This window comes from Streptomyces sp. SudanB5_2050 (assembly GCF_964272335.1).
Classification (GTDB): Bacteria; Actinomycetota; Actinomycetes; order Streptomycetales; family Streptomycetaceae; genus Streptomyces; species Streptomyces rochei.
In genome coordinates this window covers 5783889-5840458 of sequence record NZ_OZ186760.1, presented here as the reverse complement: position 1 = coordinate 5840458, position 56570 = coordinate 5783889, and the positions used below count along the sequence as shown (strand labels likewise).

General features: G+C 72.9%; 48 protein-coding genes and 1 riboswitch (2 of these 49 cut by a window edge). Of the genes, 14 read left to right on the top strand and 34 right to left on the bottom strand.

The annotated features are described in order from the left end of the window. From ACFZP7_RS26060 to ACFZP7_RS26030, 7 genes are all read right to left on the bottom strand, one after another. Nucleotides 1–308, bottom strand: the 5' portion of a protein-coding gene (locus tag ACFZP7_RS26060) for an OB-fold nucleic acid binding domain-containing protein (RefSeq protein WP_071528847.1). The gene continues 91 nt to the left of window position 1, outside the view; the window shows 308 of its 399 coding nt (coding positions 1–308); its start codon is at nt 306–308; its stop codon lies off the left edge, out of view. A gap of 84 nt (nt 309–392) precedes the next feature. Beyond that, nucleotides 393–1076, bottom strand: coding sequence for a response regulator (locus tag ACFZP7_RS26055; RefSeq protein WP_019325860.1), 684 nt, complete (start codon nt 1074–1076; stop codon nt 393–395). After that, on the bottom strand, nt 1073–3619 hold the full coding sequence (locus tag ACFZP7_RS26050; protein WP_385636028.1) for an ATP-binding protein: 2547 nt from the start codon (nt 3617–3619) through the stop codon (nt 1073–1075). The genes ACFZP7_RS26055 and ACFZP7_RS26050 overlap by 4 nt, the downstream gene beginning before the upstream one ends. A gap of 167 nt (nt 3620–3786) precedes the next feature. Further along, nucleotides 3787–4479 (bottom strand): ABC transporter ATP-binding protein, encoded by a 693-nt coding sequence (locus ACFZP7_RS26045; RefSeq protein ID WP_019325858.1) that lies wholly within the window; start codon nt 4477–4479, stop codon nt 3787–3789. Nucleotides 4480–4645: 166 nt separating this feature from the next. Then, a complete protein-coding gene (locus ACFZP7_RS26040) occupies nt 4646–5398 on the bottom strand; it encodes a DUF3710 domain-containing protein (RefSeq protein WP_125772127.1) in 753 nt (250 codons plus the stop codon). A 1-nt stretch (nt 5399) separates the two neighbouring features. Then, nucleotides 5400–5978, bottom strand: coding sequence for a dUTP diphosphatase (gene dut / locus ACFZP7_RS26035; protein WP_031015489.1), 579 nt, complete (start codon nt 5976–5978; stop codon nt 5400–5402). Beyond that, nucleotides 5975–6559, bottom strand: a complete 585-nt coding sequence (locus ACFZP7_RS26030) for a PaaI family thioesterase (protein ID WP_385636024.1) — start codon at nt 6557–6559, stop codon at nt 5975–5977. The genes dut and ACFZP7_RS26030 overlap by 4 nt, the downstream gene beginning before the upstream one ends. A gap of 57 nt (nt 6560–6616) precedes the next feature. On the opposite strand from ACFZP7_RS26030, the gene ACFZP7_RS26025 reads away from it, so the two are divergent. Continuing rightward, nucleotides 6617–7078 carry a DUF3093 domain-containing protein gene (locus tag ACFZP7_RS26025; protein WP_385636021.1) on the top strand — a complete coding sequence of 154 codons (462 nt, stop codon included), beginning with the start codon at nt 6617–6619 and terminating at the stop codon, nt 7076–7078. 55 nt (nt 7079–7133) lie between these two features. On the opposite strand, the gene ACFZP7_RS26020 is transcribed toward ACFZP7_RS26025, so the two are convergent. The 4 genes from ACFZP7_RS26020 to ACFZP7_RS26005 all read right to left on the bottom strand — a co-directional run bounded on the left by ACFZP7_RS26020 (nt 7134) and on the right by ACFZP7_RS26005 (nt 10710). Next, nucleotides 7134–8090, bottom strand: coding sequence for a hypothetical protein (locus tag ACFZP7_RS26020; protein ID WP_385636020.1), 957 nt, complete (start codon nt 8088–8090; stop codon nt 7134–7136). Nucleotides 8091–8103: 13 nt separating this feature from the next. Next, the gene (locus ACFZP7_RS26015; RefSeq protein WP_003993510.1) at nt 8104–8400 is read right to left on the bottom strand and encodes a DUF4193 domain-containing protein; all 297 of its coding nucleotides are present in this window, start codon (nt 8398–8400) and stop codon (nt 8104–8106) included. Nucleotides 8401–8805: 405 nt separating this feature from the next. Continuing rightward, complete coding sequence (locus ACFZP7_RS26010) at nt 8806–10050, bottom strand: HAMP domain-containing sensor histidine kinase (protein ID WP_029393391.1); 1245 nt, start codon at nt 10048–10050, stop codon at nt 8806–8808. A 6-nt stretch (nt 10051–10056) separates the two neighbouring features. Continuing rightward, nucleotides 10057–10710 carry a response regulator transcription factor gene (locus ACFZP7_RS26005; RefSeq protein WP_003993508.1) on the bottom strand — a complete coding sequence of 218 codons (654 nt, stop codon included), beginning with the start codon at nt 10708–10710 and terminating at the stop codon, nt 10057–10059. 415 nt (nt 10711–11125) lie between these two features. Between ACFZP7_RS26005 and ACFZP7_RS26000 the strand changes: the two genes are divergently transcribed. Then, nucleotides 11126–11299 carry a hypothetical protein gene (locus tag ACFZP7_RS26000; RefSeq protein ID WP_019325850.1) on the top strand — a complete coding sequence of 58 codons (174 nt, stop codon included), beginning with the start codon at nt 11126–11128 and terminating at the stop codon, nt 11297–11299. 313 nt (nt 11300–11612) lie between these two features. Here the strand turns inward: ACFZP7_RS26000 and ACFZP7_RS25995 are convergent, their stop codons facing one another. Together ACFZP7_RS25995 and ACFZP7_RS25990 are read right to left on the bottom strand one after the other, a co-directional pair. Then, nucleotides 11613–12431, bottom strand: a complete 819-nt coding sequence (locus ACFZP7_RS25995) for an inositol monophosphatase family protein (RefSeq protein WP_385636017.1) — start codon at nt 12429–12431, stop codon at nt 11613–11615. 8 nt (nt 12432–12439) lie between these two features. Further along, nucleotides 12440–13567, bottom strand: a complete 1128-nt coding sequence (locus ACFZP7_RS25990) for a ferrochelatase (RefSeq protein WP_029393390.1) — start codon at nt 13565–13567, stop codon at nt 12440–12442. Nucleotides 13568–13751: 184 nt separating this feature from the next. Between ACFZP7_RS25990 and ACFZP7_RS25985 the strand changes: the two genes are divergently transcribed. Both ACFZP7_RS25985 and ACFZP7_RS25980 read left to right on the top strand, forming a co-directional pair. Next, complete coding sequence (locus ACFZP7_RS25985; protein ID WP_031015477.1) at nt 13752–15008, top strand: MFS transporter; 1257 nt, start codon at nt 13752–13754, stop codon at nt 15006–15008. Next, nucleotides 14950–16287 carry a D-arabinono-1,4-lactone oxidase gene (locus ACFZP7_RS25980; protein WP_385636014.1) on the top strand — a complete coding sequence of 446 codons (1338 nt, stop codon included), beginning with the start codon at nt 14950–14952 and terminating at the stop codon, nt 16285–16287. The genes ACFZP7_RS25985 and ACFZP7_RS25980 overlap by 59 nt, the downstream gene beginning before the upstream one ends. Here ACFZP7_RS25980 and ACFZP7_RS25975 read toward each other — a convergent pair. Next, nucleotides 16211–17086: a hypothetical protein gene (locus ACFZP7_RS25975; RefSeq protein ID WP_385636012.1), complete on the bottom strand. Its 876-nt coding sequence runs from the start codon at nt 17084–17086 to the stop codon at nt 16211–16213. The genes ACFZP7_RS25980 and ACFZP7_RS25975 overlap by 77 nt on opposite strands. A 471-nt stretch (nt 17087–17557) precedes the next feature. Here ACFZP7_RS25975 and sepH point away from each other — a divergent pair, with 471 nt between their 5' ends. Continuing rightward, on the top strand, nt 17558–18616 hold the full coding sequence (gene sepH, locus ACFZP7_RS25970) for a septation protein SepH (RefSeq protein ID WP_019325844.1): 1059 nt from the start codon (nt 17558–17560) through the stop codon (nt 18614–18616). Nucleotides 18617–18775: 159 nt separating this feature from the next. Here the strand turns inward: sepH and ACFZP7_RS25965 are convergent, their stop codons facing one another. Further along, nucleotides 18776–19627 (bottom strand): sulfurtransferase, encoded by an 852-nt coding sequence (locus tag ACFZP7_RS25965; protein ID WP_385636009.1) that lies wholly within the window; start codon nt 19625–19627, stop codon nt 18776–18778. Nucleotides 19628–19878: 251 nt separating this feature from the next. Between ACFZP7_RS25965 and ACFZP7_RS25960 the strand changes: the two genes are divergently transcribed. After that, a complete protein-coding gene (locus ACFZP7_RS25960; RefSeq protein ID WP_220670860.1) occupies nt 19879–20709 on the top strand; it encodes a VOC family protein in 831 nt (276 codons plus the stop codon). Here ACFZP7_RS25960 and ACFZP7_RS25955 read toward each other — a convergent pair. From ACFZP7_RS25955 to ACFZP7_RS25940, 4 genes are all read right to left on the bottom strand, one after another. Next, entirely contained in the window at nt 20698–21348 is a 651-nt protein-coding gene (locus ACFZP7_RS25955) for a thymidine kinase (protein WP_019325841.1), read from the bottom strand. The genes ACFZP7_RS25960 and ACFZP7_RS25955 overlap by 12 nt on opposite strands. A 46-nt stretch (nt 21349–21394) precedes the next feature. Next, nucleotides 21395–22588 (bottom strand): alkaline phosphatase family protein, encoded by a 1194-nt coding sequence (locus tag ACFZP7_RS25950; RefSeq protein WP_019325840.1) that lies wholly within the window; start codon nt 22586–22588, stop codon nt 21395–21397. After that, complete coding sequence (locus ACFZP7_RS25945; protein WP_019325839.1) at nt 22588–23181, bottom strand: DUF5998 family protein; 594 nt, start codon at nt 23179–23181, stop codon at nt 22588–22590. Before ACFZP7_RS25945 ends, ACFZP7_RS25950 begins: the two co-directional genes overlap by 1 nt. A gap of 62 nt (nt 23182–23243) precedes the next feature. Beyond that, complete coding sequence (locus ACFZP7_RS25940; protein WP_385636007.1) at nt 23244–26216, bottom strand: GNAT family N-acetyltransferase; 2973 nt, start codon at nt 26214–26216, stop codon at nt 23244–23246. A 201-nt stretch (nt 26217–26417) separates the two neighbouring features. On the opposite strand from ACFZP7_RS25940, the gene ACFZP7_RS25935 reads away from it, so the two are divergent. Beyond that, a complete protein-coding gene (locus tag ACFZP7_RS25935) occupies nt 26418–26699 on the top strand; it encodes an HPr family phosphocarrier protein (RefSeq protein ID WP_019325837.1) in 282 nt (93 codons plus the stop codon). 195 nt (nt 26700–26894) lie between these two features. On the opposite strand, the gene ACFZP7_RS25930 is transcribed toward ACFZP7_RS25935, so the two are convergent. From ACFZP7_RS25930 to ACFZP7_RS25915, 4 genes are all read right to left on the bottom strand, one after another. Continuing rightward, on the bottom strand, nt 26895–27590 hold the full coding sequence (locus ACFZP7_RS25930; protein WP_385636004.1) for a GntR family transcriptional regulator: 696 nt from the start codon (nt 27588–27590) through the stop codon (nt 26895–26897). A 201-nt stretch (nt 27591–27791) separates the two neighbouring features. Beyond that, on the bottom strand, nt 27792–28556 hold the full coding sequence (locus ACFZP7_RS25925) for a M23 family metallopeptidase (protein WP_109204358.1): 765 nt from the start codon (nt 28554–28556) through the stop codon (nt 27792–27794). 12 nt (nt 28557–28568) lie between these two features. Continuing rightward, a riboswitch (cyclic di-AMP (ydaO/yuaA leader) is annotated at nt 28569–28731 on the bottom strand. A gap of 191 nt (nt 28732–28922) precedes the next feature. Continuing rightward, complete coding sequence (locus ACFZP7_RS25920) at nt 28923–30311, bottom strand: M16 family metallopeptidase (RefSeq protein WP_385636002.1); 1389 nt, start codon at nt 30309–30311, stop codon at nt 28923–28925. Then, entirely contained in the window at nt 30308–31678 is a 1371-nt protein-coding gene (locus tag ACFZP7_RS25915) for a pitrilysin family protein (RefSeq protein WP_029393387.1), read from the bottom strand. Before ACFZP7_RS25915 ends, ACFZP7_RS25920 begins: the two co-directional genes overlap by 4 nt. Nucleotides 31679–31988: 310 nt before the next feature. Here ACFZP7_RS25915 and ACFZP7_RS25910 point away from each other — a divergent pair, with 310 nt between their 5' ends. Then, complete coding sequence (locus ACFZP7_RS25910) at nt 31989–34445, top strand: DNA topoisomerase (ATP-hydrolyzing) subunit A (protein ID WP_030969201.1); 2457 nt, start codon at nt 31989–31991, stop codon at nt 34443–34445. Here ACFZP7_RS25910 and ACFZP7_RS25905 read toward each other — a convergent pair. Continuing rightward, nucleotides 34442–35536 (bottom strand): GTP-binding protein, encoded by a 1095-nt coding sequence (locus tag ACFZP7_RS25905; protein WP_031015457.1) that lies wholly within the window; start codon nt 35534–35536, stop codon nt 34442–34444. The genes ACFZP7_RS25910 and ACFZP7_RS25905 overlap by 4 nt on opposite strands. A 320-nt stretch (nt 35537–35856) precedes the next feature. Here ACFZP7_RS25905 and ACFZP7_RS25900 point away from each other — a divergent pair, with 320 nt between their 5' ends. The 5 genes from ACFZP7_RS25900 (at nt 35857) to ACFZP7_RS25880 (ending at nt 40666) form a co-directional block, all read left to right on the top strand. After that, the gene (locus tag ACFZP7_RS25900) at nt 35857–36408 is read left to right on the top strand and encodes a DUF6082 family protein (RefSeq protein WP_125537655.1); all 552 of its coding nucleotides are present in this window, start codon (nt 35857–35859) and stop codon (nt 36406–36408) included. Between the two features lie 170 nt (nt 36409–36578). Continuing rightward, complete coding sequence (locus ACFZP7_RS25895; protein ID WP_029393384.1) at nt 36579–36815, top strand: hypothetical protein; 237 nt, start codon at nt 36579–36581, stop codon at nt 36813–36815. A 229-nt stretch (nt 36816–37044) separates the two neighbouring features. After that, nucleotides 37045–37989, top strand: coding sequence for a sucrase ferredoxin (locus tag ACFZP7_RS25890; protein ID WP_385635997.1), 945 nt, complete (start codon nt 37045–37047; stop codon nt 37987–37989). 194 nt (nt 37990–38183) lie between these two features. Then, complete coding sequence (locus ACFZP7_RS25885) at nt 38184–39989, top strand: ATP-binding protein (protein ID WP_385635994.1); 1806 nt, start codon at nt 38184–38186, stop codon at nt 39987–39989. After that, nucleotides 39986–40666 carry a response regulator gene (locus tag ACFZP7_RS25880; protein ID WP_385635991.1) on the top strand — a complete coding sequence of 227 codons (681 nt, stop codon included), beginning with the start codon at nt 39986–39988 and terminating at the stop codon, nt 40664–40666. Before ACFZP7_RS25885 ends, ACFZP7_RS25880 begins: the two co-directional genes overlap by 4 nt. 47 nt (nt 40667–40713) lie before the next feature. On the opposite strand, the gene ACFZP7_RS25875 is transcribed toward ACFZP7_RS25880, so the two are convergent. From ACFZP7_RS25875 to ACFZP7_RS25865, 3 genes are all read right to left on the bottom strand, one after another. Next, a complete protein-coding gene (locus ACFZP7_RS25875) occupies nt 40714–42306 on the bottom strand; it encodes a cation acetate symporter (RefSeq protein ID WP_385635989.1) in 1593 nt (530 codons plus the stop codon). Further along, a complete protein-coding gene (locus tag ACFZP7_RS25870) occupies nt 42303–42866 on the bottom strand; it encodes a DUF485 domain-containing protein (RefSeq protein ID WP_385635986.1) in 564 nt (187 codons plus the stop codon). Before ACFZP7_RS25870 ends, ACFZP7_RS25875 begins: the two co-directional genes overlap by 4 nt. 155 nt (nt 42867–43021) lie before the next feature. Then, the gene (locus tag ACFZP7_RS25865; protein WP_125773895.1) at nt 43022–45148 is read right to left on the bottom strand and encodes a type IIA DNA topoisomerase subunit B; all 2127 of its coding nucleotides are present in this window, start codon (nt 45146–45148) and stop codon (nt 43022–43024) included. 440 nt (nt 45149–45588) lie between these two features. On the opposite strand from ACFZP7_RS25865, the gene ACFZP7_RS25860 reads away from it, so the two are divergent. Then, nucleotides 45589–45819 carry a hypothetical protein gene (locus ACFZP7_RS25860; RefSeq protein ID WP_019325822.1) on the top strand — a complete coding sequence of 77 codons (231 nt, stop codon included), beginning with the start codon at nt 45589–45591 and terminating at the stop codon, nt 45817–45819. A 111-nt stretch (nt 45820–45930) separates the two neighbouring features. On the opposite strand, the gene ACFZP7_RS25855 is transcribed toward ACFZP7_RS25860, so the two are convergent. From ACFZP7_RS25855 to ACFZP7_RS25825, 7 genes are all read right to left on the bottom strand, one after another. Continuing rightward, nucleotides 45931–46797: a trypsin-like serine protease gene (locus tag ACFZP7_RS25855; RefSeq protein ID WP_031015442.1), complete on the bottom strand. Its 867-nt coding sequence runs from the start codon at nt 46795–46797 to the stop codon at nt 45931–45933. A 152-nt stretch (nt 46798–46949) separates the two neighbouring features. After that, the gene (locus ACFZP7_RS25850; RefSeq protein WP_031015440.1) at nt 46950–48485 is read right to left on the bottom strand and encodes an RNA polymerase sigma factor; all 1536 of its coding nucleotides are present in this window, start codon (nt 48483–48485) and stop codon (nt 46950–46952) included. Nucleotides 48486–48936: 451 nt separating this feature from the next. Further along, nucleotides 48937–49824 carry a sporulation transcriptional regulator WhiH gene (gene whiH, locus ACFZP7_RS25845; RefSeq protein ID WP_029393382.1) on the bottom strand — a complete coding sequence of 296 codons (888 nt, stop codon included), beginning with the start codon at nt 49822–49824 and terminating at the stop codon, nt 48937–48939. Between the two features lie 161 nt (nt 49825–49985). Then, nucleotides 49986–52121, bottom strand: coding sequence for an ATP-binding cassette domain-containing protein (locus ACFZP7_RS25840; RefSeq protein ID WP_385635982.1), 2136 nt, complete (start codon nt 52119–52121; stop codon nt 49986–49988). Between the two features lie 126 nt (nt 52122–52247). Continuing rightward, entirely contained in the window at nt 52248–53006 is a 759-nt protein-coding gene (locus ACFZP7_RS25835) for an NUDIX domain-containing protein (protein WP_030969223.1), read from the bottom strand. Between the two features lie 127 nt (nt 53007–53133). Continuing rightward, a complete protein-coding gene (locus ACFZP7_RS25830) occupies nt 53134–55356 on the bottom strand; it encodes a glycogen debranching N-terminal domain-containing protein (protein ID WP_385635979.1) in 2223 nt (740 codons plus the stop codon). 458 nt (nt 55357–55814) lie between these two features. Next, on the bottom strand, nt 55815–56570 hold the final stretch of the coding sequence (locus ACFZP7_RS25825) for a DUF4192 domain-containing protein (RefSeq protein ID WP_385635976.1). It continues 801 nt past the right edge of the window; the window shows 756 of its 1557 coding nt (coding positions 802–1557); its start codon lies beyond the right edge, outside the window; the stop codon is at nt 55815–55817.

Genomic DNA, 56570 nt, shown 5'->3' with positions numbered 1-56570 from the left:
TTGCGCCCCGGCTCTATGCCCACGATGGAGCGTCTGCCCAGCCACACCACGTCCAGCGCGGCGGAGCCGTCGAACAGCTCGGCCTCAAGGGCCGGGACGCCCGCGCGCGGTCGCAGGGTGACCGTGCGCAAGGTACCAGTTACCGAGACGATCTGACGGTCCTGGCAGTCCCCGATGCGGGTGCAGCCGGCGGTGTCGGCGTCCTCGCGCAGTTCCTCGGACTCCAGGTCCTCCTGCGACGAGGAGAGCCGGTCGAACATGCGCCGGAACCGGCCCACCGGCTTGTCGGAACGCGGAGCAGCACTCATATCAGAAGCGTACCGGGAGGGGCCGACAGCCATGCACCCCTCTCGGGCCGGTATCGCGAGGCTCACTTCGCGGGCGCCCGCCGCTCACTTCTCGAAGCGGTACCCCATGCCCGGCTCGGTGATGAAGTGGCGCGGATGCGCCGGGTCCGTCTCCAGCTTGCGGCGCAGCTGCGCCATGTAGACCCGCAGGTAGTTCGTCTCCGTCCCGTACGACGGCCCCCACACCTCCTGGAGGAGCTGCTTCTGGCTGACCAGGCGCCCGGTGTTGCGCACCAGCACCTCCAGCAGGTGCCACTCGGTGGGCGTCAGCCGTACGTCCTTGCCGCCCCGGTTCACCTTCTTCGCGGCCAGGTCGACGGTGAACTCCGCGGTGTCCACGATCACGTCGTCCTCGCCGCCCGGCACGGGCTCGGCCCGGCGGACGGCGGCGCGCAGCCGGGCCAGCAGCTCGTCCATGCCGAAGGGCTTGGTGACGTAGTCGTCGGCGCCCGCGTCGAGGGCCTCGACCTTCTCGTCGGAGGAGTGCCGGGCGGACAGCACCAGGATCGGCACCCGGGTCCAGCCGCGCAGGCCCCGGATCACCTCGACGCCGTCCATGTCGGGCAGGCCCAGGTCGAGCACCACCACGTCGGGGTGGCGGGCGGCGGCGAGCTGGAGGGCGGTGGCACCGTCGTGGGCGGCGTCGACCTCGTAGTGGCGCGCCTTGAGGTTGATCACGAGCGCACGCACGATCTGGGGTTCGTCGTCGATCACGAGCACCCGGGTCATCGGGCGGCCTGCCTTTCTGCTGTCGTGACGGGGGAAGCGCCGGAGGGTGTTCCGGCCGCGCGGAGAGTGAGCACCATGGTGAGGCCGCCGCCGGGGGTGTCCTCGGCGTTCAGGGTGCCGGCCATCGCCTCGGCGAAGCCGCGGGCCACGGCCAGTCCGAGGCCCACCCCCGCTCCGCGCGGGGCGTCGCCGTGGCGCTGGAAGGGTTCGAAGATGCGTTCCTTGGCGTCGTCCGGCACTCCGGGCCCCCGGTCGACGACCCGCACCTCGACGCGGTCCGCGAGGGCGCTGGCGGCGACCAGGACGGTCCGGCCGGCCGGGCTGTACTTGACCGCGTTCTCGATCAGGTTGGCCATCGCCCGCTCCAGCAGCCCGGCGTCGACGGCGACCATGGGCAGCGTCTCGGGGACGTCCAGCTCGACGCTGCCCTCGGGCACTCCGCCGAGCGCCATCGGCACCACCTCGTCGACGTCGATCTCGCGGATCAGCGGCGTGACCGTGCCGGTCTGCAGGCGGGACATGTCGAGCAGGTTGCCCACCAAGTGGTCGAGCCGGTCGGCGCCCTCCTCGATGCCCTCCAGCAGCTCCGCCTGGTCCTCCTCCGACCAGGCCACGTCGTCGCTGCGCAGGCTGGTGACCGCGGCCTTGATCCCGGCGAGCGGCGTCCGCAGGTCGTGGCTCACGGCGGCCAGCAGCGCGGTGCGGATGCGGTTGCCCTCGGCCAGCGTCCTGGCCCGGTCGGCCTCCTCGCGCAGGCGGCGCCGGTCCAGGACGACGGCGGCCTGGGCGGCGAAGGCGGCCAGCACCCGTCGGTCCTCGGCGGGCAGCACCCGGCCGGTCAGCGCGAGGGCCATGTGGTCGCCGACCGGCATGTCCACGTCCGCGTCCTCCGGGCGCTCGACCGGCGGTCCGGTCCCGGCGCGTCCGGCGCAGGTCCAGGGGGCCACGTCGCCCTCCCGTTCCAGCAGCGCCGCCGACTCCATGCCGAAGGTCTCGCGGACCCGTTCCAGCAGGGTCTCCAGGCTGGTCTCGCCGCGCAGCACGTCACCGGCGAGGAAGGAGAGGATCTCCGACTCGGCGCGCAGCCGGGCGGCCTGGTGGGTGCGGCGGGCGGCGACGTCGACGACGGAGGCCACGGAGAGCGCGACGCCCACGAATATGGCGAGCGCCAAGATGTTCCGGGGGTCGGCGATGGTGATCCGGTTGACCGGGGGCGTGAAGAACCAGTTCAGCAGGAGCGAACCGACCGCGGCCGAGGCGAGCGCCGGGTAGAGGCCGCCGAGCAGCGCGGCGGCCACGGTCAGCGCCAGATAGAACAGGACGTCGTTGGCGAGGCCCAGGTGGACCGTGTTCAGCAGCAGGGTGAGGACCACCGGGCCGCCGAGACCGGTGAGCCAGCCCCAGGCGATCCGGGAACGGCCGAGCCGCGCGCCGGTGGCCACGGGCAGCCCGCGGCCCTTGGCGACCTCCTCGTGCGTGACGATGTGGACGTCCAGGTCGGGGCCGGACTCGCGGGCCACGGTGGCGCCGACGCCGGGCCCGAAGACGTACTGCCAGGTCTTGCGGCGCGAGGAGCCGAGGACGATCTGCGTGGCGTTGCTGCCGCGCGCGAAGTCGAGCAGCGCGGCCGGTATGTCGTCGCCGAGCACGTGGTGGAAGGTGCCGCCGAGATCCTCCACCAGGGTGCGCTGCACCGCCAGTTCCTTCGGGGAGGCGGAGGTCAGCCCGTCGCTGCGGGCTATGTAGACGGCCAGCACCTCGCCGCCGGCGCCCTTCTCGGCGAGGCGCGCGGCCCGGCGTATCAGAGTGCGCCCCTCGGGGCCACCGGTCAGGCCGACGACGATGCGCTCGCGCGAGCCCCAGATCCTGGATACGCGGTGTTCGCTGCGGTACTGCTGGAGGTACTCGTCGACCCGGTCCGCCACCCACAGGAGGGCCAGCTCGCGCAGGGCGGTGAGGTTGCCGGGCCGGAAGTAGTTGGACAGGGCCGCGTCGACCTTGTCCGGCTGGTAGATGTTGCCGTGGGCCATGCGCCGGCGCAGCGCCTGCGGCGACATGTCGACCAGCTCTATCTGGTCCGCGCGGCGCACCACCTCGTCCGGCACGGTCTCCTGCTGCCGTACGCCCGTGATCGACTCGACGACGTCGCCGAGGGACTCCAGGTGCTGGATGTTGACGGTGGAGATCACGTCGATCCCGGCGGCCAGCAGCTCCTCGACGTCCTGCCAGCGCTTGGCGTTGCGCGAGCCCGGGACGTTGGTGTGCGCCAGTTCGTCCACCAGGGCCACCCGGGGCGCGCGGGCGAGCACGGCGTCCAGGTCCAGCTCGGTGAAGACGGCGCCGCGGTGCTCCAGCTCGCGGCGCGGCACCTGTTCCAGGCCGTGCAGCAGCGTCTCGGTGCGGGACCGGCCGTGGTGCTCGACGAAGGCGACGACGCAGTCGGTGCCGCGCTCGCTGCGGCGGTGGGCCTCGGACAGCATGGCGTAGGTCTTGCCGACACCCGGCGCCGCGCCGAGGTAGATCCGAAGCTTGCCGCGTCCCATGGCCTCATTGTCTTCCGGTCAGCGCCGAGTGCGCAGCGTCGACCTTACGGCCAGCAATCCCGACAAAAGGGGGCAGGGTACGGAAGGGCCGTCGTCTTTGACGGAACCCTGACGCAGGTGTCCGGCGGGACCGCGAGCCGCCCGGTGCCGCCCCGGCGCCTCCGGCGTCACTGCTCGACGATCGTCCCGTCCCGCAGTTCCAGCACGCGGTCGGCGAGGTCCAGCAGGGCGGCGTCGTGGGTGGCGACCAGGGCGGTCACCCGTTCGCTGCGTACGACGGCCCTCAGCAGCTCCATCACGGCGTGCCCGGTCTCCGCGTCCAGTTGGCCGGTGGGCTCGTCGGCGATCAGCAGCGCCGGTTCGTTGGCGAGGGCCCGCGCGATGGCGACCCGCTGCTGCTGCCCGCCGGACAGCTCGCCGGGCCGCTGGGCGGCGTGGTCGGCCAGACCGACGAGGGACAGGAGCAGGCCGACGCGTTCCTCCCGCCGGCGCGGCGGGGTCCGGCGCAGCCGCAGCGGAACGCCGACGTTCTCGGCGGCCGTGAGGATCGGGATGAGCCCGAAGGACTGGAAGACGAAGCCGACGCGGTCGCGGCGCAGGGCGAGCAGCCCGTCCTCGTCGAGTGCCGCGAGGTCGCGGCCGTCGACCTCGACCCGTCCGGTCCAGGCCGCGTCGAGCCCGCCGACGATGTTGAGCAGCGTGGTCTTCCCGGAGCCCGACCGCCCCTTGAGGGCGACCAGCTCACCGCGCGGCACTTCGAAGGAGACGCCGCGCAGGGCGTGCACGGCGGCGGCGCCGCGGCCGTACGACTTCCGCACCTCCTGGACGCGCACCATCGTCTCGGTGACCACCTGGCCCATGTGCCCTCCCCCGCCGGAACCGGGCGCCAGTATCGCCAGGGGGCGCCGGGAGGTTCAACGGTCGGGCGCCCCCCCGTCCGCGGGGACCGCCGCGGGGCGGGCGTGCCCCGGCACGACGAAGGGCCGCGTCCCGTGCGGGAGCGGCCCTTGCGTACCGGTGACCCGGCTACCGGACCTCGGTGATCTCCGGGCCGCGCTGGAGCTGGCCCATGCCGCCGGAGAAGCGGGAGCCCTCCTCCTGCTGGACGCCCTCGGGGACCATCTGCGCGTCGTTGGGGAGCTTGAGGACGATCGGGTCGCGCGGGGCCATCGGGCCCTCGCCGCGGACCACGACCGTGTCCCGGAAGATCTGCTCCAGCAGCCCGGCGGCCTGCGGCTGCACCGCGCCCTGGCCGGAGATCACTCCGCGCAGGAACCAGCGGGGACCGTCCACGCCGACGAACCGCACGACCTGGTAACCGCCGGTGCCGTCCGGCAGCTGCACCGGCACCTGTGCCCGCAGCTCCCAGCCCAGCGGGCCCTCGACCTCGTCGATGATGCCACCCTGCTGGGTGATGCCGGAGCCGATCTCCTCGCGGACCTCGCCCCAGATGCCCTCGCGCTTGGGCGCGGCGAAGGCCTGCAGCTGGATGGCGCTGTCGCGGAGCACGACGGTCGCGGCGACGATCGCGTCACCCGCGACCTCCACCCGCAGCTCCATGCCCTCCACTCCGGGTACGAACAGACCGCCCAGGTCCACCCGGCCCTCGGCGGGGTCGCGGACCTCGGAACTGTCCCAGGGCCCGTCGGGCCGCGGTTCGGGCTCGAGCCGCACGCGCTCGCGCTCTCCGTCCGCCTCGGTGTCGACGCTGTCGACGACCTGCTCGGCCTCGCCGGCCGCGCCCTCGGCGGCATCCCTCTTCTTGCGACGTCCGAACACGTCACTGTCCTTCCCGGTCGGATACGACCGAAGCGTATCGATTCCCACCCGTCGGGCCGCCCTCGGCGGCCTGACCGCTTGTGCCGCTTGCACGGTCCGTCCCGGCGTGGCCGCCGGTGGATCCGAAGCCCCCCTCGGCCCGCGCCGAGTCGGGAAGCTCCGCGACCTCACGGAAGCGGACCCTCTCGACCTGCTGGACGACCAGTTGGGCAATCCGGTCGAAGCGCTCGAACCGCACGCTCTCGCGCGGATCGAGATTCACCACGATCACCTTGATCTCCCCACGGTACCCGGCATCAATCGTCCCCGGGGCATTCACGAGGGCGACACCGCAGCGGGCCGCGAGCCCGGATCGTGGGTGCACGAAGGCCGCGTACCCCTCCGGGAGCGCCACAGACACGCCCGTGGGCAGTACGGCGCGTTCACCGGGCGCGAGTGCGCAGTCGACGGTGGTGCGCAGATCCGCCCCCGCGTCACCGGGCCGCGCGTACTCCGGAAGCGGTACGTCGGGGTCGACGCGGCGGATCAGGACGTCGAGGTCCGGGCGGGGCCCGGGGTGCGCGGGGCCTGCGGTGCTCACGGGTTCACCTCGAAGGCGCGGGCGCGGCGGACCTGGTCGGGGTCGTCCATGGCGGCGCGGATCTCCTCCTCGCGGCCGTGGCTCACGAAGTGATCGACCTTGACCTCGATGAAGAGGGCGTCGGCGCGCACGGCCACGGGCCCGTCCGGGCCGCCGATCCGGCCGGTGGCGGTGGAGTAGATCTTCCGGCCGGCCACCGCGGTGACCTCGGCCTCCAGATACAGCGTGGTGCCGACCGGCACCGGCCGCCGGAAGTCGGTCTCCAGCCGTCCGGTCACCGCGATCGTGCGCAGCAGCCAGTTGAGCGAGCCGAGGGTCTCGTCCAGCGCGGTCGCCAGCACACCTCCGTGGGCGAGGCCGGGGGCGCCCTGGTGGGCGGCCTGGACGGTGAACTCGGCGGTGATCGACACGCCTTCGCCGGCCCGCGCCTCGAGGTGCAGTCCGTGGGGCTGCTCGCCCCCGCAGCCGAAGCACTGTCCGTAGTGGGCGCCGAGCAGCTCGCCGGGGGCGGGCGCTTCGGGGTGCCGGACGGGCTTCACGGCGTCGGCGGGGGGCTCAAGACCTGCGGAAGTACCACTCACAGGCGCAGACCTTACCCGCGCGTCGGCCGATCGCCGATACCGTGCCAAGCTTGGTGCATGCAGCTCTCGACCGCCTCGTACGAAGAACGCCTCACCGCGCCCCGCTCCTGGTGGGTGGGGTCCTTCCTGGTGGGGCTCTCCTTCGCCCTGATCCTGCTGCCCTTCGGCACGCTGCCGATGCTGGGCGGCCTCGCCGGCGGTACGGCGGTGGCGGCGGTGGCGGCCAGTTCGTACGGCGCGGTCCGCATCCGCGTGGTGGGGGACTCGCTGATCGCGGGCGAGGCGAGGGTGCCGCTGTCCGCCCTGGGCGAGGCGGAGATCCTCGACCCGGAGGAGGCCCGCGCCTGGCGGACCCACAAGGCGGACACCCGCGCCTTCCTGCTGCTGCGGGCCTACATCCCGAGGGCCGTGCGCGTCCTGGTCACGGACCCGCAGGACCCGACTCCGTACCTGTACCTGTCGACCCGCGAGCCGGAGCGGCTGGTCGAGGCCCTGAAGGCGGCGAAGGCGGCGGCGTGACGCCGCCGCGGTGACGACGGTGCCCGCGCGACGCCGCGCGGGCCGGAGGCCGGTGTCAGTGAGAGCCTTCGCCGCCCGGGTCGGGGCGGTGGCCGGGCCGCCCGGGCCCGAGTTCCTTCGTGAGGGCGCCCATGTCCAGCGCGTCCCGCGGCCCCTCCAGGGCCGGCAGGTCGTCGAGGGCGCTCCAGGGCACCTGTCTCTTGCGCAGGTCCGCCCGGATCCGGTCGGCGAGCTTCCTGGTGTCGCGGCGGTTCATGACCGCGCCCACCGCCGCACCGACCATGAACGGCATGAGGTTGGGCAGGTTGCGCACCATCCGCTTCATGATCTGCTGGCGCAGCTGGCGCTTCATGTGGCTGTTCATCGCCGAGCCGAGGGTCGACGGCTTGGAGACGTCCACGCCGCGCTCGTCCGACCAGGAGTTCAGGTAGGCGGTGCTGCGCTGGCCGAGACCGCCGGGCGGGCGCAGCCCGTACACCTCGTGCAGTTCGGCGATCAGCTTCAGCTCGATCGCGGCCACACCGGTGACCTCGGCTGCCAGTTCGGTGGGCATCGCGGGCGGGACGGGCATCATCGCCGCGGCGCCGATGCCCGCGCCGACGGTCGCCGTGCCCTTGGCCGCGCCGGCGACCAGCCGGTCGGCCAGCTCCTCCGGGCCGAGGCCGGGGAACTGTCTGCGCAGGGTCGCCAGGTCCCGTACGGGCACCCGTGGTGCCAGTTCGATGATCCGGTCGGCGAGATGCGCCAGGGCGGCCCTGGCGCGCTGTCCGCCGTTGCGAACGCCCTGTCCGGCCTTGTGCCGGAACGCCGCTGCCCTGCGCCGGGCAGCGGGTGCCGGCGTCTGCGTGGTCGCCGGGAGGCCGTCCCGGTCGGCCACTGATTCGAGCGGAGCCGTCCCCGTGTCGGTCGGGCCCCGCTCGTCGTCACGCGCGCTGTAGGAACCGTCGAGCGGTCCTTGGTCCGCTTCCCGCCTGTGGAAGCGGCGCTTCCAGGGAGGGGTCGAGCCAGTCACGGCCGACCCCGCCTCAGTCGCAGTCGCGGCAGATCGGCTGGCCGTTCTTCTCCCGGGCCAGCTGGCTGCGGTGGTGCACCAGGAAGCAGCTCATGCAGGTGAACTCGTCCTGCTGCTTCGGCAGCACTCGGACGGCCAGTTCCTCGTTCGAGAGGTCGGCGCCGGGGAGTTCGAGGCCCTCTGCGGCCTCGAACTCGTCGACGTCGACGGCCGAGGCGGACTTGTCGTTCCGCCTGGCCTTCAGCTCTTCGAGGCTGTCCGAGTCGACGTCGTCGTCGGTCTTGCGTGGAGTGTCGTAATCGGTTGCCATGGTCGCTCTCCCCCTCTGGGTGTCTGCGGTGTCTCCAGCGCACGTAACGCGTGAGAGGCCGGACTTGTGCCCGACCTGAGGCGGAGATTTTGCCTCACATCAAGGTCTGTTACTCAATCGACACCCAACCGGACTCCTCATGAGTGATCGGCTTGGATGGCGATGGGGACCGTACACGGTCCGAATGTCGCACTTCAAAGGCGCCCCACCGTGTACTTCCCGTGATCAGAGGCCCTGAAAACCAGGACTTTCCCGGCCTTCCGACAGGGTGCATGATCACGGAGAGTAGAGGGCGGGAAAGTCCGCGCTGTGATCGATCACACAGGCAACTCCCGGGCCCTCGGCCTGGAAATTCCGCTCAAAGCGAACATCCTCGGGTATCGGTGAGATGTCGGGGTCATGATCTCAGACGGGCAGGGTGACTCGCATCACGAGCCCTCCGCCCTCGCGCGGCTGCGCGTAGATGTGACCACCGTGGGCCCTGGCCACCGACCGGGCGATGGACAGGCCGAGGCCGACCCCCTTGTCGCTGCCGGTGCGCTCGGTGCGCAGCCGGCGGAACGGCTCGAAGAGGTTGTCGATCTCGTACGCCGGCACCACGGGGCCGGTGTTGGTGACCACCAGGACCGCCTGGCCGTTCTCCACCGAGGTGGTGACCTCCACCCAGCCCTGCTCCGCCACGTTGTAGCGCACGGCGTTCTGGACGAGGTTGAGGGCGATCCGCTCCAGCAGGACGCCGTTGCCCTGGACCACCGCGGGCTCCCGGGTGCCGCGGATCGCCACGCCCTTGGTGTCCGCCTCGGCGTGCACCTGGTCGATGGCCTGGCCGGCCACCTCGGCGAGGTCCACCGGCTTGCGCTCGACGATCTGGTTGTCGCTGCGGGCGAGCAGCAGCAGGCCCTCGACCAGTTGCTCGCTGCGCTCGTTGGTGGCCAGCAGCGTCTTGCCTAGCTGCTGCAGCTCCACGGGGGCGTGGGGATCGGACAGGTGGACTTCCAGCAGGGTCCGGTTGATCGCCAAGGGGGTGCGCAGTTCGTGGGAGGCGTTGCCGACGAAGCGCTGCTGGGCGGTGAAGGCCCGCTGCAGCCGCTCCAGCATGTCGTCGAAGGTGTCCGCCAGCTCCTTCAGCTCGTCGTCCGGGCCGTCCAGCTCGATCCGGCGGGAGAGGTCGGAGCCCGCGACCGCGCGGGCGGTACGGGTGATCCGGCCCAGCGGCGACAGGACGCGTCCGGCCATCGCGTAACCGAAGGCGAAGGCGATCACGGCGAGCCCCAGCAGGGCCAGCAGCGACCGGCTCAGCAGCCGGTCCAGGGCGACCTGGCGCTGGTGGTCGATGCAGTCGCTGATCGCGGCGTTGAACTGCGACAGCGACAGGTTGCCGTTGGTGACTCCGGGGCAGTCGGTGCTCGCGACCTGGAGGTCCTCGAAGTCGACGATCTTGTAGAGCGGCTGGTTGCCGGTGCGCACCGCCTGGGCGGCCAGCAGGTAGATGATCGACAGCAGCAGGATGCCGGCGATCAGGAACATGCCGCCGTAGAGCAGCGTGAGCCTTATCCGGATGGTCGGCCGCAGCCACGGCAGCGGGGAGGCCGAGCGCGGGTCCCAGGTGGGCTTCGGGGGCACCCCGGGGGGCGCGGGTGTCGTGGCCACGGTCGATCAGATCCGGTAGCCGGAGCCGGGCACGGTGACGATGACGGGCGGCTCGCCCAGCTTGCGGCGCAGGGTCATGACGGTCACGCGGACGACGTTGGTGAACGGGTCGGTGTTCTCGTCCCAGGCCTTCTCCAGGAGCTGCTCGGCCGAGACGACGGCGCCCTCGCTGCGCATCAGCACCTCCAGCACCGCGAACTCCTTCGGCGCGAGCTGCACCTCCTTGCCGTCCCGGAACACCTCGCGGCGGTTGGGATCGAGCTTGATCCCGGCACGCTCCAGGACGGGCGGCAGCGGCACGCTGGTGCGCCGGCCCAGGGCGCGCACGCGGGCGATCAGCTCGCTGAACGCGAAGGGCTTGGGCAGGTAGTCGTCGGCGCCGATCTCCAGGCCCTCGACCCGGTCGCTGACGTCGCCGGAGGCCGTGAGCATCAGCACGCGGGTGGGCATGCCCAGCTCGACGATCTTGCGGCACACGTCGTCGCCGTGCACGAGCGGGAGGTCGCGGTCGAGGACGACCACGTCGTAGTCGTTGACGCCGATGCGCTCCAGGGCGGCCGCACCGTCGTACACGACGTCGACGGCCATGGCCTCCCGGCGCAGTCCGGTGGCCACCGCATCGGCGAGCAGCTGCTCGTCCTCGACGACGAGTACGCGCACGTCGCTGTCCTTCCTGTGTCCACCCGCGTAGCGCTGTGGGCGCGCACGAGGGCAGGGGGCTGGTGGGGTGTGTTGCCTCCATCCTGCCCTTTTCGGCCATAAGTCGGCTGTAAGGCGGGTGAGGGGCCGGGAGAAACACCGGCGCCGGAGCGGGAATGCGAGATTTTCTCGCGCGGTTGAGGTTTCCGCGGAAGGGAGCGGGGGGAGGACGGCTTTACACCCCGCGATCACGCTCTGCCTGTACCGCGTCACCGCGCGGTATGCCGCGGTCCGCTTCCGCAGAGCGGGCGTGGGTGTCCGGCACCGTCGCCGCCCGGCAGGGCAGCGCTGGGCACTCCACCGGAGACGTGATCGTCCCTTTCGATCGGCACACCCCCGTGCCACCGACCCACGACCCAGGACGAGGGGGCGCAGCATGGACGCTTTCACCGCAGGACTTCTGCAGCGCATAAAGACGACCGAGTCCGACCTGTCCCGGGCCCGCGACGAGGGGGACGAGTTCCTCGTCGAGGTGGAGCTGGGAGAGCTCGACGACCTGCGCCGTCTCGCCGCCGAGCACGGCGTGGAGGTCGGCACGACCAGCGTCTGACCAGCCCGTGGACGACGGGCCCCGGCGGGATCCAGCGCCGGGGCCCCGTCGTGTACGTCGCCGCCCGACGGCCCGCTCGGCCGGGGCGGGAGAGGCCCGGGCGGTGTGACGGCGGGTGCCCGGGACGGCCTGCCCAGGAGCAGGCACCCTCGCGACACCACACCGTGCCGGGCGCCGCGGCGGCAGACGCCGTAACCGCGCCGCGCGGGCCCGGTGAGCCCGGCAGGCGCGTGCCGGGGCCGGCCCCGGCGCGTGCCGGGGCGGGTCGGCACGGGCCGGGCCGGGCGCCTGTCCCCGTCGAACCGCCGGGGGCCTACGCGCCGAAGTCCGTCAGGAGCCGCTGGAGGGGCTCCAAGACCGCCGGGGTGGCCGCGATCGTCAGGTCGCCCGAGGGGCGCTCACCGGGGCGTCCACCGGTCACCGCGCCCGCCTCCCGGGCGATCAGGTCCCCGGCCGCGACGTCCCACGGGTGCAGTCCGCGCTCGTAGTAGCCGTCGAGGCGCCCGGCGGCCACGTCGCACAGGTCGATCGCGGCCGAACCGCCGCGCCGGATGTCGCGCACCAGCGGGATCAGCCGGCGCGCGATCTCGGCCTGCTCGGCGCGGACGTCGGCGACGTAGTTGAAGCCGGTGGAGACGAGGGCCTGGTCCAGCGGGGCCGGGGCGCGGCAGGCGAGCCGGCGTTCGCCGTCCCAGGCGCCCGTGGCCCAGGCGCCGCCGCCCAGCACCGCGTGGTACGCCTCGCCCCGCATCGGGGCGACGACCACGCCGGCCACCCGCTCGCCGTCCTGCTCGGCGGCGATGGAGACGGCCCAGGTGGGCAGCCCGTACAGGTAGTTGACCGTGCCGTCGAGCGGGTCGACGACCCAGCGGACGCCGCTGGTGCCCTCGGTGGCGGAGCCCTCCTCGCCGAGGAAGCCGTCGTCGGGGCGGCGGTCGGCGATCAGGCCGGTGATCAGCTTCTCCGCCGCGATGTCCATCTCGGTGACCACGTCGATCGGGCTGGACTTGGTGGCCGCGACCGCCAGGTCGGCGGGGCGGCCGTCGCGCAGCAGCTCGCCCGCGCGGTGGGCGGCCTCCTGGGCGATCTTCAGCAGCTCGGCGTGGAGCGGGTCGGGCGTCACGTCGGTCACGGGGCTCCTCACGCGTAGGGGCTGTCGGCGCCCGCGGCGGCGGGGCGGGGGGCTCGGGCGGGGCAGCAGCCGACCGGGCACAGGTTGTGGCTGGCGCCGAGCGCGCCGAGGGCGCACGGTGCGACCTCCCGGCCGCGCTCGGCGGCGGACCGCTCCAGGACCAGATCGCGCACCGCGGCGGCGAACCTCGGGTCGGCTCCGACGGTGGCCGAGCGGCGCACCGGCAGCCCCAGCTCCTCCGCCTTGGCCGTGGCCTCCGTGTCGAGGTCGTACAGGACCTCCATGTGGTCGGAGACGAAGCCGATCGGGGCCATCACCACGGCGGGGACGCCGGCCGCCCGCCGCTCCTCCAGGTGGTCGCAGATGTCGGGCTCCAGCCACGGGATGTGCGGGGCGCCGGACCGCGACTGGTAGACGAGCTGCCAGGGGTGGTCGACGCCGGTGCGCTCGCGGACGGCGTCGGCGATCACCTGCGCCACGTCCAGGTGCTGGCGCACGTACGCCCCGCCGTCACCGTGCTCCTCGACCGGCCCGGAGGTGTCCGCGGCGGAGGTGGGGATCGAGTGGGTGCAGAAGGCGATGTGAGCGCCGTCCCGCACTTCCTCGGGCAGCTCGGCCAGGGAGCGGACGACGCCGTCGACCATGGGCTCCACGAAGCCCGGGTGGTTGAAGTAGTGCCGGAGCTTGTCGATCCTCGGCAGCTCCAGGCCCTCGGCCTCCAGGGCGGCGAGCGAGTCCGCCAGATTCTCGCGGTACTGGCGGCAGCCCGAGTACGAGGCGTAGGCGCTGGTGGCGAGGACGAGGATGCGGCGGCGTCCGTCGCGGACCATCTCGCGCAGGGTGTCCGTCAGGTACGGCGCCCAGTTGCGGTTGCCCCAGTAGACCGGGAGGTCGAGGCCGTGCTCGGCGAAGTCCTTGCGCAGGGCGTCCAGCAGGGCCCGGTTCTGGTCGTTGATGGGGCTGACCCCGCCGAAGAGGAAGTAGTGCTGACCGACTTCCTTGAGGCGTTCCTTGGGGATGCCGCGCCCGCGCGTCACGTTCTCCAGGAACGGGACCACGTCGTCGGGGCCCTCCGGGCCGCCGAACGAGAGCAGGAGCAGGGCGTCGTAGGGGCTGGCATCGAGCACGTCTGGCATGCCTCGATCCTGCCACCCGCCACTGACACCCGACCAACGGTGGGGTCCCGCCGCGCGTCCCGGCAGGCCCCGGGCGTGATCCGGGCGCTCCGCGGGGTGTTTCCCGCACGCGGGCACGAGTAATCTGTATCGACTGCGTTCGGACCTTACCGAGCACTCCACTGAGCCGTTCCCGGAGACCGCGTTGCCCAGTCCCTATCGCGCCCTGTTCGCCGCTCCCGGCACCAAGGCCTTCTCGACCGCGGGCTTCCTCGGCCGGATGCCGCTGTCGATGATGGGCATCGGCGTGGTGACGATGATCTCCCAGCTCACCGGCCGGTACGGACTGGCCGGCGCGCTGTCGGCCACGATCGCGCTCGCCGCCGCCGTGGCCGGACCGCAGGTCTCCCGCCTGGTCGACCGGTACGGGCAGCGCCGGGTGCTGCGCCCGGCGACCCTGGTGTCGCTGACCGCGGCGGCCGTGCTGCTGCCGGCCGCGCACTACGGGTGGCCGGACTGGGTGCTCTTCGCGGCCTGCGTCGGCATCGGCTGCGTGCCGAGCCTCGGCGCGATGGTCCGCGCCCGCTGGGCGGCGCTGTACCGGGGCACCCCGCAGCTGCACACCGCGTACTCGTTCGAGTCGGTGGTGGACGAGATCTGCTTCATCTTCGGGCCGATCATCTCCATCGGCCTGTCCACGGCCTGGTTCCCGGAGGCCGGGCCACTGCTGGCCGCCTGCTTCCTGGCGGTCGGCGTCTTCTGGCTGACCTCCCAGCGCGCCACCGAGCCCGAGCCGCACCCGCGCGAGGAGAAGGGCGGCGGCACCGCGCTGCGCTCCCGGGGCCTCCAGGTCCTGGTCGCCACCTTCGTGGCCACGGGGACGATCTTCGGGGCCGTCGACGTGGTCACCGTGGCCTTCGCGGAGGAGGAAGGACACAAGGCCGCCGCCAGCGTCGTGCTCGCCCTGTACGCGGCGGGATCGTGCACGGCGGCCATGGTCTTCGGGCTGCTGCGCTTCGCCGGACCGCCCGAGCGACGCTGGCTCCTGGGCGTCTGTGCGATGGCCGTGAGTATGATCCCCCTCCTACTGGTCGGAAACCTGCTGGTTCTGGCCGTGGCGCTGTTCGTTGCGGGTCTGTCCATCGCTCCCACGATGATCACGACGATGTCCCTCATCGACCAGCACGTTCCACGCACGCAGCTCACCGAGGGCATGACCTGGGTGAGCACCGGACTCGCGGTCGGGGTCGCCCTCGGCTCCTCCGCGGGCGGCTGGGTGATCGACGCCTCCGGTGCGCGTGCCGGGTACGGGGTTCCGGCGGTGGCCGGGGCCGTCGCGGTCGCGGTCGGTTTCCTCGGGTACCGCCGGCTGAAGCGGCCGGCTCAGCGTCGGGGAGGGACCGTTGAGCAGCACACGCACGGCGAGCGGGACGGCGAGCGGGAAGAACCGCACCTGGCGTAACTGGGGCGGGAACGTCTCCGTGCGCCCGGCGCGGGAGGTCACCCCCGCCTCCGTCGAGGAACTGTCCGAGGCCGTCCGCGCGGCGGCCGCCGAGGGGCTGCGGGTCAAGGCCGTCGGCACCGGCCACTCCTTCACGTCCATAGCCGCGACGGACGGCCTGCTGATACGCCCCGGGCTGCTGACCGGCATCCGCCATATCGACCGCGACGCGATGACCGTCACCGTCGAGGCCGGCACCCCGCTCAAGCGGCTCAACCTGGCGCTCGCGCGGGAGGGCCTGTCGCTGACGAACATGGGCGACATCATGGAGCAGACCGTCTCGGGGGCGACCAGCACCGGCACCCACGGCACGGGCCGCGACTCGGCCTCGCTCGCCGCCCAGATCCGGGGCCTGGAGATGGTCACCGCGGACGGCTCGGTGCTGACCTGTTCCGAGCGGGAGAACCCCGAGGTCTTCGCCGCGGCCCGGATCGGCCTGGGAGCACTGGGCGTCGTCACCGCGGTCACCTTCGCCGTCGAGCCGGTCTTCCTGCTCACGGCCCGCGAGGAACCGATGCCCTTCGAGCGGGTCCTCGCCGAGTTCGACGAACTCTGGGCGGAGAACGAGCACTTCGAGTTCTACTGGTTCCCGCACACCGGCAACACCAACACCAAGCGCAACAACCGCAGCGCGGGGCCCGAGCAACCGGTGGGCCGGCTGAAGGGCTGGTTCGAGGACGAGTTCCTGTCCAACGGCGTCTTCCAGGCGGCCAACTGGGTCGGCCGCGCGGTGCCCGGCACGGTGCCCGCGATCGCGCGGATCTCCAGCAAGGCGCTCTCCGCGCGGACGTACACGGACATCCCCTACAAGGTCTTCACATCACCGCGCCGTGTGCGCTTCCTGGAGATGGAGTACGCCGTTCCGCGCGAGGCCGTCGCCGAGACCCTGCGTGAGCTGAAGGCCATGGTGGACCGGTCGCGGCTGCGGATCAGCTTCCCGGTCGAGGTGCGCACGGCCCCGGCGGACGACATCACGCTGTCCACCGCCTCGGGCCGCGACAGCGCGTACATCGCCGTCCACATGTTCCGGGGGACGCCCTACCAGGCGTACTTCACCGCCGCCGAGCGCATCTTCACGGCGCACGAGGGACGGCCGCACTGGGGCAAGCTGCACACCCGGGACGCCGAGTACCTCTCCCGGGTGTATCCGCGCTTCGGCGAGTTCACCGCGCTGCGGGACCGTCTTGACCCGGATCGGCTGTTCCGGAACGACTACTTGCGCCGGGTTCTGGGGCCGTAGCCGAGGCGTCGGGCGCCGGACCGGTGGCGTCACCGGAGCCGTCGTCGCCGGTGGCCTCCGGGGTGGGCGTCGGACTGGACGCCGTACCGCCGTCCTCGTCGGACGTGGCGCCCGACGAGGGGACGCCGCCGGAGCCTTCGGGGTTGCCGGACGGAGTGGGCGCCGGGCTGTCGTCGCCGGAGCCGGAGCCGGAATCGGAGCCTCCGGAGTCGCCGGACCCGTCGGAGTCCCCGTGCTCGCGCGAGTCGCCGGAGCCGTCACCGCCGCCGTCGCCGTCCGAATCCCCGTGACCGGAACCGGACGTGTGGTGGCCGGTGAAGGCGCTGCCGACCGTGGTGCTGTGGCCCCCGCTCAGGTTCTCGCCGGAGGCGAGTTCGTACGCGGTGATCCCGGCCATGGTGACGCCGAAGACGAGCGCCGCGGCCACCAGGGGGCGCTTCCAGCCCCGGGTGCGCGCACGGTAGACGGTGCCCTCGGTGAACTCCCCCCAAGCGGACGCCGGTGCGGAACCCGCCGCCGGGACCGACGCGGTCCGCGGGCCGCCCCCCGCGCGCTTCACGCGGAGCTGCTCCCCGGTGCGCTTGAAGAAGTGCTGGAGCACCGAACCGCCACAGGTCGCGATGACGCTGATCAGGCCGGCCCCCAGGATGGTTCCGTACACGCCGAAGGAGGAGGCGAGTTTGGCGGCCACCACCGCGGCCAGGGCACTGCCCGCGACCTGGGGGACGCTCAGGTCGATCCGCCTGGCCCCCTCCGTGGGCGCCTCCGTGTCACCTGCGGCATCGGGCTTTTCACGCATCACCGGACCTTGCCTGTCTTTCCCGTACGCGGACGATCAACTGCACGAGAAAGGGACGAGCGGTCGAAACCATTAGTTCCGTTTCTGGTGATTGCGTGAAGTACGCCACGCCAAGATCACGGGATTCGCGCCACGGACGGCCGGACGCCGCCTCTTGCCGGAAGTCGGGCGGCGTGCCAATCCACGCACGTGGCCCGAATGGAGTACTGTTGCGAGCCCTGGGTCCGGTCTCCCGACAGGGGGCCCGGGACCGTGAAGGACCGCCGGGAGGGGGCTAGTTGCACAGGGTGACGAAAGCCGTCACTCAGCGTTGCGAACAGGTAACCGTGCCATAACGGCGATCCAGGGCCCGAGCCCGACACGCCGGGCAACTCGGCAAGGTTGTGGCAGGCTGCACCCGGGCAGGCCACACTCGACAGAGCGGAAGCAGCGACGCACGTGACGTCGGCAGGCACCACCCGGGAGGTCCCCATGCCCGAACTGCGTGTCGTGGCCGTCTCGAATGACGGCACACGGCTGGTGCTGAAGGCTGCGGACAGCACGGAGTACACGCTTCCGATCGATGAGCGGCTCCGGGCCGCCGTGCGCGGCGACCGTCCCCGCCTCGGCCAGATCGAGATCGAGGTGGAGAGCCATCTCCGCCCCCGCGACATCCAGGCGCGTATACGTGCCGGCGCGACCGCGGAAGAGGTCGCCCAGATGGCCGGCATCCCCGTCGACCGCGTACGGCGCTTCGAGGGCCCCGTGCTGGCCGAGCGCGCCTTCATGGCCGAGCGGGCCCGCAAGACGCCCGTCCGCCGTCCCGGCGAGAACTCCGGGCCGCCCCTCGGGGAGGCCGTCCAGGAGCGGCTGTTGCTGCGCGGCGCCGACAAGGACACCGTCCAGTGGGACTCCTGGCGCCGCGACGACGGCACCTGGGAAGTGCTCCTGGTGTACCTGGTCGCGGGCGAGCCGCACTCCGCCAGTTGGACGTACGACCCGCCCAGGCGCCTCGTCCAGGCCGTCGACGCGGAGGCGCGCGCGCTGATCGGCGAGTCCGACGACCTCGCCGCGGCCGAGCCCAGCTTCCCGTTCGTGCCGCGCATCGCCCGGCTGCCGCGCGACCGGCCGCTGGACCGCACGCTCGACCGGGAGCAGCGGGAGCGGCCGAGTCTGCCCCCGCCGCCGTCGGAGCCGGCCGAGGAGACCGCGGCCACCGCCTCCGTCGAACGCGAACGCGACTCGCTCACCAGCCTGCTGGAGGCGGTGCCGAGCTTCCGGGGCGATCTGGTGGTGCCCGAGCGCGCCCCGGAGACGGTCGAGGAGCCCGTCGAGGAACCCGAGGTGGAGGAGCCCCCGGCCCCTGCCGCATCGGCCGGTTCCGCCTACGCGGACGTCCTCATGCCGCGGTCGGTGGGCAGCCACCGGGACCGCCTGACCGGTTCCACCGACCGTCAGGCCGAGGCCGACGGGGTACGCCCCGGGCGGCGGGCGGCGGTGCCGAGCTGGGACGAGATCGTGTTCGGGACGCGGCGGAAGAAGCAGGAGTAGGCGGACCCCTCCGCCCGACGATGCGCACGGATCGGGGCGCACCCCGCGCGGGGTGCGCCCCGATGCCGTCCACGGACCTTCCGGCCCGGCCCGGTGCCGGCTCAGGGGCAGCCATCGGTCTCGTCCTGGCGGGCCCGAGGGGCTTGCCCCTGCGCGCGCCTACTGCGGATCGGGGCCCACGGCGACCGGACGGCTCGGGTCCGCCGACCACTCCGACCAGGAACCGACGTACAGCGCCGCCGGGATGCCCGCCACCGCCAGGGCCAGCACCTCGTGGGCGCCCGACACGCCCGAGCCGCAGTACACGCCGACGGCTTCGTCCCCCGTGGCACCCAGGGACTCGAAGCGCGCGCGGAGTTCCTCCGCGGGCCGGAAGCGGCCGTCCGCCGCCACGTTGTCCGTCGTGGGCGCGGACACCGCGCCCGGAATGTGGCCGCCGACCGGGTCGATCGGCTCGACCTCGCCCCGGTACCGCTCCCCCGCGCGGGCGTCGAACAGCACCCCGGACCGGGCCAGCGCGGCGGCCCCGTCGGCGTCCAGGAGCCCCGAGGCACCCGGCTCCGGCACGAAGTCGCCCTCCTCGGGGACGGGGACGTCCGTCGACAGCGGCCCCTCCCAGGCCGGCAACCCGCCGTCGAGGACCCGCACGTTCGGGTGACCCGTCCAGCGCAGCAGCCACCACGCGCGGGCTGCCGCCCACCCCTGTCCGCCGTCGTACACGACGACCGGCCGGCCGGACGACAGGCCCGCCCGGCGCATCGCGGCGCCGAACTCCGCCACGTCCGGCAGCGGGTGCCGGCCGCCGGCACCGGGCGCGGAGGCCAGCTCCTTGTCCAGGTCGACGAAGACCGCGCCGGGAAGATGCCCGGCGGCGTACTCGGCCCGGCCGTCGAAGGACGGAGCCCCGGCCGCCTTGGCCGTGCTCAGCTGCCAACGGACGTCGAGCAGGACCGGCGGGGCGCCGCCCGCCAGTTCGTCGGCGAGTTCGGGTGCGGAGATGATGGCGTTCATGGCCCCATCCTGGCGTACCGAGTGGCCGCCGCGCCGATGTCGGGCTACTCTGCCCGCCGGACAGCACCGATCACGAGGCGTGCGGGTTCGAGCACATGCTGTACCACCCGGACAGCCAGGGCTGCCCCACGAGCACGCTCCGGAGCCCGGCACCGGGAGCGGTGCGGCATCGGCGCCCAGGTCCGTCGGAGCGGAACCAGTCGGAGCGCAAGCGGACGCACGGCCCGCGCAGGGCCGAGAAGAGAGTGACGATGACCGACGCACGGGGGCCGGCCGGCCGGAACGGCGAGAAGCCCGCCCGGCACGCACCCGGCACGCCCTGCTGGGTGAGTCTGATGGTGCACGGACCGGCCACGACCCACGACTTCTACGGAGCCCTGTTCGGCTGGGAGTTCCGGCCCGGCCCCCAGCAACTCGGCCCCTACGCACGGGCGCTCCTCGACGGACGCGAGGTGGCCGGCATCGGCCAACTGCCCCCGGACCGGCACCTCCCCATCGCCTGGACCCCGTACTTCGCCTCCGACGACGTCGACCGGACGGCCGAAACGGCCCGCCTGTGCGGTGGCACGATCGGCGTGGGCCCGCTGGACGCGGGCGAGGCCGGCCGGCTGGCGATCGGCTCCGACCCGGCCGGGGCCGTCTTCGGCGTCTGGCAGGCGGCGGCCCACCTCGGCACGGCCGTCACGGACGTGCCCGGCACACCCGCGTGGAACGAGCTGGTGACCTACGAGTCGGCGAGCGTCGCCAAGTTCTACGAGACCGTGTTCGGTTTCGAACTGGTCCCGGAGGTCTCCGCCGACGTCGACCACGTGACCCTGCTCCTCGACGGCCGCCCCGTCGCCGGAATCCACGGCGTCGGCAACGCCCTGCCGCGCGACCGGGGACCGCACTGGGTGACGTACTTCAAGGTCGCCGACGCGGAGGAGTCCCTGCGGCACCTCACCGCCCTGGGCGGGCACGTCCTGGAGCCGGTCCGGGAGACCGAGCACGGCCGGACGGCGATGGTGGCCGATCCGGAAGGGGCGCGGTTCGCGGTGCTGCAGAGCCGGGCCGCGGAGCCCCGGGAGCGCTCAGGCGGGTGACACCGGCAGCACGTCCGGCGACAGCGCCGCCGCGCGGGACGTCGCGGCCGTCATCCGGCGCCGGTGGTGCCGTCGGCACAGCACCTCGTAGCCGATCTCGTCGGCGGACCGGGCGACGTCGCCCACGACCACCTGGGCGCCCTCGACGACCATGACCCCGCCGACCGTGCGGGCGTTGTGCGTGGCGCGGGCCCCGCACCAGCACAGGGCCTCGACCTGGAGCACCTCGACGCGGTCGGCGAGTTCGACCAGGCGCTGGGAGCCGGGGAACAGCTTGGAGCGGAAGTCGGTGGTGATGCCGAACGCGTACACGTCGAGGCCGAGGTCGTCGACCACGCGTGCGAGCTGGTCTATCTGCTCCGGCGCCAGGAACTGCGCCTCGTCCGCGATGACGTAGTCCGCGCGTCCGCCCCGGGAGAGGTGGTCGACGACATACGCGTACAGGTCCTGGCCGTCCTCCACCTCCACCGCGTCGGTGACCAGGCCGAGACGGGAGGAGAGCTTGCCCTCGCCCGCGCGGTCGTCGCGGGTGAAGATCATGCCGACCAGTCCGCGTGCGGAGCGGTTGTGCTCGATCTGGAGAGCCAGTGTCGACTTCCCGCAGTCCATCGTTCCGGAGAAGAACACCAGCTCGGACATGAGGGGTTGGGCACCTTTCGGCGAGGGGGTCGGTGAGGGGCGGAGGTCAGGAGCGTACTTCGAGCAGGGGGACGAGCTGCTCGGCGGGGGTCATCGAGCCGTGGTTGCCGACCATCGACGACTCCTTCGGCTCCCGCTCCGAGGCGATCAGCAGGACGTCGTCCCGCGCGGCGGCGACCACGTCGCCGATGCGGTCGTACACCCGGTCGTCGATGCGGGGGCCGAACCAGCCGGCCGCGATCGCCTCGTCCCTGGACGCCACCCAGAACTGCTCGCCGAGGACCTCGCGCCAGCAGGTCAGCACGTCGTTGTGCGCGCCGGGGACCGCGTACACATGGCGGGCGCGGCCCTCGCCGCCGAGGAGGGCGACGCCCGCCTTCAGCTCCCAGTCCTCGTCGAAGTCGATGCGGTGGTCCTCGTCGAAGGGGACGTCGATCATGCCGTGGTCGGCGGTGACGTACAGCGCGCTGCGCGGCGGGAGCTGCTCGGCGAGGCGCTGGACGAGCCGGTCGACGTGGGCGAGCTGGCCGCGCCAGGTGTCGGAGTCGATGCCGAAGCGGTGGCCGGCGCCGTCGACCTCGGCGTAGTAGGTGTAGACGAGGGCGCGGTCGGCGCCGGCCAGCTGCTCGGCGGCGAGGTCCATCCGGTCCTCGCCGGACAGCCGGCCGTGGAACGAGCCGCCGCTGAGCGCGACCTTGGTCAGCGGGGTGTTGGCGAAGGTCGGGGAGGAGACCTGCGCGGCGTGCACTCCCGCGCGATGGGCGAGCTCGAAGACGGTGGGGTACGGCTGCCAGGCGCCCGGCGCCGTCCACGGCTGCCAGCGCAGCTGGTTCATCAGCTCGCCGGTGTCCGGATTGCGCACCGTGTAGCCGGGCAGCCCGTGGGCGCCCGGCGGCAGACCGGTGCCGACGGAGGCGAGGGAGGTCGCGGTGGTCGCCGGGTAGCCCGCGGTGATCGGGCGTCCGGTGCCGCCGCGCGAGCTGCCCAGCAGCGAGGTCATGAAGGGGGCGTCCTCGGGGTGGGCGCGCAGCTGCTCCCAGCCGAGGCCGTCGATCAGGAACACGCAGTTCCGGTCGGCGGGGGTCAGTTCGGTGATGCCCGCGGTGGTGCCGGGGACACCGAGGCCGGCCGCCAGGGTGGGCAGCAGGTCGGCGAGCGAGCCGCTGCCGTACTCGGGTACGGGGGCGGAGTCGACGGGGAGCGGTTCCGGGTCGGTGTCCCAGGCGGCGGGCTGCACCATCAGCGGGTGTCCGCCGTCGCCTCGGAGAGGGCCTGCGCGAAGGCGAGCGCCTGGCGCACCGTCTCCGGGCCGTCCCCGGCCTCGCTGACCCGCAGGCTCAGGTCGTCGGCGGTCGAGCTGCCGGTGTAGCCGTGGTCCGCCTCGCAGTTGGGGTCGCCGCAGGCGGCGGGCTCCAGGTCGAGGCGGGAGACGGCGCCCCAGCCGATGGTGAGCACGATCTCGCGGGGCAGGGTGCCCGGCTTGTACTGCTCCGGGTTGGCGACGACGCGGCTGACGACGATGGACGAGATCCGGCCGAGCTTGACGGACTCCGTGGACGTCGTGGCGTACGGCGTCGGGGAGGTGTCGTCGGCGGCCTGCTCGTCGGTGTGGCTGACGATGAAGCGGTTGCCGGTGAGCACGAGCACGGTCACGTGCCGGCGCACCTCGTTCTGGTCGAACGTCGTCTCCTGGTGGACCAGGTACGACCGCACGGGCTCGCCGCCCACGGCGGCCTCCACCGCCTCGGCCACGAGGGCCGGGTAGTAGCCGCTGCGCTCGATCGCCGCTCGCAGCCCCTGGGTCGTCGTACTGGTCTTGGCCATGCCGTCCATCCTACGGTGGCCCACTGACTGCGCGGGACGCTCGTGCGGCGCCCGTACCGGGCGGCGCGCGGTCAGTACGCGGGGAGGGTGCGCGGTCCGAGGTCGTCCCGGGCGGGAGGGGGCGCGAGCCGGACGGAGGCGCTGAGGACGCTCAGGCCGCGCGGGGCCACGACCACCGGTTCCAGGGTGACGGCGACGACCTCGGGGTGGTCGTCCACCAGCCGGGAGACCCGCAGCAGCAGCTCCTCCAGGGCGGCGGAGTCGACCGGGGCCGAGCCGCGCCAGCCGAAGAGGAGGGGTGCCGTGCGGACCGAGCGGATGAGCGAGGTGGCCTCGCGGTCGGTGACCGGGATCAGCCGGTGCCCCATGTCGCCCAGCAGCTGGGTGGCCGCACCGGCGAGGCCGAAGGAGAGCACGGCCCCGGCCGCCGGGTCGATGACCGCCCGGACGACGGTGTCGACGCCGCGCGGGGCCATGCCCTGCACCACCGGGCGCAGCTCGGCCGGGGTGCCGAACAGCTCGGTCAACTCGGCGTACGCCCGCCGCAGTTGCTCTTCGTCGGCCAGGTCCAGGCGCACGCCGCCGAGATCGGCGCGGTGGCGCAGGTGCGGGGCGGTGGCCTTGAGGGCGACGGGGTAGCCGAGGGCGCGTGCGGCGGCGACCGCGTCGTCGGGTGTGGGTGCGGGCAGGGCGCGGTGGACGTGGATGCCGTACCGGCCCAGCAGCTCGCAGGTCTCCTCGTCGCCGAGGGCGAGTCCCTGGCCGCGGGCGAGGTGTCCGGCGATCAGCTCGGCGGCGCCCCGCTCGTCGATGTCCTCGTACTCCGGGACCTTGCCCGGGTCGGCGGCGTCGCGTCGCCACTGGGCGTAGGAGACGGCCTGGGCGAGGGCGCGGACGGCGCGTTCGGCGGCCGGGTAGGCGGGGATGAGCCGGGTCCCCTCCGGAGGGGGATCGGCGGGACCGGCCGGATGGGGGGCCGCGGGCGCGGCGGGCCGGGGATGCGGGGGCGCGGCGGCACGGCGATCGCCGGCCTCCGGGGTCCGGGGGCCGGCGGGGGCGGTGTCCTCCGCTTCCGCGGGCGGCGTCCGCGGCTCCGTCGGCGCGGGAGCGGGCTCCGTCGGCGCGGGCGCGGGCTCCGTCGGCTGCGGCTCCGCCGGCTGGGGCGCCTGCGGAGCGGTGCTCGCCGCCGCCGAGAGGGCTTCCGCCAGGCCGCCGAGTTCGACGTGGACGACGAGGACCGGCTTGGCGGGGACCGCGGCGGCCGCCGACCGCAGGGCCGCCGCCAGGGCGGCGTCCCCGGCCGACCCCTCCCCCACCGTCGGGATCGCGGTCACCACCACGGCGTCGCAGGTGTCGTCGGCCAGCGCGCGGGACAGGGCCCGGTGGAAGTCGTCCGCCGAGGCGGCCGTCGTCAGGTCCAGCGGGGGCTGTGGGCGCAGCCCCTCGGAGAGGCAGGCGTCGTACGTCAGCAGGCCCAGGGACTCGGAGTTCCCCAGGATGGCCACCCTCGGCCCGGGCGGCAGCGGCTGGCGGGCGAGCAGCAGCCCCGCGTCGACCAGGTCGGTGATCGTGTCGACCCGGATCACGCCGGCCTGCCGCAGCAGCGCGGAGACCGTGGCGTGCGGCAGCCGGGTCGCCCGTACGGCGTGTCCTTGCGGCGCCACCCCGCCGTGCCGGGCGCCCTGCACCACGACCAGCGGCTTGACCGCGGCCGTCCGCCGGGCCAGGCGGGTGAACTTGCGCGGGTTGCCGATGGACTCCAGGTACATCAGCGCGACGTCGGTCTCCGGGTCGTCGTACCAGTACTGGAGCACGTCGTTGCCGGAGACGTCGGCGCGGTTGCCGGAGGAGACGAAGGTCGACACGCCGGTGACGCCGGTGACCCCGCCGCCGCGCCGGTGCAGCCGGGAGAGCAGGGCGATGCCGATGGCGCCCGACTGGGCGAACAGACCGATCCGGCCGGGGCGCGGCATCTCGGGCGCGAGGGAGGCGTTGAGCCGCACCCGGGGGGAGGTGTTGATCACGCCGAAGGCGTTGGGCCCGATGATCCGCATGCCGTAGCTGCGCGCCTGCCGCACGAGGGCCCGCTGGCGCTCGCGTCCGTCGGGGCCGCTGTCGGCGTATCCGGCGGAGATCACCACCAGGCCCTGCACACCGTGCTCGCCGCAATCGGTGACGACCTCGGGGACCCGCTCGGCCGGCACGGTGACGACGGCGAGGTCCACCGGCCCCTCGATCTCGCGCACCGACCGGCACGCGGGCACCCCGTCGATCTCCTTCAGGTCCTCGGGGAACGCGCTGTTCACGGCGTACAGGCGGCCGGTGTAGCCCGCGTCCCCGACGTTGCCCAGGATGCTGCGGCCCACGCCGCCCGGCGTGCGGCCGGTGCCGATGACCGCCACCGAGCCGGGCTGCAGCAGCCGCTGCACGGAACGCGCCTCCGCGCGCTGCTCGCGCGCGTACTGCACGGCGAGCGAGCGGTCGGTCGGTTCGAGGCCGAACTCCAGACGGACCACACCGTCCTCGAAGCTGCGCTTCTGGGTGTACCCGGCGTCCATGAACACCTTGATCATCTTGGTGTTGGCGGGCAGCACCTCGGCGGCGAAACGGCGGATGCCCCGCTCGCGGGCGACCGCGGCGATGTGCTCCAGCAGCGCGGAGGCGACACCGCGCCCCTGGTGGGCGTCCTGGACGAGGAAGGCGACCTCGGCCTCGTCGGCGGGTGCGGACGCGGGTGTTCCACCGGCGCCGATCCGGTCGTAGCGTACGGTGGCGATGAACTCGCCGCCGACGGTGGCCGCGAGTCCCACCCGGTCCACAAAGTCGTGGTGCGTGAAGCGGTGGACGTCCTTGGCGGACAGGCGAGGGTACGGCGCGAAGAAGCGGTAGTACTTCGACTCGTCGGAAACCTGCTCGTAGAAGCTGACCAGGCGCTCGGCGTCATCAACGGTGATGGGGCGGACGCGCGCGGTGCCGCCGTCGCGCAGCACCACGTCGGCCTCCCAGTGGGCGGGGTACTCGTGCCGGTCCGACGAGGTCTGCATGGGCCCCAGAGTACGGCTCGCGTACGACAACGGCGCGAGGCAGTCTGTGGAGGACGGAAGGTCGGGCCGAGGCCGCGGTCCGACGACCACACGGGGCGGCGCACGGCGCCGTCCCGGCACGCTTCACGATGTGGGAAACTGGTCTAGACAAGAGTGGTCTAGACAACATAAGACCTCTGAACACCTGAAGGGCAGCATCACATGGCTGAGCGCCGCGTCAACGTCGGCTGGGCCGAGGGTCTCCACGCCCGCCCCGCCTCCATCTTCGTCCGAGCCGCCACGGCCACAGGCGTCCCGGTCACGATCGCCAAGGCCGACGGCTCCCCCGTCAACGCGGCCTCCATGCTGGCCGTCCTCGGCCTCGGCGCCCAGGGTGGCGAGGAGATCGTCCTCGCCTCCGACGCCGAGGGCGCTGACGCCGCCCTGGACCGGCTGGCGAAGCTGGTCTCCGAGGGGCTCGAGGAGCTTCCCGAGACCGTCTGACCCAGGACAGCACCGAGATGCCCGCCCGGACCACCGGGCGGGCATTTCTTCTGCCGGTTCCGCTTCTGCGCCGGATTCTGTTTCCGCTCCCGCTGTTGCTTCCGCCTTTACTGCTTCCATTTCGCTCGCGGAATTGTTCAAGGCAGCAGAAATCGACCCCCCGGCGAGAACAGCTCCTTGTATACGACCCCCGCGTTAAAACCTGACACTCGGCGTGTTTACGGCACGTTGCGTATTCCTCACGCGCTCCGTCGCCCGACCGCCGGGGGCGAACCGCAGCCGGTGCGCCGGAAGAGACCGCTCGATGTGCAGCGTCATGAGCGCCCGCGCACGCTCGCCGTCGCCCCTGGCCACCGCGTCGGTGATGGCGCCGTACTCCGCCCAGCGCTCCACCGGGTCGGCCGGCGCCGCGACGGCGTACAGCCAGGCGATCTTGTGGCGGAGCTGGGTCAGCAGGGCCGTCAGGGAGGGACTGCCGGTCGCCTGGGCGAGGGTCTCGTGGAACCACCCGTCCAGTGAGCGCAGGTCGTCGCCGTGCCCCTGCCCGGCACGGTCCCGTCCCAGCCTGACCAGTCCGCGCAGCACCTTGAGGTGGGCCTCGGTGCGGCGCCGGGCGGCCCGCGCGGCCCCCAGGGGCTCCAGGAGGGCGCGGGTCTCCAGCAGGTCGGCGGCCTCCTCCTCGGTCGGCTCCGCCACGCACGCGCCCGCGTGGCGCCGGGTCACCACGAAGCCCTCGGCCTCCAGGGTGCGCAGGGCCTCGCGGACGGGAACGCGGGAGACCCCGTAGCGGCGGGCGAGAAGCTCCTCGGTGAGGCGGCCGCCGCGCCCGTGGACTCCGGCGACGATGTCGTCCCGGATCGCCGTGCACACCGAGTGCGCCGGAATACGCATGCCCGACCTCCGCCTTGGTCCCCGTGAAAACGTCGACGATCGACACGTGTTCAGTGACTCTAGGCCAGTCGAGCGGAGATTCCGACGGCGGACGGGATTTCCCGGATGTTTTTCGGACGGCGCCCGAACGGGCGGCGGGCGCGCGGAAATGCGAAAGCCCCGGCTCGGAAGCCGGGGCTTTCGGGGCCTTGCCGCCCGCCGTCAGACGTTCACGCCGTGGGAGCGGAGGTAGGCCACGGGGTCGATGTCCGAGCCGTACTCGGCGCTGGTGCGGGCCTCGAAGTGCAGGTGCGGGCCCGTGACGTTGCCGGTGGCGCCGGAGAGGCCGATCTGCTGGCCGGCGGAGACCGACTGGCCCACCGAGACGCCGATGGACGAGAGGTGCCCGTACTGCGTGTACGTGCCGTCGTGCATCCTGATCACGACCTGGTTGCCGTACGCCCCGCCCCAGCCGGCCTCGACGACCGTGCCGACGCCGACGGCGTGCACGGTGGTGCCGGTGGAGGCGTGGAAGTCGATGCCGGTGTGGCTGCCGGAGGACCACAGCGAGCTGCCGGCCTGGTACGCGGTCGAGACGTACGAGGCGGTGATCGGCGCGACGAAGGTGTTGAGGCGCTTGCGCTCGGCCTCCCGTGCGGCGCGCTCCTTGGCCTCGCGCGCCTCCTCGGCGGCCTCGGCCGCCCGCTCGCGCGCGGCCTCCATCGCCGCCTCCCGGGCGGCGGCGTCCAGAGCGGCCTGCTTCTGGGCGGCGGCCTGGGCGTCGATCTCCTCGGCCACGGAGTCGCCGATGCTGATGACCGGGGTGATGCCGGTCTGCTCCGCCTCGGGCTCGGCGGCGAGCGCCGGTGCCGCGAGGGTGCCGACGACGCCGGTGGTGGCGAGGGCCGCGACACCCGCCGCGCGGGCGGTGGTGCGGTGCATCCGGCTGGGACGGCGGTGCTTCCCGGTGGCGCGCGTGAACGCCATGTAGAGGCTGGTCCTTTCCTTCCCTCTCGCCTACCGGGTTAGCTGACGGGTTCGGAGGTGGAAGGTCTCCTACGGACCCCCTCGCTGCGCGCGGGCGTCCGATTCACCCCAGGGACTGCGGTGGGTCCCCGGCTCCCCTGGCTCGCGCCGTACGGGGACTCGGCGATGACTGTCCGGTGCCGCGGGCGCGGCGTACTGCCTGACGAACAGCCCGGAAGACGCTAAGCGGGGCCGCCTTCAATCCTCAAACGCAACAGGCTTTTTGTAGCGCATGCCACAGGGCAGACAGGCTGTCTCTCCCTCAATTCGGACAAACGTCGGCCCTGGTGACACTCGGGTCACCAGGGCCTCCGCACACCCGTGGTGCTACTCGGCCGCCACCACGGTGACTTCGCCGATGCCCAGGGCCTCGACGGGCGCCTTGATCTGTGCGGCGTCACCGACGAGGACCGTCACCAGGCGGTCCACCGGGAAGGCGCTCACGACCGCCGCCGTGGCCTCCACGGTGCCCGTGGCGGCGAGTTGGCGGTAGAGCGCGGCCTGGTAGTCGTCGGGCAGGTGCTGCTCGACCTGGTCGGCCAGCGTGCCGGCCACGGCCGCCGCCGTCTCGTACTTGAGCGGCGCCACGCCCACCAGGTTCTGCACCGCGACGTCGCGCTCGGCGTCGGTGAGACCGCCCTCGGCGAGCGTGCGCAGCACCGTCCACAAGTCCTCGAGGGCCGGGCCGGTGTTGGGGGTGTCGACGGAGCCGCTGATGGCGAGCATGGCGGCGCCGGTGCCGTCGGGCGCGGAGCGCAGGACCTGCCCGAAGGCCCGCACGCCGTACGTGTAGCCCTTCTCCTCGCGCAGCACCCGGTCCAGGCGGGAGGTGAGGGTGCCGCCGAGGCAGTAGGTGCCGAGGACCTGGGCGGGCCAGACACGGTCGTGCCGGTCGGGGCCGGTGCGGCCGATCAGCAGCTGTGTCTGCACGGCGCCGGGGCGGTCCACGATGACGACGCGGCCGCGGTCGTCGGCGATCACCGGGGGCACGGGGCGCGGCTCGGCGGTGGAACCGGTCCACGCGCCCAGGGTGTCGCCGAGCAGTGCGTCCAGGTCCAGGCCGGTGAGGTCGCCGACGACCACCGCGGTGGCCGTGGCGGGGCGGACGTGCTTCTCGTAGAAGGTCCGTACGGCGGCGGAGTCGACGTTCGCCACCGTCTCCTCGGTGCCCTGGCGCGGGCGCGACATGCGCGAGTCGGCCGGGAACAGCTCCTTGGAAAGCTCCTTGGCCGCGCGGCGGGCCGGGTTGGCCAGCTCGTGCGGGATCTCGTCGAGCCGGTTGCGGACCAGGCGTTCGACCTCGCCGTCCGCGAAGGCGGGGGCCCTGAGGGCGTCGGCGAGCAGACCGAGGGCCTTGGCGAGGCGGGAGGCGGGCACCTCCAGGCTCAGCCGGACGCCGGGGTGGTCGGCGACCGCGTCGAGGGTGGCGCCGCAGCGCTCCAGCTCGGCGGCGAACTCCTCGGCGGAGTGCTTGTCGGTGCCCTCGGAGAAGGCGCGCGCCATGATGGTGGCGACGCCGTCGAGTCCGGCCGGCTCGGCGTCCAGGGGCGCGTCGAGCAGCACCTCGACGGCGACGACCTGCTGGCCGGGGCGGTGGCAGCGCAGCACCGTGAGGCCGTTGTCGAGGCTGCCGCGCTCGGGGGCGGGGAACGCCCACGGCTTGGGCTCGCCGGCCTGCGGCTGCGGGTGGAAGTCCATGGTGGCGAGCTCGGTCACTTGGCCGCCTCCTCGTCGTTCTCGTCGGTGGCGTCGGTCTGGTCGGCGTCGGTCTCGTCGGCGGGGGCGGTGGGCTCGTAGACGAGCACCGCGCGGTTGTCGGGGCGCAGGCGCGCCTTGGCGACCTCCTGGACCTCCTCGGCCGTCACCTCGAGCACCCGCTGCACGGCGGTGAGGGCGAGCTGCGGGTCGCCGAACAGGACGGCGTACCGGCACAGTTCGTCGGCGCGGCCCGCGACCGTGCCCAGGCGGTCCAGCCACTCGCGCTCCAGCTGGGCCTGGGCGCGCTCCATCTCCTCGGCGGTGGGGCCCTCCTCGGCGAAGCGGGCCAGCTCCTCGTCGATGGCGGTCTCGATGACCGGCACCTCGACGTCGCCGGAGGTCTTCACGTCCAGCCATCCCAGGGAGGGCGCCCCGGCGAGCCGCAGCAGGCCGAACCCGGCCGCGACGGCGGTCCGGTCGCGGCGCACCAGCCGGTTGTACAGACGGGACGACTCGCCGCCGCCCAGGACGGTCAGCGCCAGGTCGGCCGCGTCGCACGCGCGCGTGCCGTCCTCCGGCAGGCGGTAGGCCGCCATCAGGGCGCGGGCCGGCACCTCCTCCTCGACCACCTCGCGCAGCTGCTCGCCCATGACGTCCGGCAGCGAACCGTCCCGCGGGGGCTGCTTGCCGTCGTGCGAGGGGATGGAGCCGAAGTACTTCTCGATCCAGGCGAGGGTCTGCTCGGGGTCGATGTCCCCGACGACCGACAGCACCGCGTTGTTCGGCGCGTAGTAGGTCCGGAAGAACGCCCTCGCGTCCTCCAGCGTCGCCGCGTCGAGGTCGGCCATCGAGCCGATCGGGGTGTGGTGGTAGGGGTGGCCCTCCGGGTAGGCGAGGGCGGTCAGCTTCTCGAACGCGGTGCCGTAGGGGACGTTGTCGTAGCGCTGGCGGCGCTCGTTCTTGACGACGTCGCGCTGGTTCTCCATGGACTCGTCGTCCAGGGCGGCCAGCAGGGAGCCCATGCGGTCGGCCTCCAGCCAGAGGGCGAGCTCCAGCTGGTGGGCGGGCATGGTCTCGAAGTAGTTGGTGCGCTCGAAGCTGGTGGTGCCGTTGAGGGAGCCGCCGGCGCCCTGCACCAGTTCGAAGTGGCCGTTGCCCTTCACCTGGGCGGAGCCCTGGAACATGAGGTGCTCGAAAAGGTGAGCCAGGCCGGTACGCCCCTTGACTTCGTGGCGCGAGCCGACGTCGTACCAGAGGCACACCGCCGCGACCGGGGTCAGGTGGTCCTCGGAGAGCACCACGCGCAGGCCGTTGGCCAGGCGGTGCTCGGTCGCTGTCAGGCCGCCGGAGCCTGCCTGGGCGGTGGCCGTGTGACCCATGGGCATGTACGTCCCTTCGATGGCGACTGCTGAGTGGAGTCAGCTGCGTGGAATCAGTGGTCGGAACTGCGGAATTCCGCGGGTCCTGCCACTGTATGCAAGCGTGCGGGCGACCGGTGGAGTTCCCGGTCGTCGTACGCCGAGAGCGAGAACGCGGTTGGCGGCCCGCGGACGGGTGTGCGGGGCGAGGGCGTACCCTGCGGGCAGCGCCGGGCCGGGCAGCCCGTGACGGGTCCTGGTCGGTCGCTGTCAGTGCCGCGGTCCACAATGGACCGCGTCAGATCACCGTTCACGCTTCAGCAAGGAGCCGGCAGCGATGGCCCGCCGTAGTACGAAGACCCCGCCGCCCGACGACTCGTACGAGGAGAAGATCCTCGACATCGACGTCGTCGACGAGATGCAGGGCTCCTTCCTCGAGTACGCGTACTCGGTCATCTACTCGCGTGCGCTGCCGGACGCCCGCGACGGCCTGAAGCCGGTGCACCGCCGCATCGTCTACCAGATGAACGAGATGGGCCTCAGGCCCGAGCGCGGCTATGTGAAGTGCGCCCGCGTCGTCGGCGAGGTGATGGGCAAGCTGCACCCGCACGGCGACGCGTCGATCTACGACGCGCTGGTGCGCATGGCCCAGTCCTTCTCGATGCGCGTGCCCCTGGTGGACGGCCACGGCAACTTCGGCTCGCTGGGCAACGACGACCCGCCGGCCGCCATGCGGTACACCGAGTGCCGGATGGCCGATGCCGCCGGCCTGATGACGGAGTCCATCGACGAGGACACCGTCGACTTCGCCCCGAACTACGACGGCCAGGAGCAGGAGCCGGTGGCGCTGCCGGCCGCCTTCCCGAACCTGCTGGTCAACGGCGCCTCGGGCATCGCGGTCGGCATGGCCACGAACATGCCGCCGCACAACCTGCGCGAGGTGATCGCGGCCGCCAGGCATCTGATCCGGCACCCGAACGCCGACCTCGACGCGCTGATGAAGCACGTGCCGGGCCCCGACCTGCCCACCGGCGGCCGGATCGTCGGCCTGCCCGGCATCCGGGACGCCTACGAGACGGGCCGCGGCACGTTCAAGATCCGCGCCACGGTGTCCGTGGAGACCGTGACGGCCCGGCGCAAGGGCCTCGTCGTCACCGAGCTGCCCTTCGCGGTCGGCCCGGAGAAGGTGATCGCCAAGATCAAGGACCTGGTCGGCTCGAAGAAGCTCCAGGGCATCGCGGACGTCAAGGACCTCACCGACCGCGAGCACGGCCTGCGGCTGGTCATCGAGATCAAGAACGGCTTCGTGCCCGAGGCGGTCCTCGAACAGCTCTACAAGCTGACGCCGATGGAGGAGTCCTTCGGCATCAACAACGTCGCCCTGGTGGACGGCCAGCCCCTCACCCTGGGCCTCAAGGAGCTGCTGGAGGTCTACCTCGACCACCGCTTCGACGTGGTGCGGCGGCGCAGCGAGTTCCGTCGCGGCAAGCGCCGGGACCGCCTGCACCTGGTCGAGGGTCTGCTCGTCGCGCTGGTGGACATCGACGAGGTCATCCGCCTCATCCGCTCCAGCGAGAACTCCGCCGAGGCCAAGCAGCGCCTGATGGAGCGCTTCTCGCTGAGCGAGGTCCAGACCCAGTACATCCTGGACACGCCGCTGCGCCGGCTCACCAAGTACGACCGCGTCGAGCTGGAGTCCGAGAAGGACCGGCTCAACGCGGAGATCGAGGAGCTGACCAGGATCCTCGACTCGGACGCGGAGCTGCGCAAGCTGGTCTCCGCCGAACTGGCCGCCGTCGCCAAGAAGTTCGGCACCGACCGCCGCACGCTCCTGCTGGAGTCCTCCGGCGCTCCGGTGGCCGCCGTCCCGCTCCAGGTCGCCGACGACCCCTGCCGGGTGCTGCTGTCCTCGACGGGGCTGCTCGCCCGCACGGCCGACGACCGGCCCCTCGCCACGGACGCCAAGGCCAAGCGGGTCAAGCACGACCTGATCGTCTCCGCGGTGCCCGCCACCGCCCGCGGCGAGGTCGGCGTGGTGACCTCCGCCGGGCGGCTGCTGCGGGTGAACGTGGTGGACCTCCCCCAGCTGCCGGAGTCCATGGAGACGCCGAATCTGTCGGGCGGCGCGCCGCTCGCGGAGTTCGTGTCCCTGGAGGACGACGAGACGGTCGTCTGCCTGACCACGCTGGACGAGTCCTCGCCGGGTCTGGCGCTCGGCACGGAACAGGGCGTCGTCAAGCGGGTGGTGCCGGACTACCCGTCCAACAAGGACGAGCTGGAGGTCATCACCCTCAAGGAGGGTGACCGCATCGTCGGCGGCGTCGAGCTGCGCACCGGCGAGGAAGACCTGGTCTTCATCACGGACGACGCGCAACTGCTGCGCTACCAGGCGTCCCAGGTCCGCCCTCAGGGCCGTCCGGCGGGCGGCGTGGCCGGCATCAAGCTCGCCGAGGGGGCGAAGGTCATCTCCTTCACGGCGGTCGACCCGGCAGCCGACGCGGTGGTCTTCACGGTCGCCGGCTCCCGCGGCACGCTGGACGACTCCGTCCAGACCACGGCCAAGCTCACCCCGTTCGACCAGTATCCGCGCAAGGGGAGGGCCACCGGCGGGGTGCGCTGCCAGCGGTTCCTGAAGGGCGAGGACTGCCTGGCCTTCGCGTGGGCCGGCGCCACCCCGGCGCTCGCGGCCCAGAAGAACGGCTCCCCGGCCCAGCTCCCGGACATCGACCCGCGCCGCGACGGCTCGGGCGTCTCGCTGCCGAAGACGGTGTCGGTGGTGGCCGGTCCCTTCTAGCCCGGGAAGGCGGGGGAAGCCGAGGGCGGCGGTTCCTCGCCGCCCGGCTCCCCGTCCTCCGGATCCGGTACGTAGCGCAGGACGCCCCACATGCCGTGCTCGTCGGCGTGCGGGGCATCGCTGCGGCACGCGTCGAGTTCCTTGCTCAGGGCGGGGGCGTCGATGCCGGACCCGATGAGGACGAGCTGGGTGCGGCGGTCCTCGCCGGGCGGCCAGGGCTCGGGGTAGAAGCGCAGGAAGCGGCCGACGGCGTGGACGGCGTACCGGTTCCGCCTGTCGTGCGGGCCGAAGTCGACGTAGCCCTTGATCCGGTACAGGCCCTCGGGGCGGCTGTCGAGGAAGCGCATGAGCCCGCGCGGGTCGAGCGGGAGGTCGGAGACGAACGACAGCGTGTCGTAGGCGGCGTGCAGGTGCTCGGCGTACGCGCCGTGCGCGGAGTGGTCGTGCAGGTCGTCGAAGGACAGCTGCCCCACGCGCTCCTCGCTCGGCCGGCAGTCGTAGAGGAACTCCGGATCGATGCGGCCGTAGGTCGCGGGCACGACGGCGGCGCGGTCGGCGAGCGAGCGGACGAGGGCGAGGACGCGCTCGGCGTCCGGTGCCCGGTCGGTCTTGTTGACGACGACGAGGTCGGCGAGCGCCAGGTGCCGGTCGATCTCGGGGTGCTTCGCGCGCGTGGCGTCGAACTCGGCCGCGTCGACGACCTCGACCAGCCCGCCGTAGACGACCCCCGGCAGCTCGCTGGCGAGCACCATGCGCACGAGTTCCTGCGGCTCGGCGAGGCCGCTGGCCTCGATGACGATGACGTCGATGCCGGTTTCGGGCCGGGCCAGCCGTTCGAGGTAGCCGTCGAGTTCACCGGCGTCGACGGCGCAGCACAGGCATCCGTTGCCGAGCGAGACGGTGGAGTCGCCGAGCGCGCCGGCGACGGCCATCGCGTCGATCTCGATCGCCCCGAAGTCGTTGACGACGGCGCCGATGCGGCTGCCTCCGCTGCGGTGCAGGAGGTGGTTGAGGAGCGTGGTCTTGCCGGAGCCGAGGAACCCGGCGAGTACGACGACCGGGATCCGCTGCCGAGTCGGGCGCTGCCCCACCGTGCGACCTCTCTCTCCACCTCGCGTACGCCGGCCCGTGCCGGGGCGTACTCCCACGTACGGAACTGCCTGTTCAGGATACGAGCCGCCGCGACCGACGCGGAGTGAACGATTGTTAGCGCCGCTGGCTGGGCAGACGTGTGGACAAGGCGCCGGACCGTGCGACCCTCGCTTCCCTCCGTGCGCCTCCTCTCCGCCTCCCCGCCGATCAGCGCCGCTCGGCACCCTGGAGGCGGCACGCGCCGCCCATCGCTCGCCGGTCCCCGTCAGCCGACCCGCACTCGACGACCGGCGGGCGGTCGCCTGATTCGGGGGTTGACATGGTCACACGGAAAAAGATCACGGGGAGGTTCGGCTCCGCCGCGACCGGTCTGCTGGTCGCCACGGCCGGGTTGACGCTGGCCGCGCGACAGCGCGCGCTGGAAGCGGAACGGCTGCGCGTACGACGGCTCGAACTGGAGGAGACCGCCTCGCGCCGTCGGGCGCTGGCGCACCAGCAGCGCATGCACTGGGAGCTGCTGTCGCGGGCGATCGACGACCCGTCACTCGCCTCGGTGATCGACACGTACGCTCCCGACATCCCGGCGGAGAAGCGCCGCCAGTACTTCTACGCCAACGCCTGGTACATCAACCTGTACCACCTCTACCGGGCGGGGCTCGTGGACCAGGAAGAGCTCTACGGACACGCCCGCGAGCTGTTCCAGAACCCGGTGATGCGCGAGTACTGGGAGGCGTCGCGGGGGCAGCGGGCGACCCTGAAGCAGTCGTCCGACGAAGCACGGATCGGTCGCCTGGTGGACGGTCTCATCAGCGACCTGGACGACGCGGACACGGACGAGTGGTGGGTGGTGGGCACCCCTCCGTCCTCCTGAGTGCTCGGCCTCCCGCCGAGCGCCGCCGCCGTCCGCGACGTGCCCGTCAGCACGCATGCGGACGGCGACCCACCGGGTGACATTTCGGTCCTGCGACCCCGCCCGCCCCTGGCACACCAGTAATCTGCTCCCACTTGTTGTGTGCCCAGATCCCGAAGGACCGGTACCCCTTGAAAATCGTGCGCCGCATCGGTGTGCCCCCCAGTGCCCGCGGCAGTGCCTCGGGGGCCAACTGCCCCGACGTGTTCGAACTGAGCGACGGCAATTTCGCGGTCATCGGCACCGAGGCCACCGAGGCGCTGGAGCGGGAGCTGCCCGCCGACGCCGCCCGCGCCGACTACGAACGCATCGTCGTCGTGAGCCGGGAAACCCTGATCCGCGCGAAGGCCGACATCCCGGACGCCTGACCTCGCCACCCACGTCTCCGGCGCACCCACCGTCACCCGCGCCGGACGTCCCACCCGGCGAGCGATCCGGCACCCCGTCCTCGCTCGACGCTCCTACGACCCGGCCTGGCGCCCGAACGGCACCGGGCCGTTCGCGTCGCGGCACCGTTCCGGGGTCTCCGCCACGACCGGAGCAGCGCTCGACCGCAGCTGTGAGCCGAGGGAGGCAAGTCAGGTTAGGCTCACCTCTGTGAGTACGTGCTCAACCGTCTCCCGGGACCTCGACGAGCCCGTTGCGGGCACCGCACCCGTCGCGAGGACCTGGCTGCTGCTCGAACAGCCCGGCCCCTGGGGCGCCAAGGCACTCACTTCGAGCCACCTGGACACCACGCTCGGGCGCGCCCTGGAAGCCGCGGTGAAGGGTACGGACGTACGCGTCGCCCTCATCCGCCGCCCCGGCCGGCACGCGGACCGCGGCACCCCCGCGGTGCGCCGTGTGTATGCGGCGCACACCACCCCGGGGAACGTGTGGGTGCGCACCACCACACTCACCGATCCCCATCAGCTGCTCGGCCTCGACTTCGCCGCGCTGGGCAGGGGCGACGGCCGCACCTTCGACGCGGTGCTGGACGGGGGCCCGCACACCGGGGACCCCCTCGTCCTCGTCTGCACCAACGGCAAGCGCGACCGGTGCTGCGCACTCCTGGGGCGGCCCCTGGCGGCGGAACTCGCCGCGTCCGGCGCCGAGGGCGTCTGGGAGGTCACCCATCTGGGTGGTCACCGCTTCTCCCCGACGGTGCTCGTACTGCCCCACGGATACGCGTACGGCCGGGTCCAGGCCCACTCGGTCAAGGAGATCCTGCACGGTGCGCGGGAGGGGCGGATCGTGGTCGAGGGGTGCCGCGGCAACACCGCGTGGGAGCGACCGGGGCAGGCCGCGGAGCTGGCCGTTCGCTCCGCGGTGGGCGAGGTCGCGGCCCAGTCGCTGAGCGTCGTACGGACGGACGGCGCCGCGCCGCGCTGGGAGGTGACCGTGGCCCACGCCGACGGCCGGCACTGGCGGGTCGGCGTCGCGCAGGGCGCGTCGGCCCCACCCCGCCCGGAGAGCTGCGGCGCGGCGGTACTGGGTTCGCCGGCCCGTATGGAGGTCACGGGGGTGCGTGAGCTGTCGGTGACGGCGGCGCTCGCGAGCTGACCGGCGCCCCGGGGAGTGCCCGCCTGCCCGGCCCGGGCCGGCATCACGAGCCTGCGGCTTCCGGCTTCCGGCTTCCGGCTTCCGGCTTCCGGGGGCGCGGATGTCGGCCGGGCCCCGTCCGGCCTGCGACGATCAGGAGATCCGCGCCACACCCCTCTACGGTCCGCCCTCCCCCGCCACGTACCGTCGTGGGTATGAGCTCCACTCCCCCCGTCCGCCGCCTGCGCCTCGGCCTGCCCCGGCGGGTGTTCTCGCAGGTGCTGCTGATGCAGCTGGCGATCGCCGCGGGAGTCGCCGTGCTCGCGACCGGGCTGTTCCTGGCGCCGCTCGGCGACCAGCTGGACGACCAGGCGATGCGCCGGGCCCTCGCGATCGCGCAGACCACGGCGCAGCAGCCGCAGATCGCCGAGGACGTGCGCGACACCCCGCCGACGGCGGGCGGCCCGGTGCAGCGGGAGGCCGAACGGATTCGCGAGGCCACCGGGGCGGAGTACGTCGTCGTGATGGACCGGCGGGGCGTGCGCTGGTCGCACACCGACCCGGAGCGGGTGGGCGAGACCGTCTCGACCGACCCCGGGCAGGCCCTGGCCGGCCGTGAGGTCATGGAGATCGACGAGGGCACCCTGGGCCGGTCGGCGCGCGGGAAGGTGCCCCTGCGCGAGGCCGACGGCGACGTGGTCGGCGCGGTCTCCGTCGGGATCGCCTACGACAGCGTCCGGGCGCGGCTGATCCACGCCATTCCCGGTCTGTTCGCGTACGCCGGCGGCGCCCTGGCCGTCGGCGCGCTGGCCGCCTGGCTCATCTCGCGCCGGGTACAGCGGCAGACCCGTGACCTGGCCTTCTCGGACATCGCCGGGCTGCTGGCGGAGCGCGAGGCGATGCTGCACGGCATTCGGGAGGGGGTGGTCGCCCTGGACCGCGGGGGCCGGGTGCGTCTGCTCAACGACGAGGCGCAGCGCCTGCTGGGCATCGGCGGCGAAGCCGTGGGCCGCTCCCCGGACGAGGCGCTGGGCGCCGGGCGGACGGCCGACGTCCTGGCCGGCCGGGTGACCGGCACCGACCTGCTGACGGTGCGGGGCCAGCGGGTCCTGGTCGCCAACCGGATGCCGACCGACGACGGTGGCGCCGTCGCCACGCTGCGCGACCGCACCGAGCTGGAGCAGCTCGGACGGGAGCTGGACTCGACGCGCGGCCTGATCGACGCCCTGCGCGCGCAGGACCACGAGCACGCCAACCGCATGCACACCCTGCTGGGGCTGCTCGAGCTGGAGATGTACGACGACGCCGTGGAGTTCGTCGGTGAGGTGGTGGGCGAGCACCGGGTCACCGCGGAGCAGATCACCGAGCGCGTCCAGGACCCGCTCCTCGCCGCCCTGCTGGTCGGCAAGGCGACCGTGGCGACGGAACGGGGAGTGGCCCTGTGGGTGTCCGAGCGGACGCGGCTGCCGGACCGCCTCGTCGATCCCCGCGGGCTCGTGACCGTCGTGGGCAATCTGGTCGACAACGCGCTCGACGCCGTCGCGGGAGCGCCGCACGCGCGTGTCGAGGTCGAACTGCGCGCGCGGGGCCGCGCCGTCACGCTCCGGGTACGGGACACCGGGCCCGGTGTCCCCGCGGAACACCGCGAGCGGGTGTTCACGGAGGGCTGGTCCACCAAGGAGCCGCCGGCGCACCGGCAGCGGGGCATCGGGCTGTCCCTGGTGCGCAGGCTCGCCGAACGGCAGGGCGGCAGCGCCACGGTCGGCGAGGCGCACGGCGGCGGCGCGGAGTTCGTCGTCGTCCTGCCCGAGGCCCTGACCGAACCGGACCCGACCGGACCGGGCCGGAGCGGACCGGACCCGAGCGGCCCGGATCCGACCGATCCGGGCCCGAGCGATCCGAACGCGAGCGATCCGAACGCGAGCGGCCCTCGCCCGGCAGAGCCGGACCTGCCGTCCGCCGTCGCGTCCCCCGCCGTGCCCGCCCACGTCCACCCCACTGCCGAGGAGGAGTCCCGATGATCGAGGTCCTGGTCGTGGACGACGACACGCGGGTCGCGCGGGTCAACGCCGCCTACGTCGAGAAGGTGCCGGGCTTCCACGTCGCCGGGCAGGCGCACAGCGCGCTGGACGCCTTGCGCCGCGTGGAGGCACTGCCCCGCGTGGACCTGATCCTGCTGGACCACTACCTGCCCGACCGCACCGGTCTCGAGGTCGTGCAGGAGATGCGGCGCCTCGGGCACCAGACCGACGTGATCATGGTGACGGCGGCGCGGGACGTGTCGACGGTCCAGGCGGCGATGCGCCAGGGAGCGCTGCAGTACCTGGTCAAGCCGTTCGCCTTCGCGGGCCTGCGCGCCAAACTGGAGGCGTACGCGGAGCTGCGGCGCACGCTCGACGGTGGCGGCGAGGCGGAACAGGCGGAGGTGGACCGGATCTTCGGCGCCCTCTCGGCTCCGTCGGAGCCGGGACTCCCCAAGGGGCACTCCCCCACCACCGCCGAGCTGGTACGCCAGTGCCTGATGAAGGCCGACGGCGCGCTCTCCGCCCAGGAGATCGCCGAACGCACCGGGGTGAGCCGCCAGACGGCACAGCGCTATCTGAAGCTCCTGGAGCGCACGGGCCGGGCCAGGCTGACCCTGAAGTACGGGGACGCGGGCCGCCCCGAGCACCGGTACGTGTGGGCGACCCGCGCCTGAGGGTGCGGGGCCGCCCCCGATGGTCCCGCGGCGGCCGGCACCGCCGTCTACACGGCTCCCGCGCCGGTCAGTGACCGGACCTCCGTCTCGGCGTGCTTGCCCGCGTCCGGGACCTCGGGCGAGGTGACCGTGCCGATCCAGCCGGCCAGGAAACCCAGCGGGATCGACACCAGACCCGGATTCTGCAGCGGGAAGAACTGGAAGTCGGCGCCCGGGAAGAGCGACTGCGGGCTGCCCGACACCACGGGTGACAGCAGGACCAGCGCCACCGCGGGCACGAGGCCCCCGTAGACGGCCCACACGGCCCCCCGCGTGGTGAAGCCGCGCCAGAACAGCGAGTAGAGGAGCACCGGCAGGTTCGCGGACGCGGCGACCGCGAAGGCGAGGCCCACCAGGAACGCCACGTTGAGATCGCGGGCGAGCAGACCGAGGGCGATCGCGACCGCGCCGATCCCGACGGCGGCGACGCGGGCGACGGCGACCTCGCTGCGCGGCTTCGCGCCCCGGCGCCGCAGGGAGGCGTACAGGTCGTGGGCCACGGAGGCGGAGGAGGCCAGGGTGACGCCGGCGACCACCGCGAGGATCGTGGCGAACGCTACGGCGGCCACGACCGCGAACAGGACCGTACCCCCGGTGGATCCCGCGCCGCCGCCCAGGTCCAGAGCGAGCAGCGGAACCGCCGTGTTCCCGGCGGCGTTCGACGCCCGTACGGCGTCCGGGCCGACCAGGGCCGCCGCGCCGAAGCCCAGCACGATCGTCATCAGGTAGAAGCCTCCGATGAGGCCGATGGACCAGACGACCGACCGTCTCGCGGCCCGGGCGGTGGGCACGGTGTAGAAGCGGGACAGGATGTGCGGCAGCCCGGCCGTGCCCAGCACCAGGGCGAGACCCAGGCTGATGAAGTCGAAGCGCGAGGTCCAGTCCCCGCCGTACGCCAGCCCGGGGGCCAGGAACGCCTCGCCGTGACCGCTGCGTTCGGCCGCCGTGCGCAGCAGCCAGTCGAGGTCGCCGTGGAAGCGGACGAGCACGAGCGCGGTCAGCGCGACGGTGCCGCCGAGCAGCAGCACCGCCTTCACGATCTGGATCCAGGTGGTGGCCCGCATGCCGCCCAGCGACACGTAGATCACCATGAGGGCGCCGACGCCGATGACGGTCCAGGTCCGCGCGGTCTCGGTCGTGCCGCCGAGCAGCAGGGCGACGAGACTGCCCGCGCCCACCATCTGGGCCACGAGATACATGACGGACACGGTGACCGAGGACGTGCCGGCCGCGATCCGGACCGGCCGCTCGCTCATCCGGGCCGCCACGACGTCGGCGAGGGTGAACCGCCCGCAGTTGCGCACCAGTTCCGCGACGAGGAACAGCACAACGAGCCAGGCGACGAGGAAGCCCACCGAGTAGAGCATGCCGTCGTAGCCGTAGAGCGCGATGACGCCCGAGATGCCGAGGAAGGAGGCCGCCGACATGTAGTCACCGGCGATGGCAAAACCATTCTCCATCGGGGAGAACAACCGGCCGCCCGCGTAGAACTCCTCGGCCGAGCCGTGGCGTTGACGGCTCACCCAGGTCGTGATCCCCAGGGTGACGGCGACGAAGGTGCTGAACAGCAGCAGTGCGAGGGTCTGGTGATCACCCGTCACGACGCACCGCCCCGCACCCCGCGCGTCAGTTCCTGGGTGTCCCAGCGCAGTTCGAGCGCGGCCCGGTCCCTGCGCAGCCTCGCGTGCCGGGCGTACGCCCAGGTGAGCAGGAACGTGGTGAGGAACTGGCCGAGGCCGGCGAGCATCGCCACGTTCACCGATCCGGCCACCGGCCGGGCCATCAGCGCGGGCGCCGTGGTGGCGGCCACCACATAGGCGACGTACCAGACGAAGAACGCGGCCACCGCCGGGATCACGAACCGCCGGTACCGGCTGCGGACCTCCTGGAACGCCGCGCTGCGCTGCACCTCCAGGTAGACGTCGGCCGCGGCCCGCGGCGGCGGCCCCGCCGCCTCCGGTGGTGTCGGCGGCGACGCCGGCTCCGGGACGCGCGCTCCGGCCGACTCGCCCCAGCCGGAGGCCAGGGCGTCGTACCACGGGTCGTCGTAGGCCGGGCTCGCGGACGCCTCGCCGGGGGCCAGGTCCGCGGTGCCGCGACGGCCGACCGCGTTCTCAGAACCGCCTCCGGGGCCACGGAGGCGATCGTTGCTTGACTGCATGCCCAAGGATGGACAGAACGGGAAGATCCCCGACTCTTCTTCCCTCCGCACTTCACCCCATCAGGTGACCGAGCCGCACGCGGCCCGGTTCCCGGTGAGAGGGCCGGGACCGGTGTGCGCACCGGGCCCGGCTCAGGTCGTGCGGTCACGCACGGTCACGCGTCGATGCGCGACCGGTCCAGCGTCGCCGCCGAACTGGAGATGAACTCCTTGCGGGGAGCGACGTCGTTGCCCATCAGCAGGTCGAAGACCTGCTCCGCGGATTCCAGGTCGGTGAGGTTGATCCGGCGCAGGGTACGGCGGCGGGGGTCCATGGTCGTCTCCGCCAGCTGGTCGGCGTCCATCTCGCCCAGGCCCTTGTAGCGCTGGATGGAGTCCTTGTACCGGATGTTCTTGGTCTGGAACTCCATGAGCGTGTCACGCAGCTCCCGGTCCGAGTACGTGTAGACGTACTTGTCCTGGCCCTTCTTCGGCTGGACCAGCTCGATGCGGTGCAGCGGCGGCACCGCGGCGAAGACCCGCCCCGCCTCCACCATGGGCCGCATGTAGCGGTGGAAGAGGGTGAGCAGCAGGGTGCGGATGTGGGAACCGTCGACATCGGCGTCGGTCATCATGATGATCTTGCCGTACCGGGCCGCGTCGATGTCGAAGGTACGGCCCGAGCCGGCCCCTATGACCTGGATGATCGCGCCGCACTCGGCGTTCTTCAGCATGTCGGTCACGGACGACTTCTGGACGTTGAGGATCTTGCCGCGGATCGGCAGCAGCGCCTGGAACTCGGAGTTCCGGGCGAGCTTCGCCGTACCCAGGGCGGAGTCCCCCTCGACGATGAACAGCTCGCTGCGGTCGACGTCGTCGCTGCGGCAGTCGGCGAGCTTCGCGGGCAGCGAGGAGGACTCCAGGGCCGTCTTGCGGCGCTGGGCGTCCTTGTGCTGACGGGCGGCGATGCGGGTGCGGGCCGCGGCGACGGCCTTCTCCATGACCACGCGGGCCTGCTGGGCCGCGTCACGCTTGGTGGAGGTCAGGAAGGCCTTCAGCTCCTTGCTGATCACGTTGTTCACGATCCGGCGGGCCGCCGAGGTGCCGAGGACCTCCTTGGTCTGCCCCTCGAACTGCGGCTCGGCGAGGCGGACCGTGACGACCGCCGTGAGGCCCTCCAGGGCGTCGTCCTTGACGATGTCGTCCTCGGCGACGCGCAGGAGCTTCTTGGCCCGCAGCGCCTCGTTCATCGTCTTCGCCACCGCCTGCTCGAAGCCGGCGACGTGGGTGCCGCCCTTGGGCGTGGCGATGATGTTGACGAACGACTTGACCGTGGTGTCGTACCCGGTGCCCCAGCGCATCGCGACGTCGACGCCGAGCTCGCGCGTCACCTCGGTGGGCGTCATCTGGCCGTGCTCGTCGAGCACGGGGACCGTCTCCTTGAAGCTGCCCTGCCCGGTGAAGCGCAGGACGTCGCAGACGGGCCGGTCGCCGGCCAGGAACTCGCAGAACTCGCTGATGCCGCCGTCGAAGCGGAAGGACTCCTCGCCCTTGCTGCCGCCGTCGCCGAGGCCGAACTCGTCACGGACGACGATGGTCAGCCCGGGGACCAGGAAGGCGGTCTGGCGGGCCCGCTGGTGCAGATTCTCCAGGGAGAGCTTGGCGTCCTTGAGGAAGATCTGCCGGTCGGCCCAGTACCGCACGCGGGTGCCGGTGCGGGTCTTGGGCATCTTCTTCCTGGCCTTGCGCAGCCCGCTCCCGGCCTCGAAGCCGGCGTCCGGGCCCGTTCCCTTGAAGGCGCCGGGAACGCCGCGCCGGAAGCTGATGGAGTGCGTGTACCCGTCGCGGTCCACCTCGATGTCCAGCCGGCTGGACAGGGCGTTCACCACGGAGGCACCGACACCGTGCAGACCGCCGGAGGCGGCGTAGGAGCCGCCGCCGAACTTGCCTCCGGCGTGCAGTTTGGTCATGACGACCTCGACACCGGAGAGGCCGGTCTTCGGCTCGACGTCCACCGGGATGCCCCGGCCGTTGTCCCGGACCTCGACCGACGCGTCGTCGTGGAGGATCACCTCGATGTGGTCGCAGTAGCCGCCCAGGGCCTCGTCGACGGAGTTGTCGATGATCTCCCACAGGCAGTGCATCAGGCCACGGCTGTCGGTCGATCCGATGTACATGCCCGGACGCTTGCGCACGGCCTCGAGACCCTCGAGGACGAGCAGGTGCCGCGCGGTGTAGTTGGACCCGTCCCGGTCTGCTCCTGCCAGCAGCGCAGTGGACGGCACGGATGTCTCGGCGGTCACGCGGTTCGCTCCTCGCTGAATTTCAGATGGGGCCCCGCTGGGTAAAGGCGCGGCTCGGTTCACCGGTCAGAGGGTACCGAGCCCTGGTAGAGCCGTTGTCACGCCACCCTCGTCGCGGACTCACCCTAGTCCAGCGTCGCATGCTTGTTCGATCCCTCGATGGGGTGAAGTACACATCACGTTCCCATCGAGGCATGAACCATTTAGGCTCCGGGCACGTCCTCATGAACAAACCGGCAACCCAGCCGGCGGGACCGACACTGACCGACTGCGCGAACCCGTACGACACACAGACACGCAATACGGCACATTCGCCGCCAACCGGCAACAGCCGGCCCCTCGGAAATTTTTTTCGAGGAAAAGCCACGAGCGGGAACGTTTTGGGGCTGGTTGGATGTTGACCCTGGTACGACAGCTCGTCGAGCTAGAGAAGAGGCGACGTGACTACTGTTCTGACTTCCGCAAGCCCGCTGACGGCCGCTGATCGCTGCGACCGCTGCGGCGCCCAGGCATACCTGCGCGTCGTCCTGCTGAGCGGCGGAGAACTGCTCTTCTGCGCCCACCACGGGCGCAAGTTCGAGCCGGAACTCAAGAAGATCGCCGCTGAGATACAGGACGAGACGGAGCGGCTGACCGCCGTTCCGGGATCCTCCTCCGAGGAAGAGCGCTGACGCGACGCGCCCGACGACGAGCCGACCCGGCACAAGCCGAGCAACGGGCGGCCGCCCCTCCCATCGAGGGGCGGCCGCCCGTGCGCGTGTCCGGTGGGCTCCAGGAGGCCGTCAGGCCCCCTTCGATCCGCTCCCCCGTGCGGCGGCGGGGTCGTCCCAGCCCAGCGTCCGCAGTACGGCGGAGACACGGGTGTACACCCCGGGACTGCCCGGACGCCCGCAGCCGCTTCCCCAGGACACGAGGCCGATGAGCCGGCCCTGAGCGACCAGCGGCCCACCGCTGTCCCCCTGGCAGGCGTCGCGACCGCCGGCGTCCTCACCGGCACAGAGCATGGTGTCGGCCAGGTAGCGCCCGTCGTCACTCCCCGGGTACGCCCGCTCGCACGACGCGTCGGGCAGGACCCGTACGCGTGCCGCCCGCAGGCTGGTGGCGTAGTCCCCGGCCCCCGAGGTGTCCCCCCAGCCGTAGACGAGGGCCGTCGTGTCCGGCCCGTAGGCGGGGTCCCCCTCGGCCGCCATCCCTATGGCCGAGCCGGCGGGCAGGTCTTCGGAGAGCGTGAGCACGGCGAAGTCACCGGCGTTGCTGACGTCGTCGTGCGCCGGGTTCACCCAGACGTCGCGGACGGGGATCTCACGGCCCTGGTCGGAGAGCAGGTCCGTGCGGCCGACGATGACGCTGAGGTCGCGCACCTGCTCGGGCGGCGAGCCGAGAACCTCCTCGGCGAGGCAGTGGGCCGCCGTGAGGACGGTGGTGCGGCCGACGGCCACTCCCCCGCAGAACTGGCCCGCCCGCGTACCTCCGAACCGGTCACGGCTGGACAGGGCAACGGTCCACGGACTGTCGGACACTTCGACCGGGAAGCCCCCGACGACGATGCTGTCGGCGGACGCGGGGGCGGCGGACGCGAGCGGTATCGCGGTCGCCGCGGCCGCCAGGACCAGCGGCCGGGCCAGGGCCCGGGCAAAGAGGCGACGCATGCAGGCTCCTCACTCTGGGTGGTGATGGAACACCCAGGGTGATCCAGCCCGGCGCGGCGCGCACCCGCTGATCGACACCGAGGCCCGGTCCCCCGCCTGGGGAACCGGGCCTCGTCACGTCCGCGACCGTGCCCCGGCCGAAGGGGCGGTGACTAGTCGAGGTAGTCGCGCAGCACCTGGGAGCGCGACGGGTGGCGCAGCTTCGACATCGTCTTCGACTCGATCTGGCGGATCCGCTCGCGCGTGACCCCGTACACCTTGCCGATCTCGTCGAGGGTCTTCGGCTGACCGTCGGTGAGACCGAAGCGCATGGAGACGACGCCCGCCTCGCGCTCGGACAGGGTGTCGAGAACGGAGTGCAGCTGCTCCTGCAGCAGGGTGAAGCTGACCGCGTCGGCCGGGACGACCGCCTCGGAGTCCTCGATGAGGTCACCGAACTCGCTGTCGCCGTCCTCGCCCAGCGGGGTGTGGAGCGAGATGGGCTCGCGGCCGTACTTCTGGACCTCGATGACCTTCTCCGGGGTCATGTCGAGCTCCTTGGCCAGCTCCTCCGGGGTGGGCTCGCGGCCCAGGTCCTGGAGCATCTGCCGCTGCACGCGCGCGAGCTTGTTGATGACCTCGACCATGTGCACCGGGATGCGGATGGTGCGGGCCTGGTCGGCCATGGCGCGGGTGATCGCCTGACGGATCCACCAGGTGGCGTACGTGGAGAACTTGTAGCCCTTGGTGTAGTCGAACTTCTCGACCGCGCGGATCAGACCGAGGTTGCCCTCCTGGATGAGGTCCAGGAAGAGCATGCCGCGGCCGGTGTAGCGCTTGGCCAGGGAGACCACCAGGCGGAGGTTGGCCTCCAGGAGGTGGTTCTTGGCGCGGCGGCCGTCCTCGGCGATGATCTCCAGCTCGCGCTTGAGCTTGGGCGCCAGCTTGTCGGCGTTCGCCAGCTTGTCCTCGGCGAACAGGCCCGCCTCGATGCGCTTGGCCAGCTCGACCTCCTGCTCGGCGTTGAGCAGGGGGACCTTGCCGATCTGCTTGAGGTAGTCCTTGACCGGGTCGGCGGTGGCGCCGGCCGCGGCGACCTGCTGGGCCGGAGCGTCGTCCTCGTCCTCGTCGGACAGCACGAAGCCCGCGTTCTCGGTGCCCTCGGGCTCCTCGGCGGCGGCCTTCGGCTCCTCGATCGCCTCGTCCTCGAGAAGCTCCGCGTCGTCCTTCTTGGCGGTGGTCTTCTTGGCCGCCGTCTTCTTGGCGGTGGTCTTCTTCGCCGCGGCCTTCTTGGCGGTCGTCTTCTTGGCGGCGGCCTTCTTGACGGGCGCCTCCGCCTCTTCCTCGGCCGCGGTGGTGGCGGGGGCCGCCGGCGCGGCGGGCGCGGCGGTCTTCCTGCTGGTCACCGTCTTCGCCGCGACCGTCTTGGTGGCGGTGCGCTTGGCGGGACTCTTCGCTGCGACGCTCTTTCGGGTGCGCTTGGGCTCCGCGGCACTGACCATCAGCGTCACACCCTCTTCCTCGAGGATCTGGTTGAGGCTGCGCAGTACGTTCTTCCACTGAGTGGCCGGAATCTGGTCAGCTTCGAAGGCCCGACGCACGTCGTCGCCGGCGATCTGCCCCTCAGCCTTTCCCCGCTCAATGAGCGCCATGACAGAGACGGACTCGGCGATCTCCGGCGGGAGCGTACGGGATGTGCTGGCCGACACGAACAACCTCTCGGAACGTTGGAAAACGGCTTCCGGCCCCGTCCATGGCGGACACGGGCCGACCGCCGGCTTGGAATGGGCCGACGGCGCGGGCGGAGGCCGGGGAGTTGCACAGCGCCGTGAACGGCGTCCGTATTCCCTCCGCGGCTGTCACCTCTTAGGTCATCGCGTTGTTCCCACGAGCGTTACGCCCAATCCGCGTGGCCCGAGTCACACCCCGTAAGCGTTCAAAACCGGTCAGACACGAGCAAAGAGGGTCGTCGAAGGGCGCTAGAAGGACAGTGGAGGGGACTCCCCCGGCCACGCCGGGAGGCTCAGCCTCTCATCGCATCGTCGGACCCCGTGGGATCACGACGGATTCCACGGGGTCCGACGACGGCGGCGAACCGGCCGGCCACGGCCATAGGAGGGGTCTGGCGTGCCCGGCCCGCGCCGGTCCGGCGGAACGCGGTCAGTGCTCGCGCGGGGCGGGCACCACACGCTCCACCTCGGGGTGGACGGTCAGCAGCTGGCGCATGGCGGACTCGGCCGCCGCCCCGTCCCCGGTGGCGAGGGCGTCGACGATCCTGCCGTGCTGCGCCAGAGACACGTCGTTGGGCCGGTCACAGCCGGTGACCGGGCCGCCGGAGACGTGGAGGGCGGCGGAGACGATGCCGGAGAGGTGGTCGAGCATGCGGTTGCCCGCGATCTGGATGAGGAGCGTGTGGAACTCGGCGTCGGCACGGGAGAAGGTGAGCGCGTCACCCTGCTGCATGGCGTGTCCCATGATCCCGACCATGTCGGACAGGCGCTGCTGCACGTCCTCGCGTCCGTGCCCCGCGGCGAGGCGCGCGGCCAGCGGCTCGATCGTCGAACGCAGCTCGCTCAGCTCCCGGCGCTGGTCGTCGCGCTGCGGCCCGAAGGCCCGCCACTCGATGATGTCCGGGTCGAGCAGGTTCCAGTCACTGACGGGGCGCACCCGGGTGCCGACATTGGGGCGGGCGCTGACCAGCCCCTTGGCCTCCAGGACGCGGAGGGACTCGCGCACGACGGTGCGGGACACCTCGAAACGCTGGCCGATCTCCTCGGGCACCAGCGGACGGTCGGCACCCAGGTCGCCCGAAACGATCATCTGTCCCAGCTGCTGGACGAGTTGTCCGTGCAGGCCGCGGCCACGGCTGCCCGCGGTGCGCCGGCCCACGCGGCCCAGCTCGGACTCCGCCCCTTCCCAGGCGGGCGCCCCCATGCGGTCGACGGTGGGCGTCTCCGCGAAGGGGTAGCGGTCGAGTTCGCCCGGGTTCGTGAGGCCGGAGTCGGCGGAGCGGGCGGCGGTCATCATGGAGTGCGCAAGGGTAGTCACGCATCCTTTGTCGGCGCCGTTCCCAACTCCCTTGAGGTCTTTGGTGAAAAGCACACGAAAGGGTGATCGCTCACCCCGTCGCAATTGACGCCTTATCGGAAAGAAATGGGCGTTCCCCGGGGAGTTGCGCGCACGGTCGGACCGGAAGGGCACGGTGGCTGTCACTGGGGCCTGCTGCGCAGGGTCATGAGCAGGTACGCGCAGAGCAGAGCGGTGACGGACAACGCCAGCGCGCTGCCGACGGGTTGGGCGATCATGCGGAGCACCTCGGCCACGTACCGCTCGCCACCGAAGGGCCACGTGGTCAGGAAGAGCTCCCGCGTCCGCATCGGAAGACCGGCCGCGGTCCGCACGGACGGGCCGTCCCAGACCTTCTGTACGAGCGGTACGACGAGTACGGGCACGGCGACCACCGCGGCGAGTCCGGCCGTGGTGGACCGGAAGACACCGGCGGCGAGCACGCCGGCCCAGCCGCATCCGACGACGAGTGCGAGCCAACCCGCGCCCAGTGCGGGCCAGTCGGCGGGGACACCGGCGAGTTCGGGCCCGTAGAACAGATGGAGCACTTCGGCGTTGCCGCCCACGGTGAGCGCGGCCAGCACCAGTGCGGTGACCGCGGAGACGAGGAGCTTCGCGACGAGCAGCCCCAGGCGGCGGGGTACGGCACCGCGGTCCGCGGCCAGGGCGGGGTGGCGGAACTCGTCGCCCGAGGCAAGTGCCCCGAGCAGTCCGGCGCCCAGTGCCGCGGGCGGCAACGGCAGCTCCTGCGGCCAGGCGGCGAGCAGCCGCGGCTGCGGTGTGTGTCCGACGCGGGCCAGGACCACGGCGGTGACGACGGAGACCAGGAGCACCACGGTGATGGTGACGAACCCGGTTCTGATACCGGCGGCACGACGGAATTCGTAGCGCAGCGGCCGCAGGGGGCTGGGTGCGGAGCGGACGGAGACGGGGGGCGGCAGGGGCGACGCCGCTCCGGTGGCGAGAGTCCGGGCGGGCGCGGGGCGGACGGGTCGGCCCGGGGCGGGCGGGGGCTGGGAGGCGGCGGGTGCGGGCGAGTGCTGGGAGGCGGCGGGAGAGAGGTCGGCGGCCGACGTCGACGGTACGGCGTCCGCGTGCGTGACCGTGTCCGCGCCCGGGTCCGGGTCCGGGTCCGGGTCCGTCAGCGTGTCCGTGTGCGTCAGCGTGTCCGTGTGCGTCAGCGTGTCCGTGTGCGTCAGCGTGTCCGTGTGGGTGTGCGGCGACGGTGCGTCGGCATCGGTGACGGGGGATGCTCCCGCGGTGGCCGGGTGCACGGCGGCGGGGTCGGAGGCGTCCACCGGCTCCAGCAGGCCGCCGTCGCGCGACGGTGGCACGCTCCCGGTGTCGGCACCGCGCCCGTGCGTCGACCCGGACCGACTCACGACCGGAATCACTCCGGCCCCGGGCCCCATGTCCCCGTACTCGTCCGCCAGTTGGTGCACGAGAATCCCGTGCCGGAACGCGGTGTCGCCGATGTCGGCGCACGTACCGCCGTACACCGCGAGGCGATTGCCTCCCTCGCGCACGATCTCGACGGAACGGCGGGCCGCACGGGCCTCCTTGGTCAGGACGGCTGCGAGGCGGGCGGCGTAGGGGGTGCGCACGACGACGCGGGGACGCAGGCGGGTGCGCGAGAAGTCCGGCGCCTCCTGGTCGGCGACGACTCTGCCCTGCTCCAGCGTGACGACGTGGTCGGCGGCCCGTGCGGCCTCCTTGGGGTCCGCCGTGCTGAACAGGACGGTTCCGCCCTGGGACGCGTGGGCGCGCAGCATGGTGTGCACCCACCCGGCCTCTCGGGCGGAAAGGGCGCCCGCGGGATCGTCGAGCACCAGGGTGTGCGGGTCGGCGAGCAGTGCGCAGGCCAGTCCGAGGCGCCGGTCCATGCCCCGGGAGAGGGTGCCGAGGCGTTCGTCGCGCAGGCTCACGAGGCCGACGGCCTCGAGGACTTCGTCGGCCCGTCGGACGGGGACGCCGGCGGCCGCGCAGAGCATGCGCAGATGGCCGCGGACCGTGCGGGCCGGGTGCCCCGGCACGTCTCCCAGGAGAACGCCGACCTCCCGCACGGGGTGGGCGATGCGGTGCAGGGGGCGGCCTCTGAAGTGGGTGAGCCCGCGTCCGCGCTGGAGTTCGAGCATGAGTCTGAGCGCCGTGGTCTTGCCGGCGCCCGGGGCTCCGAGCAGTGCGGTGACGCGGCCCGCGCGTGCCTCGAAGGAGACGTCGTCGACGGCGGGCGGAAGCTCCTTGCGGGGGTTGCTGGTCAGTCCGAAGGCCTCGATCACCCGTAGCAAGATAGCGCGCCATGTCCGGTTTTTCGGGCATCGCACGGTCTGCCGGGCCGGGGAGGGGCGGGCCTCCTCGCTTCCTTGTTCGCCGTTCGCTCCGGGGTTTCCTGCCCCGGAGCGCCATCACACCTCGGGTCGCAGCATCGGGGGGTTGAGGAGGGTCGCACCGCCGGCTCGGAAGAGCTGCGCCGGACGACCGCCCTGGCGGGTGGTGGTCCCTCCCGTGGGGACGAGGAACCCAGGGGTGCCCGTCACCTTGCGGTGGAAGTTGCGCGGGTCGAGCGCGACGCCCCACACGGCCTCGTAGACGCGGCGCAACTCGCCGACGGTGAACTCCGGCGGGCAGAAGGCGGTGGCCAGCGAGGAGTACTCGATCTTGGACCGGGCCCGTTCCACGCCGTCGGCCAGGATCTGGGTGTGGTCGAAGGCGAGGGGGGCCGGGGGCTCGCCTTCGCGGCCGTAACCGGCCTGCTCGAGCAGTTCCTCGACCGGCGCCCAGCGTGCGTTGCTGGCGTCGCCGCCGGCCCGGGGCGCGGGCAGGTCGGGAGCGAGCGCGAGGTGTGCGACGCTCACCACCCGCATGCGGGGGTCCCTGCCGGGGTCCCCGTACGTGGCGAGCTGCTCCAGGTGGGCCCCGTTGTCCTGGGCGGGCACGGCGGGGTCGTGCACGCACAGCCCGGTCTCCTCGGCCAGTTCCCGCGCCGCCGCCTGCGCCAGGTCCTCGTCGTCGCGGACGAAGCCGCCGGGCAGCGCCCAGCGCCCCTGGAACGGCGGCTCGCCCCTGCGCACCGCCAACGCGCACAGGGAGTGGCGGCGTACGGTCAGCACGACCAGGTCCACAGTGACGGCGAAGGGCGGAAAGGCTGACGGGTCGTAGGGCATGCCGCGATCATAGTCGTCTGCCTGACGATAAACACTCCCCTCACCCGCCGCACCGACGGCCGGTCCACCTCGGCCGGATCTTGTCGCACATCGGTTCCCCAGGGACGCCGGGAGGCGTCGCGCCAGGTCACACTCCCAGTTGAAGTCCGTCGGCGGCCTCCTCCACCATCGCCAGGCCGAGACGCCCGACCCGCACGGAGAAGGGCTTACCGGCGACCCTCAGTCCGGTCAGGGCGAGCTGCCCCAACGGCGCGCTGCGTACGGGTCGCAGCGTGACGGTCCCCGCCGGGGTGTCGGGGCGGATGCCCGCCAGCGTGGTCAGCAGCAGCACTCCGGCGGCGGCCGCAGTGGCGGCGGGACGGCAGGCCGCCGGGTGCGGCAGCGGAGCGCCGGCATCCGCGCGCTGCTCCCCCGCGTACATGTCCGGCAGACGGTGGGCGAACGCGCCGGCCGCGTCCAGCACGCCGCGCAGCAGGGCACCCGCTTCCTTGTCGTGACCGGCGGCGGCCAGGCCCGCCACCGCGATCGCCGTGTCCCTGACGTGCACCGCTCCGGCACGGTGGCCGAACGGGGTGTATCCGGCCTCCGTGACCGCCAGGCTGCGCAGTCCCCAGCCCGAATCCATGGCCGGACTGCCCAGCAACCGGGCGAGTCGGCCGGTCCGGACCGGGTCGAGCAGACCGGGCGCCACCGTGCCACCGCCGAGCAACCCGGTGTCGAGGAGGTGCGCGGCAGCCGCGCCGAGGTGCGGCACGACGCCTCCGTCCGGGGTGAGGGCCGCCGCGGGCCTCCCGCCTGCCGGGTCGTCGATCCAGAAGTCCCGCCGGAAGGCGGTGCGCAGCCGCTGGGCCCACTGCCGCAGCCAGTCGCCGCCCGGCCGGTCGAAGTCGTCGAGCAGCTCGGCACCGAGCAGGGCCGCACGGTGGGCGTGGGCCTGGGTCTCGCAGCGGATCGGGCCGTGCGGCTGCGGGTCGGGCACGTACGTGCCGTTGCCGACGGTGGTCCGCAGCCAGGTCAGGCACCGTTCCGCGACGGGCAGCAGCTCCTGTGTCTCGGGGGTGCCGAGCCCCCAGCGGCGGGCTTCCGCGAGGAGGACGGGGAACAGCAGGGTGGCCTCGGTGCCGGTGCAGCCGGGCGGCAGGTGCGGGCCCGCGTCGCGCACCGGGCCGGGGATCATGCCGGCCCCCGGTCCCGGGCCGAGTCGCTGGGTGCGGGCGAGGACGCGCAGCGTGCCCGCGGCGAGCCGGGTGCCCAGCGGCAGCGCCATCCGGGCGGTGGCGAGGGCCTCGGCGGGGACAGGTCCGCAGCGCCAGGGGATGCCGGCGGCCGTGTGGATGTCGGCGGGATGCGCGGGGTCGCGCAGCAAGAGGGCCCTGAGGTCCTGGACGCCGGTGCGCAGGAGGGCGGGGACCACGGGGTCGTCGCCCGTGGCGTATGCGGAAGCCAGCGGGTCGGCTGCCGTGCGACCCACCGCGCGGACCGGCCCCGCTCCGTCCGCTCGTACGCGCAGTTCCACGCCGGCGCTGCCACCCGGGGGCAGCACGAACTCCCAACGCAGCAGTCCGGCCGAGGCCAGCGCCTCGGCGGGCGGCGGCGTCGCCGTGACCGAGACGCTTCCCGCGGCGGAGGACCACCGCAGCCCGGAGTCGTGGACGGTGGCCGGCAGCTCCGGACCCGCACCGCCCGCGGCGATCGCCCCGAGGTCGGCCAGATCGGTCCCGAGCGCCACCTCGACGGGCAGGCGCAGCGGAGCCGACGCGCAACTGCGCAGCGTGATCCGCTCGGTGCCGTCGGCGTGACGGGTCCGCTCGATCACCACGTCCGGATCCGGTCCCGGGGCGGAGGACGTCCGCAGTGTGGCGACGAAGCAGGTGCGGTCGGCTCCGGCCGTCCTGGCCGAGGACGGCAGCGGTTCACGCCCCGCGACGCGCAGACGGCACCGGGACAGCAGGCGGCGGCCCGCGCGGTAGAACCCTTCGAGTCCCAGGCCGTTCAGCTGAGCGTGTTCCGTGGAGATCACGAGGCCGGGAAGGGCCACGCCGACCAGGGTCCGGTGGGTGGGCGGCAGGTCCCCCGGCCGGTGCGGTCTGCCGGGCGGCGCACCCCGGGCGGCGAGGTGGACGCGGGCACCGGTGGGACCGGTGACCGTCGGCTCACGCACCGGCCGCGCGGACGAGGGAATCGACGGGGGCCCGGGCCGGGCCCACGGTGGCACGGAACCGCGTCCCGGTCCCTGGCCGCTTCCGCCGACCGGCGCGGCGGGTCCGGCCGGGGAGGGCCGCGGACCGTTCCCACGGCCGGTGGCCGCCGGGTCCGTGACGCCGCGCGGTGCGTGGATCGGTTGGTGCATGAGGTCTCCCTCTGTCTTCGGCGTCCAGGAACGGAAAGACGCGGTGCGGTGGTTCCGGCCCGACGGTGCGGTGCTCTCCCGCCCCGCCAGGGCGTTCGGCCACTCAGGTGAACGGAACGGGCCTCTCCCGGGTCACGCCCCCCCCGGGGACCGGTGGGCCTTGCACGGAAGACGCGTGGGACGGGCCGCCGCCGGGGCGCGCCGGCGGGGCGGCGGGGCACACCGGTCGGGCATGCTCTCCGTCGGTCCGCCACGGACCGCGCGGGAGGACGGCACAGTCACGGAAGCGGAGCACAGGGCAGCGCAACGCGGACATACGAGGCGGAGGACGTGAACGGAGACGCACGGCCGAGCGGCTCGGCCAAGAAGGCGTCGGTGGCTGTCACGGCCGGCCGGAGCCCGTCGGCCTGGGACATGGCACCGTCGGTCTGGCGACGCCCCACCGCCCCGCACGGAGATCAGAATCCCTCACCGGTCCCCGCTCCCCCGTGCTCCTCCGGGCGCCCGCCTCCCGCGCAGGCACCCGTACGTCCCGCCTTCCTCTCCGCCGAGGCACGCGCACGCGCACGGTCCGGCCGCGCGGGACCCGGCCGCTCCTCAGCCGTCGGAGTGCGGGGACGCACGACCTTCGTCCCCTGCTCACGGCCTCGCGCCCGCCCACGGCGCGCCCCTCCGTCGGCCGCCGCCCCGGAGCGCGTACGGCGCCGTCGGGCAAGGGGCTCCCCCGGTGCCGAGGCGGAAACGGCCGACTCTGGCCCCGCTGCCCCGCCGGCTCCCTCCGTCCCCTCGGGCGCCGCGTCCTCGGGGCGCTCTCGGCCCCCGCGCTCCGCGCGCAGACAGCGGCGGACCGACTCCGGGTCGAGGCCCTCGTTGCACGCCTGGTGCAAGAGCCGGGCGAAGAGGTAGTCGGGGTCCGCGCCGAGTGCCATGGCCAGGGCCTCACGGGCCTCCAGTTCGTCACCGGTGGACCAGGCGACCCAGCCGGCCAGGGTCAGCGGCGCCGCCGCGTGTTCGCCGTAGGAGCCGACGCAGCGACGGGCCAGGGCCCGCCACAGACGCAGGGCGGGCGCCGCCTCCTCGCCCTCCATCCACTCCGCCGCGCGGTCTCGGGTCGCACGGTCCTGGAGGCCGAGGATCAGCGTCGCCGCCTCGTCGTGCCCGAGCAGTCGGTCGTCGCGCAGGTCTTCGGCGGCGATGCCGGAGACGGGCCGGGC

What these genes read in the sequence shown, in the direction of transcription:
- ACFZP7_RS26015 (WP_003993510.1), bottom strand. Translation starts at nt 8,400, where the DNA reads ATGGCAACCGATTACGACACTCCACGCAAGACCGACGACGACGTCGAC.
- ACFZP7_RS25960 (WP_220670860.1), top strand. Translation starts at nt 19,879, where the DNA reads ATGACCGACGCACGGGGGCCGGCCGGCCGGAACGGCGAGAAGCCCGCC.
- ACFZP7_RS25940 (WP_385636007.1), bottom strand. Translation starts at nt 26,216, where the DNA reads ATGCAGACCTCGTCGGACCGGCACGAGTACCCCGCCCACTGGGAGGCC.
- ACFZP7_RS26050 (WP_385636028.1), bottom strand. Translation starts at nt 3,619, where the DNA reads ATGGGACGCGGCAAGCTTCGGATCTACCTCGGCGCGGCGCCGGGTGTC.
- ACFZP7_RS25855 (WP_031015442.1), bottom strand. Translation starts at nt 46,797, where the DNA reads ATGCGTCGCCTCTTTGCCCGGGCCCTGGCCCGGCCGCTGGTCCTGGCG.
- ACFZP7_RS25835 (WP_030969223.1), bottom strand. Translation starts at nt 53,006, where the DNA reads ATGCCCTACGACCCGTCAGCCTTTCCGCCCTTCGCCGTCACTGTGGAC.
- ACFZP7_RS25915 (WP_029393387.1), bottom strand. Translation starts at nt 31,678, where the DNA reads ATGCCCATGGGTCACACGGCCACCGCCCAGGCAGGCTCCGGCGGCCTG.
- ACFZP7_RS26000 (WP_019325850.1), top strand. Translation starts at nt 11,126, where the DNA reads ATGGACGCTTTCACCGCAGGACTTCTGCAGCGCATAAAGACGACCGAG.
- ACFZP7_RS26055 (WP_019325860.1), bottom strand. Translation starts at nt 1,076, where the DNA reads ATGACCCGGGTGCTCGTGATCGACGACGAACCCCAGATCGTGCGTGCG.
- ACFZP7_RS25900 (WP_125537655.1), top strand. Translation starts at nt 35,857, where the DNA reads ATGGTCACACGGAAAAAGATCACGGGGAGGTTCGGCTCCGCCGCGACC.
- ACFZP7_RS25945 (WP_019325839.1), bottom strand. Translation starts at nt 23,181, where the DNA reads ATGGACGGCATGGCCAAGACCAGTACGACGACCCAGGGGCTGCGAGCG.
- ACFZP7_RS25955 (WP_019325841.1), bottom strand. Translation starts at nt 21,348, where the DNA reads ATGTCCGAGCTGGTGTTCTTCTCCGGAACGATGGACTGCGGGAAGTCG.
- ACFZP7_RS25885 (WP_385635994.1), top strand. Translation starts at nt 38,184, where the DNA reads ATGAGCTCCACTCCCCCCGTCCGCCGCCTGCGCCTCGGCCTGCCCCGG.
- ACFZP7_RS25950 (WP_019325840.1), bottom strand. Translation starts at nt 22,588, where the DNA reads ATGGTGCAGCCCGCCGCCTGGGACACCGACCCGGAACCGCTCCCCGTC.
- ACFZP7_RS25990 (WP_029393390.1), bottom strand. Translation starts at nt 13,567, where the DNA reads ATGCCAGACGTGCTCGATGCCAGCCCCTACGACGCCCTGCTCCTGCTC.
- ACFZP7_RS25830 (WP_385635979.1), bottom strand. Translation starts at nt 55,356, where the DNA reads ATGCACCAACCGATCCACGCACCGCGCGGCGTCACGGACCCGGCGGCC.
- ACFZP7_RS25965 (WP_385636009.1), bottom strand. Translation starts at nt 19,627, where the DNA reads ATGAACGCCATCATCTCCGCACCCGAACTCGCCGACGAACTGGCGGGC.
- sepH (WP_019325844.1), top strand. Translation starts at nt 17,558, where the DNA reads ATGCCCGAACTGCGTGTCGTGGCCGTCTCGAATGACGGCACACGGCTG.
- ACFZP7_RS25930 (WP_385636004.1), bottom strand. Translation starts at nt 27,590, where the DNA reads ATGCGTATTCCGGCGCACTCGGTGTGCACGGCGATCCGGGACGACATC.
- ACFZP7_RS25925 (WP_109204358.1), bottom strand. Translation starts at nt 28,556, where the DNA reads ATGGCGTTCACGCGCGCCACCGGGAAGCACCGCCGTCCCAGCCGGATG.
- ACFZP7_RS25880 (WP_385635991.1), top strand. Translation starts at nt 39,986, where the DNA reads ATGATCGAGGTCCTGGTCGTGGACGACGACACGCGGGTCGCGCGGGTC.
- ACFZP7_RS25935 (WP_019325837.1), top strand. Translation starts at nt 26,418, where the DNA reads ATGGCTGAGCGCCGCGTCAACGTCGGCTGGGCCGAGGGTCTCCACGCC.
- ACFZP7_RS26025 (WP_385636021.1), top strand. Translation starts at nt 6,617, where the DNA reads ATGCAGCTCTCGACCGCCTCGTACGAAGAACGCCTCACCGCGCCCCGC.
- ACFZP7_RS25975 (WP_385636012.1), bottom strand. Translation starts at nt 17,086, where the DNA reads ATGCGTGAAAAGCCCGATGCCGCAGGTGACACGGAGGCGCCCACGGAG.
- ACFZP7_RS25870 (WP_385635986.1), bottom strand. Translation starts at nt 42,866, where the DNA reads ATGCAGTCAAGCAACGATCGCCTCCGTGGCCCCGGAGGCGGTTCTGAG.
- ACFZP7_RS25910 (WP_030969201.1), top strand. Translation starts at nt 31,989, where the DNA reads ATGGCCCGCCGTAGTACGAAGACCCCGCCGCCCGACGACTCGTACGAG.
- ACFZP7_RS26045 (WP_019325858.1), bottom strand. Translation starts at nt 4,479, where the DNA reads ATGGGCCAGGTGGTCACCGAGACGATGGTGCGCGTCCAGGAGGTGCGG.